Annotated in this window: 27 protein-coding genes and 3 pseudogenes; 18 read left to right on the top strand and 12 right to left on the bottom strand. The window is 71.3% G+C overall.

Features of this window, described 5'->3' with window-relative positions; genetic code table 11:
* Nucleotides 1-687 precede the first annotated feature (687 nt).
* From ACX6XY_RS25165 to ACX6XY_RS25145, 5 genes and pseudogenes are all read left to right on the top strand, one after another.
* Nucleotides 688-1320, top strand: a complete 633-nt coding sequence (locus tag ACX6XY_RS25165) for a TnsA-like heteromeric transposase endonuclease subunit (protein WP_460335107.1) — start codon at nucleotides 688-690, stop codon at nucleotides 1318-1320.
* Between the two features lie 51 nt (nucleotides 1321-1371).
* A complete protein-coding gene (locus ACX6XY_RS25160; protein WP_460335105.1) occupies nucleotides 1372-3387 on the top strand; it encodes a transposase in 2016 nt (671 codons plus the stop codon).
* A gap of 174 nt (nucleotides 3388-3561) precedes the next feature.
* Nucleotides 3562-3822 (top strand): annotated as a pseudogene (locus ACX6XY_RS25155) (ATP/GTP-binding protein); the annotation flags it as partial.
* 76 nt (nucleotides 3823-3898) lie between these two features.
* Nucleotides 3899-4087, top strand: a pseudogene (locus ACX6XY_RS25150) (transposase); the annotation flags it as partial.
* 121 nt (nucleotides 4088-4208) lie between these two features.
* Nucleotides 4209-4808, top strand: a complete 600-nt coding sequence (locus ACX6XY_RS25145; protein ID WP_460335102.1) for a hypothetical protein — start codon at nucleotides 4209-4211, stop codon at nucleotides 4806-4808.
* A 708-nt stretch (nucleotides 4809-5516) separates the two neighbouring features.
* On the opposite strand, the gene ACX6XY_RS25140 is transcribed toward ACX6XY_RS25145, so the two are convergent.
* Entirely contained in the window at nucleotides 5517-6176 is a 660-nt protein-coding gene (locus ACX6XY_RS25140; protein ID WP_460335099.1) for a restriction endonuclease, read from the bottom strand.
* A 374-nt stretch (nucleotides 6177-6550) separates the two neighbouring features.
* On the bottom strand, nucleotides 6551-6745 hold the full coding sequence (locus ACX6XY_RS25135; RefSeq protein ID WP_460335096.1) for a hypothetical protein: 195 nt from the start codon (nucleotides 6743-6745) through the stop codon (nucleotides 6551-6553).
* Nucleotides 6746-7081: 336 nt separating this feature from the next.
* Here ACX6XY_RS25135 and ACX6XY_RS25130 point away from each other — a divergent pair, with 336 nt between their 5' ends.
* The 8 genes and pseudogenes from ACX6XY_RS25130 to ACX6XY_RS25095 all read left to right on the top strand — a co-directional run.
* The gene (locus ACX6XY_RS25130; protein ID WP_460335093.1) at nucleotides 7082-9409 is read left to right on the top strand and encodes an NPCBM/NEW2 domain-containing protein; all 2328 of its coding nucleotides are present in this window, start codon (nucleotides 7082-7084) and stop codon (nucleotides 9407-9409) included.
* 120 nt (nucleotides 9410-9529) lie between these two features.
* A complete protein-coding gene (locus ACX6XY_RS25125; RefSeq protein WP_460335090.1) occupies nucleotides 9530-10771 on the top strand; it encodes an aminotransferase class V-fold PLP-dependent enzyme in 1242 nt (413 codons plus the stop codon).
* A gap of 176 nt (nucleotides 10772-10947) precedes the next feature.
* Nucleotides 10948-12294, top strand: a complete 1347-nt coding sequence (locus ACX6XY_RS25120; RefSeq protein WP_460335087.1) for an ABC transporter substrate-binding protein — start codon at nucleotides 10948-10950, stop codon at nucleotides 12292-12294.
* Nucleotides 12294-13223 (top strand): carbohydrate ABC transporter permease, encoded by a 930-nt coding sequence (locus tag ACX6XY_RS25115; RefSeq protein WP_460335084.1) that lies wholly within the window; start codon nucleotides 12294-12296, stop codon nucleotides 13221-13223. The genes ACX6XY_RS25120 and ACX6XY_RS25115 overlap by 1 nt, the downstream gene beginning before the upstream one ends.
* Complete coding sequence (locus ACX6XY_RS25110) at nucleotides 13220-14107, top strand: carbohydrate ABC transporter permease (RefSeq protein WP_460335081.1); 888 nt, start codon at nucleotides 13220-13222, stop codon at nucleotides 14105-14107. The genes ACX6XY_RS25115 and ACX6XY_RS25110 overlap by 4 nt, the downstream gene beginning before the upstream one ends.
* A 9-nt stretch (nucleotides 14108-14116) precedes the next feature.
* Nucleotides 14117-15871 (top strand): glycoside hydrolase family 36 protein, encoded by a 1755-nt coding sequence (locus ACX6XY_RS25105; protein WP_460335078.1) that lies wholly within the window; start codon nucleotides 14117-14119, stop codon nucleotides 15869-15871.
* Between the two features lie 22 nt (nucleotides 15872-15893).
* Entirely contained in the window at nucleotides 15894-16895 is a 1002-nt protein-coding gene (locus ACX6XY_RS25100; RefSeq protein WP_460335075.1) for a LacI family DNA-binding transcriptional regulator, read from the top strand.
* Between the two features lie 578 nt (nucleotides 16896-17473).
* A pseudogene (locus tag ACX6XY_RS25095) lies at nucleotides 17474-18008 on the top strand (PP2C family protein-serine/threonine phosphatase); the annotation flags it as partial.
* Between the two features lie 50 nt (nucleotides 18009-18058).
* On the opposite strand, the gene ACX6XY_RS25090 reads toward ACX6XY_RS25095, so the two are convergent.
* The gene (locus tag ACX6XY_RS25090; protein WP_460335072.1) at nucleotides 18059-19339 is read right to left on the bottom strand and encodes an acetyl-CoA C-acetyltransferase; all 1281 of its coding nucleotides are present in this window, start codon (nucleotides 19337-19339) and stop codon (nucleotides 18059-18061) included.
* A gap of 70 nt (nucleotides 19340-19409) precedes the next feature.
* On the opposite strand from ACX6XY_RS25090, the gene ACX6XY_RS25085 reads away from it, so the two are divergent.
* Both ACX6XY_RS25085 and ACX6XY_RS25080 read left to right on the top strand, forming a co-directional pair.
* Complete coding sequence (locus ACX6XY_RS25085; RefSeq protein WP_460335069.1) at nucleotides 19410-20711, top strand: 3-oxoacyl-ACP reductase; 1302 nt, start codon at nucleotides 19410-19412, stop codon at nucleotides 20709-20711.
* 54 nt (nucleotides 20712-20765) lie between these two features.
* Entirely contained in the window at nucleotides 20766-21617 is an 852-nt protein-coding gene (locus ACX6XY_RS25080; RefSeq protein WP_460335066.1) for a MaoC family dehydratase, read from the top strand.
* A gap of 71 nt (nucleotides 21618-21688) precedes the next feature.
* Here ACX6XY_RS25080 and ACX6XY_RS25075 read toward each other — a convergent pair whose 3' ends face one another.
* Genes ACX6XY_RS25075 through ACX6XY_RS25040 form a run of 8 tightly spaced genes read right to left on the bottom strand, consistent with a single transcriptional unit; the run spans nucleotide 21689 to nucleotide 39752 of the window.
* Nucleotides 21689-23164, bottom strand: a complete 1476-nt coding sequence (locus ACX6XY_RS25075) for a lytic transglycosylase domain-containing protein (RefSeq protein ID WP_460335063.1) — start codon at nucleotides 23162-23164, stop codon at nucleotides 21689-21691.
* 56 nt (nucleotides 23165-23220) lie between these two features.
* A complete protein-coding gene (locus ACX6XY_RS25070; RefSeq protein ID WP_460335060.1) occupies nucleotides 23221-24510 on the bottom strand; it encodes a lipase family protein in 1290 nt (429 codons plus the stop codon).
* A 2-nt stretch (nucleotides 24511-24512) separates the two neighbouring features.
* Entirely contained in the window at nucleotides 24513-25613 is a 1101-nt protein-coding gene (locus ACX6XY_RS25065) for a class I SAM-dependent methyltransferase (protein ID WP_460335057.1), read from the bottom strand.
* On the bottom strand, nucleotides 25592-26803 hold the full coding sequence (locus ACX6XY_RS25060; RefSeq protein ID WP_460335054.1) for a glycosyltransferase: 1212 nt from the start codon (nucleotides 26801-26803) through the stop codon (nucleotides 25592-25594). The genes ACX6XY_RS25065 and ACX6XY_RS25060 overlap by 22 nt, the downstream gene beginning before the upstream one ends.
* Nucleotides 26800-27663, bottom strand: coding sequence for an alpha/beta fold hydrolase (locus ACX6XY_RS25055; protein WP_460335051.1), 864 nt, complete (start codon nucleotides 27661-27663; stop codon nucleotides 26800-26802). Before ACX6XY_RS25055 ends, ACX6XY_RS25060 begins: the two co-directional genes overlap by 4 nt.
* 2 nt (nucleotides 27664-27665) lie before the next feature.
* Nucleotides 27666-27977, bottom strand: coding sequence for an acyl carrier protein (locus ACX6XY_RS25050; RefSeq protein ID WP_460335048.1), 312 nt, complete (start codon nucleotides 27975-27977; stop codon nucleotides 27666-27668).
* The gene (locus tag ACX6XY_RS25045) at nucleotides 27974-32713 is read right to left on the bottom strand and encodes a type I polyketide synthase (protein ID WP_460335045.1); all 4740 of its coding nucleotides are present in this window, start codon (nucleotides 32711-32713) and stop codon (nucleotides 27974-27976) included. The genes ACX6XY_RS25050 and ACX6XY_RS25045 overlap by 4 nt, the downstream gene beginning before the upstream one ends.
* Nucleotides 32714-32720: 7 nt before the next feature.
* A complete protein-coding gene (locus ACX6XY_RS25040) occupies nucleotides 32721-39752 on the bottom strand; it encodes an SDR family NAD(P)-dependent oxidoreductase (protein WP_460335043.1) in 7032 nt (2343 codons plus the stop codon).
* Between the two features lie 446 nt (nucleotides 39753-40198).
* On the opposite strand from ACX6XY_RS25040, the gene ACX6XY_RS25035 reads away from it, so the two are divergent.
* Together ACX6XY_RS25035 and ACX6XY_RS25030 are read left to right on the top strand one after the other, a co-directional pair.
* Nucleotides 40199-41365 (top strand): DUF6801 domain-containing protein, encoded by a 1167-nt coding sequence (locus tag ACX6XY_RS25035; protein WP_460335041.1) that lies wholly within the window; start codon nucleotides 40199-40201, stop codon nucleotides 41363-41365.
* A 105-nt stretch (nucleotides 41366-41470) separates the two neighbouring features.
* On the top strand, nucleotides 41471-42514 hold the full coding sequence (locus ACX6XY_RS25030; protein WP_460335039.1) for a WxL protein peptidoglycan domain-containing protein: 1044 nt from the start codon (nucleotides 41471-41473) through the stop codon (nucleotides 42512-42514).
* 150 nt (nucleotides 42515-42664) lie between these two features.
* Here the strand turns inward: ACX6XY_RS25030 and ACX6XY_RS25025 are convergent, their stop codons facing one another.
* Entirely contained in the window at nucleotides 42665-43747 is a 1083-nt protein-coding gene (locus ACX6XY_RS25025) for a DUF6801 domain-containing protein (protein ID WP_460335036.1), read from the bottom strand.
* Between the two features lie 438 nt (nucleotides 43748-44185).
* Between ACX6XY_RS25025 and ACX6XY_RS25020 the strand changes: the two genes are divergently transcribed.
* Nucleotides 44186-45102 (top strand): DUF6801 domain-containing protein (locus tag ACX6XY_RS25020; protein ID WP_460335033.1); only part of this gene is annotated, 917 nt, incomplete at its 3' end.

The raw sequence follows: 45102 nt of genomic DNA, 5'->3' as shown, positions 1-45102 counted from the left end.
GAGCGGGACCTTCGGCGCTGACGCGCCGAAGAATGACGCCCTCCGCTGACGCTCCGGGCAGGCTCCGCTGACGCTCCGCCGGGTGACGGAGTGTCACTGCCCGCCGCTGCGGGCGCGGTTGCCGGCCGCGGGCGGCCGGCAGTCCCTCCGCTGCGCTGCGGGCCTGGAACGGGTCCGCAGCGCTCCCCCGTTCTTGGGTGATCTGTGTAATTCGTGTGCTGCTTGTGAGGTGTGAGGGTCCGTCTGCTGACGCTTCCGAACCAAGCCCGCTACGCGGGCGGCTGGCTACGAGAGGTGTGCCGGGGGGGTGCGTCAAGTCGCCCTGGGGCATGGGTGTCGGCTGCCTCGGGGCGGGGTGTCCGGGTGGCATTGTGTCGGATCTGAAGGGGGTGAGGCAGGCCCTGCATCAGATAATGCATTGCGTAGTGTCTGGGTCCAGTCCGCCCCCACCCGACAGCCGGGCCCTTCGGGCGGTGTCGCGAACCAATGGATCTGCGCAGCGTCCAACGAATCTGCGCAGCACTGCGTGTTCAGGCAACGCCTGGTCTGCGATGCCTGATTGCGGATCAGTAGTCCTACCAGAGCGGGGGCTTGTCGTTGACGTGTCCCGGAAGGTTTTCACCTGCTGAGGGGGTCTTCCGATCTGCACATTGTGCAGATAGACCGGATCGCTCTTGACTGGCTGCCGTGAGCGGTACGAGCGGTACGGAGTCTTCCGGGTGCCTTCAGGTTCGTGTGGAGGATGTCGATGTGCGGTTCACCGGCTCGGATGGCCGACTGGTGCGCTATGGGAGCGCGGCGATGCGGGACCAGCTGATGCTGCTCGATCGGGATCCTCAGGTGGTGGGGCTGGCGTGCTGTCCGCTGGAGTTCGTGTGGCGGGAGAGCGAGCGGACTGTGGCGCATGCTCCCCAGCTGGCTGCACGCGGCGCTGGTGGGCACGTGCTCGTTGATTGTCCGGGTCCGGGTGGACTGTCACGCCGGCTGGCCTGCAAGGCGGATGTGTTGCGGCGGTGCGCGGAGGAGGTGGGATGGCAGTACCGGGTGGCGCCTTCGGCGGATCCGGTGGTGGTGGGCAACGTACGGTGGTTGTCGGGTTACCGTCACCCCCGCTGCGCGGGCGGGGTCCGTCCCGGCGCCCTGGTTGAGGCCTTCGCGTACCCGCGCCCTTTGGCCGAGGGGGCCGCGGTGCTGGGGGATGTGATCCAGACCCTGCCTGCCGTCTATCACGACCTGTGGAGCGGAGGGCTGACTGCTTCGCTGGACCGGCCGCTCACCGCCGGAACGCTGGTCGCCGCGGCCTGCCAGAGAGTGCGGTGAACAGTGCGCCATGTAGTGGAGGTGGGTGACCAAGTCCGTGTCGCTGGAGGTGTGTTCACCCTGGCGGGGCTGGACGGGCCCCGGTGCCGGATCGTGGGTGAGGACGGGGCTGTCCAGGTCCTGCTGCTTACCCAGTTGTACGCCGACAAGTACTTCGAGGTAGTCGACGGCTGCGCTGAACATCGGGCACCTGCATGGGGTTTGCTGGACGGCCTGGATGCGGACGTGCGTGAAAGGGCACTCGCCTGGCAGCGGCACGTCCGTGAGGTCGAGAGCGGTCATCCTGAGCCGGGTAGGGCTGGAGCGCCGCGCAAAGAGTTCGACCCGGCAGCGCGCAGCCTCGCCAAGCGGGAAGCGGCCAAGGCTGCGGAACTCACCGCGCAGGGGCTACCGGTCAGTGTGGCCACCGTCCGGCGGATGCGTGCCCGCTACCACAGGCAGGGCGTGTGGGGTTTGGTCGACGGACGGGCCATCCGGGCGCGGTCGCCGTGGGGGCGTGCCGATGAACGGGTGGTCGCCGCGATCAGGACGGTCCTTGAGGCGCAGCGGGAGCGGTCTACCGGCACGCTGGGCCGGCTGCGTCGGCAGGTGGGCTGGCTGCTGGAGGACACCTACGGACCCGGCGTGGTGGTGGTGCCGCCGGTGACAACGTTCAACCGGCTGGTACGGGCAGTCGCTGACGGCCAGGGGCTGCTGGGCACTGCGGTGCAGCAGCGCTGGCGGGTCTCCCGGCCCGAGCCGCCGTTCACGCCGACCGTTGTGGCGCGGCCCGGTGAGCTGGTCATGATGGACAGCACCCCGCTGGATGTGCTGGCCGTGCTGGAGGACGGGCGCACCGGGCGGCTGGAGCTGACCATGGCCATGGATGTGGCCACCCGCAGCATTACCGCCGCTGTGCTGCGCCCGCGGGGAACGAAGGCGGTGGACGCGGCCATCCTCCTCGCGCATACCGTCGTGCCGGAGCCCCTGCGGCCCGGCTGGCCCGATGTGCTGGCCATGGCCTCCTCCGTGATCCCCTACGAGCGGCTCACCGGCATCGACGCCCGCATGCGGGGTGCCGCGGCCCGGCCGGTGGTCTTTCCGTCTACCGTCGTCGTCGATCAGGGCAAGGTGTTCGTCTCGCAGTGCTTCCTCGCGGCCGCCGAACACCTCGGGATCTCGGTCCAGCCGTGTCCACCCGCCTCCGGCCATGCGAAGGGCCACGTGGAGCGCGGCTTTGAATCCGTCGGGACACTGTTCGCACAGTACGTTGCGGGCTATACCGGCTCCCACGTCGGCGCGCGTGGCCGACGGACCGAGGACGAGGCATGCTGGACGTTGCCCCAACTGCAGGAGTTTCTGGACGAGTGGGTGGTCAGCGGGTGGCAGGAGCGCTGTCATCGGGAGCTGCGCCATCCTCTGATGCCGAGGCTGGCGCTGTCGCCCAACGAGATGTGGGCGGCCCTGATTGGAATCAGCGGGCATGTCCCTGTCCCGTTGAGAGCAGCGGACTACATCGAGCTGCTCCCTTCCCGGCGGTGCGCGATCGGCGCCGAGGGGATCCGGTTCGACTACCGCACGTACGACAGCAAGGTCCTCAACGGCCACCGGCACCGCTCCACCGCGCCAGACGGCAAGTGGGAGGTCCACTACAACCCCTACGAGCCGTACCGCTGCTGGGTGCGCCTGCCTGACGGCTGGGCCGAGGCCGGTTGGATCCACCGCACCCTGGTCAGCCAGCCCTTCACCGACACCGCCTGGCGGCACATCCGCACAGTCGTCGAGCAACGCGCAGGACGGGCCGAGCACGAAGAACACCTCGCCCGCGCACTCGACGCGCTGCTGCGGCGCGCCGCCGGGGCCACGGCATCGGTCGGTGGAGATCCGCAGGTCCCCCAAACGGACGGCGGTCCGGCCGATGCCGGCACCACCCGTCTGCCGGCGGCCGGGCGCAGCGGGCGCGTGCCATATCCGGGGCCGGACAGCGACAGCACAGAGGACGACGACGAGGCGTACGGGCCGGACGACGACAAAGCCGTCAGCCCGTGGCAGGTCTTCAACGCCCAACAGGAGGCGCAGCGGTGGTGACTTTGAGTACTTCCTCAGACCAGCAGGCCGATCCGTTCGCTTCGCCGACCACCTGGCAGGAATGGATGCAGTTCATTGACACCGGACCGGCACGGCTGCCCGGGCCCAGGACCATGGACACTCGACGAACGCCTCGACTACCACTCGCGGTTCGTGATCCTGTCCACCCCTGCCATGGACAAGATCTCCCTCACGTTGCGACGCCTGATGATCCTCAACCGGCGTCACAACGGCACCGCCCGCCGTGGACTGATCGTCTCCGGGCCACCCACCACCGGCAAGACCACCACCCTCCAGCAACTCGGCCGTTCCTTCCACCTCGCCGACCACGCCCACCACCCAGGCCCCGGCCGACGGCTCCCCGTGGTGTTCCTGTCCGTACCGCCCGCCGCCACGCCCAAGATCCTGGTCAGCGAACTGGCCCGGTTCCTCGATCTGCCCATCGCCCCGCGGATGAACCAGGCCCAGATCACCGATGCCGTCTGCGGCGTACTCTTCCTGGGCGGTATGAGTGGATCGCCTCCGGTATCCGAGCGACCTGTCCGACGCCCGATGGGCCCTGGTCGAACCGCTGTTGACGAGCTGGCGGTACGACAAAGCCCGCCGTGGACTGAACATCGGCACGCCGACGCAGCACGGCCTGCGGGACCTGCTCAACGCCGTCCTCTACGTCGCCCGCACAGGCATCCCCTGGCGCTATGAGATGCAGCCTCGCACGCCAGCCTCCGCCAGAAACCAACCCCATCGGCTGCACTCATCTGGCCGACCGAGCCAATCGGCGAGATGGTGTGCCGAGGGACACGACGTGAGGAGGCACGAGCATGCCCCAGCAGCTCCCTGTGGATGCGATCGCCCGGCTGATCACCTACCCGTTCCCCGCGGCGGGCGGAGACGGGACAGGGGCCGGAACCCCGCCCAACGACTTCGGGGCCGGCACCACCTCTGCTCGTACGGCCCGCATCATGCACGCCGCCGCACGCCGGACGCTGGAGATCGTGGCATCCCGCCAGGCGGCCGCGGACGAAACGGGCGACCCCGAGGTCTCCGCCAAGATCCTCACCGTCAATCGAGGCACGCTCCACCGCTTCCGCGACGGCTTCCTCGCGGCCGAGTCCCCGAAGGAGTTCATGCCCGTCTGCGTCTTCCCGTTCGAGGAACCGATGATGATCGGGCCGGACCAGTGGGTGTGCTGGCCGACGGGTGTCACCCCGGAGGGGCTGTGGGGCCCTGGAGAACCCGGCGGCCCCGGCGAGCCGCGCCCGATCACCCCCGAACTCAAGATCGCCATCGGCACCCAGTGCGTGCTGTTGGGCCGGAACATGCCGAACCCGGACCTTGGCGAGAGAGTCATCAAAGACCTCGGCCTTCCCTTGGCCAATGCAGGACTCGACCAACTTGGCCTGACACAGCTTGAGTTCTGAGCAGCACCCACCCACCAGGAGGCCGTAGCGGAGCGCCGCCAAGTCGTCAGCCGCGAACGCCAACCAGGCCAACCCGTCCCCCGAAACGAGCCCCACCCAACCAGATTATGTGCGAAAGGGCACCGTCAGGTGACGGTGCGCAATCGGTGGCTCTTGCATCTCCTTTCATGTCACGCTCCGCACTGGGCGGACAGAGCTGATCGCGGCCGCGGTCCGGGAGGCCTTCGCCCAAGCCAACCCCGAAGCCCCCGACACCGCCGATCCGCTGGCGGACCTCGTCACCGTGCTGTCCAACACGATCCGGCTCCTCACCGGCACCGACCTGGGGCGTGTCATCGCCAGACTGGTCAGCGAACTGCCCCACTCGCCGCGCTGGTGGTCGCTCCCGCCGGTTCCGGTCCGATGCCCAGGCGACCGCGGCCGGGCCGACCCTGAACACAGCGCCGCACGGGCCTGTATCCGCATCCTTGTCCTACCGGTGACCGAGGAGACGGCCACGATCAGCTGGCAGGCAGCGAGCCAGAGCATCGCTGGGCGCAGCGGGCCATCAGTGACGTGGCGGGGATGCTTCTGGGCGGCGGGCGTCTCGATGGGTTCGTCGGGCAGCGGGCGTCCCTGGCCTTTCGGCATGGGGGGACGGGCGGGCGTGTCCTTGCTCGTGATGCGGGCCCAGGTGCCGCACGCACTTCGCGCTGCGGAGGCGTTCGGTCAGGCTGGCGGGCGCCGGGTGCCGCCGCCGCTTCCGTTGAGCGGGATCAGCGTCTCCAGGTGGGCGCCCTTGACCCAGGAGCCGAGCAGGTCGCGGTGCAGGGCCACGATGCCCTGCCGCACTGCCAACCCTAGGGTGGCCTTGGTGAACGCGCGGCAGGTGGTGACGAAGAGGGCGATGTCCGCGCCGTGCTCGAGACGCGCGGTGCCGACGAACTTCTGCATGTCCTGCGAGGACACGCTGCGCTCGGGCGCGTACTTCTTGACCTGGACGACCAGTTTGCGGCCGTCGGCGAGGTAGCCGGTAACGTCGGCTCCCAGGTCGCCGCTCCTGCCGCTGACGACGACGTCTCGGCAGCCGTCGCGGCGGCACAGGTCGGCGACGTACTTCTCGAAGTCCTGCCAGGAGAGCGCGTCGACCTCGGCCATCGACAGTTCCCGCGCCTTCGCCTCCTCCTGCGCCCGCCATCTCCGGTCCCGGTCGGCCGCGATCCGGTGCGCACGCCACAGCCTCCACCCGGCCCCGCCCACCACAGCAATGGCGACCGCTGTCGCCAGGACGGGCCACACCATCGCCCAGTTGCCCGCCACCCATATCGCAGCGGCCAGGGCGGCCGCCGCGCCCCAGCCCGGTAACTGCCTGCGCGTTCGCTTCCTCATGCGTCGTCGTCGCTGTGCTGCCATCGCTCCCCTGCTCCCCACGCTCGTGATCTGCAGTGTGAAAGCCCTGATCGGCCCCGGCAAGGGGGCCTGTCCCGTGCCGGACGCTGGCGTACTCATCCGCGGTCGGTCGGCCGTGGTGCGGGCTTCGGGCGGTTCCGGCCGATTGCCGCAGGTGCGAACCCTGGGACGCCACAGCGGTGGCTGAGTGACTACTTAGGGTCCCGTTGGCTTCGGTCAGGAGGGGCGGTGGCGGAGGAGTTGGACGAGTCCGGCCGGGAGGAACGTGGGCCGGTGGGGTTGTCCGACCTGGTAGGGCACATAGCCCGGTGAGGCGGCGACCTTGACCTCTTCGGCCGCCTCTCTGTTGGTGATCAGGCCGATTCTGGTAAGTGCACGACGGGACAGGCGCGTTCGCTGCCCGTACGCGTGGCGGAGTCGATGCCCGCGCTCCCGCTCGCGCCTCCGGGCGCCGCCGTACTCACGGTGGTGCAGAGCGGGGTCGACGCCAGGGCCGCACCGAGCGCGAGGACCACCCGGCCCAGAGCCTTGGAGGCGGGTCTGTTCATGGTGTCGTCGCCCTTCTCCTTGTGCACCGCGAGGCGGCTGACGAAAGGGTGTGGGGATGAGCCTTGCGCGTCGGCACGCTACTCACGTTCACCGTGACATGCAATATGTGAGTGAAATATTTCATGGTTAGCATCATGAGATCGTTGCAAGCTATTGACAGTACTCCCGGTGAAGTACTCAATAGGCAACACAGTTCAACTTCTTCCAACGTGCGTGGGCCCGTTTTCGCGCCTTACGTGAGGAGCGGTCGAGCTCGGCCGTGGTCGAAACGTGCACCACCCCACCCCGAAAGGAGTCAGTCGCACATGCGTCGATTTGCTTGTGCACTATCCGCCGTGCTGGCGTCAGTCGCCACAGCGGTCGCCCTTCCCCCTACGCCCGCGGCGGCGGAGACGGAGAAGACGGCCGGGCCGTACGTGATCGAAGTCGAGAAGATGGCGCTCACCAACTTCACGACGTCTACCGTCAACCACACCTGGAACGGTAAGCCGGTCGACGACGTCACCTACGCCCAGGGCGTGTCGGGTCAGACCAGCACCGCCAGCACCACCTTCACCGGGGCCGCCGGAACCTACGACCTCATCACGCGCTACAACGGCAAGACCGCGAACGGAGTGACATACGAGCTCTCCGTGAACTCCGCCTCCGTGGACTCGTGGGCCACGTCCCGCCGGTGGGGCAGCGACTACACCGATCCGAAGAACATCGACACCCGTACGTCGAGCAAGGTCACGCTCAAGTCCGGTGACACCGTCACGCTGACGGCTACGTCCGCCGGGGAGGTTCCGCGCGTCGACAGCATCACGGTGCAGGAACACGTGGGGCCGCCGACCAGCACGCTGACCATCAACTCACCGAACGCGACACTGAACGACGGCTTCAACTGGGGCAAGAAGCGGGCCCTGGGGATGACCTTCTACCCAGGGAACCCGATGATGGGACACGAACCCGAGTGGTGGCGTCTCAAGGACTCCGCGCACCCCGCCGTGGAGCCTGGCTACTGGGGTGCCTACACCCACCGGGAGTCCTACTACAACCGGGACATCTCTCACCAGTCGGACGGCGCGCACGTGCTCGGTCTCGACGCCGAGACGTACCACATGATGAAGACGTTCGCCGGGGACGCCGACGATCCGGGGCAGAAGGGCTGGCCGCTGTGGGCGCACAGCTCCCACGGCGCCATGTACTACATCGACGGCACCGGCTTCCGGGAACTGCCGTCGCCGTTCAACCTGATGGCCAAGGCGTACAAGCAGTACCAGTGGACGGGCGACACGGACTGGATCAACGATCCGACCCTGTCCGCGTTCTACGACTCGACCATGGGCGCGTTCCTGGCCGACCACGAGGTGACGTGGAACGACGCGAACCCCTCCAGCGAGCAGCCGGTGGTGAGGAAGCAGCCTGGGGAGTACTCGGCGACGTACTTCGAGTTCGCGAATGAGAACCTTGTCTCCGCGGCTGATTCGCTCGGGTACCAGTACCAGTCGATGCTGGCGTACGCGGAGATCCTGAAGGCGAAGGGCGACAGCGCGGGCAGCGCGAAGTGGGCCAAGCGCGCTCAGCGGGTGCGTGACCACTTCGAGGAGAAGTGGTGGGACGCCGCGAACGGCCGGTACATCCGCGGCAAGGACGCGGGCGGCAAGAACTACAGCAACTGGGGCCACGAGGCCAGCTTCCTGATGATGCTGACAGGCCTGGGCGATCACGGCCCCAGGACCAGCGGCTACCTGGACTTCATCGCCGCCAACGATGACGACCTGAACGTCGAGGCCACCTCCTACCTGCCGGAGATGTACTACCAGTACAACCGGTCCGGGGAGGGCTGGTCGTGGCTCAAGAAGCTCATGACCGACAAGAACGCCTACCCGGAGATCTCGTTCCTGGCGGTCAGCAGCACCGTCGACGGCATGATGGGCGTGCAGCCGGACGCCCCGCACGACAAGGTGGCCACCGTCTCGCGGCTGACGTCCGAGACGCCGTGGGTGGAGATCGACCACCTCAAGGTCGGGGACAACGACCTGAAGCTCAGGCACACCGGAACGACGAAGTCCACGCTGACCAATCACTCCGGCTCCGCCGTCGACTGGGAAGCGCAGTTCTACGGAACTCACGCCACGGTCAACGTGAACGGCACCGAGTACCCGGCGAAGACCAAGGAGCTGTACGGCCAGACGGTGTCCTACGTGACCGTACCGCTGGCCGGCGGCGCGTCCGCGACGGCGACCGTGGAAGGCGGCATCCAGACGGTCGATCTGAGCGATCTCCACTGGGTCAGCGCCAGCAGCGACTTCGGCACCGTCCGAAAGAACAAGAGCGTCGACGGGAACCCCATCAAGCTGAACGGCACCACCTACCCCAAGGGCATCGGTACGCACGCCAACGGCTCCATCACCTACGCCCTGGACGGTGACTACGCGCGGTTCCAGTCGGATGTCGGTGTCGATGACGAGGTCAGCCTGAACTCGACGGTCAGGTTCGAGGTCTGGGGTGACGGCGTCAAGCTGTACGAGAGCCCGGCGACGATGACACCGTCGAGCGCGACTCGGTCCGTCGACGTCAGTGTCGCCGGTGTGAAGTCGTTGGTGCTGAAGGTGACGGACGCGGGTGACGGCATCAACAGCGACCACGCTGACTGGGCCGGCGCCAGACTGGTGCGCTGACAACGGCACCCGAGCCGGTGGGGAGGTCCACGGGGCGGCCTCGCCGGCTTGGGCGTCCGGTCCTCGCGTACGGCCGTCCGGTCTCGCGTACGGCCCCGAGTCCGGCCTTTGGGGAGTCTCGTGAATACGGCAGACCAGGTACCCGCACCGCCTCCGCTGGAACTGCCCGACGGCCGTCCCGCCGCCGCTGCCTGGTCGCTGGATCCGTCGGTCAAGCACCTGAACCACGGGTCGTTCGGGGCGGTTCCGCTCCTGGCCCAGGACGAGCAGAACCGGCTTAGGCGGCGCATGGACGCCTCACCTGTGGAGTGGTTTCCCGCGTTGCCCCGGAGGGTGGCGGCGGCACGAAGCGCCGTTGCCGCCTTCCTGCGGGTGGCGGCGGACGATCTCGTGCTCGTACCCAATGCCAGCGCAGGCGCGAGCGTCGTCTACGCCGGTGTCCCGGAACGGCCCGGTGGTGAAATCGTGGTCACCGATCACGGGTACGGCGCCGTGACCATGGGAGCCGAGCGCCTGGCCCGGCGCTGGGGCGGCCTGGTCCGCACGGCGCATGTGCCGCTCGACGCCGACGCCGACACAGCTGGTGAGCGCGTCATCGGGGCACTGAGCGAGCGGACCGGCCTCATCGTCCTCGATCACATCACCTCGGCGACGGCGCGCTGGATGCCGGTGGCGCGGATCGCCGCCGAGGCCAAGAGGCGCGGGATTCCGGTCCTCGTGGACGGGGCGCATGTGCCCGGACTGGCCGACGATCCCCTCGCCGGGCTGCCGTGCGACTTCTGGGTCGGCAACCTCCACAAGTTCGGCTGCGCCCCACGGGGTGCCGCGGCGCTGGTGGCGCGCACCGGACTGCGCGACCGTCTGTACCCGCTGATCGACTCGTGGGGCGCTTCCGAGCCCTTTCCCGATCGGTTCGACACCCAGGGGACCGTCGACGCGACGAGCTATCTCGCCGCGCCCGCCGCCCTCGGCTTCATCGAGGACACCTGGGGGTGGGAGACGGCCCGCGCCTACCTGCGCGAGCTGGCTGACCACGCGGAGTGGATGATCGCCGCCGCGTTCTCGGACCTGACCGGGCAGGACTGCCGTGTGCACGTGGGCATGCCGGTCAGTGCCATGCGGCTGGTGCGGCTGCCCGCGCCGCTGGCCGCCACCCGCGCTGAGGCCGACGCCCTGCGTGACCGGGTGGTGCGGGAGTTGGGTGTCGCCGCGGCCTTCACCAGTTTCGGCGGCGTCGGCTATCTGCGTCTTTCGACGCATGTGTACAACACGGCCGCTGATTTCGCGTACTTCGCCGAGCGCTGCGTTCCCGTGCTCGGGGCCTGGGCCCGACAGCGTCAAGCCCAGGTGAGTCTCAGCTGAGTGCCACCGTGCGTCTGCCCTGCCCTGCCCTGCCCCTGCAATAACTTCCTGACGGATCAGGCAGTAAATTTTCATTGATGTATTGCAAGTTGGATTGGCTGGTTGTTAGCGTCGCCACTCGTCAGCCGGGCGCTCACCGGCTTGGCCCTTCGATCTGCGAGGCAAGGGGTTGTGTCATGGTCATGAACCGTCGCAATGTTCTGCGGGCCGGGGGCGTACTCGTCGCCGGCGTCGGCCTGGGGGGTGTCACCGCCTGCTCCGGCACGGGCGGCGGGGGCAACGGGGGCGGCTCGGCCGGCGACGGCGAGAAGGGCGACATCACGGTCTGGAGCTGGGCGGGCCCGGCCGCCGAGATGAAGGCGCTCGTACCGGCGTTCAACAAGCGGTATCCGGATATCAAGGTCACCGTCGAGGACATCGGCAACCCGGCCATCTGGGACAAGATCACCACCGGCCTCGCGGCCGGTGGCGCCGGGCTCGCCGACGTACTCCACATCGGCGTCGACTACCTGCCGGGCTACGTGGAGAAGTTCCCCGGCGGCCTCGCCGACCTGAGCGAGCTCGGCGCGGACAAGTACCGGGACGCCTTCGCCAAGGGTCTGTGGCAGACCGTCTCATCCAAGGGCGGCCGGGTGAACGCGCTGCCCTGGGAGGCCAACTCCGCCGGTTTCTACTACCGCAGCGATGTCTTCGAGGACGCGGACGTCGACGTCCACGCGATCGACACCTGGGATGACGCCATCGAGGCCGGTAAGAAGGTCAAGGCCAAGACCGGGAAGTATCTGCTCGGTATCGACAAGCCCGCCTCCCAGGCTGACTCCGCGAACTTCTTCCAGATGCTGCTGCAGCTGCAGGGCGCTTTCTACTTCAATCTGGATGGCGCGATCATGCTCGACTCGCCCGAGGCCGTCACGGCGATGACGCTCATCAAGCGGATGAACGACGCCGGGCTGGTGAGCGACATATCCGGCGGCTGGAACGCGCTGATCAGCTCCATCAAGAAGGGCACCGCGGCGGTGCTGCCCTGGCCCACCTGGTTCGGCGGCATCATCGAGGAAACCGTCCCCGACGAGGCCGGGAAGTGGGGGGTGCGGCTGCCTCCGGCCGTCCGCCGCGGCGGCATGACCAGCGCCACCGTCAACTCGACCCACCTGGCCGTCTCGGGCGCCAGCAAGCAGCAGGCCGCCGCCTGGAACTTCGCCGAGTTCATCCTCACCCGCCCGGAAAACCAGGTGAAGATCTACCAGGAGAAGGGCATCGCCCCCGCCCTGATGAAGGCCTACGACGACCCCGTCTTCCACACCGAGTCAACGTTCTTCAGCGGCCAGAAGAAGGGCGAGATCTTCCTCGACGCGCTGAAGGCGGACTCACCGGCGTTCAACTACACCGCCGACTACGCCCGCGCGCTCAAGGCCACCACCGACGCCCAGACCAAGGTGCTCCTGGGCGGCGCCGACCCGGCCAAGGCACTGCGCGAGGCCGCCGACCAGCTCGCCCGGCAGACCGGCCGCGAGAAGGCCTGATGACCGCCCTTCTCTCACCGGCCCGCACGACATCGCACAGGAGTGCGCCGAAGGCGACCCGCCCGCCGCGGTTCACCGCCCGGCGCCTGGCCCCGTACGTGTTCGTCCTGCCGGCGTTGCTGCTCTTCGCCGCGTTCAAGGTCTACCCGATCGGCTGGTCCTTCGTCCTCAGCCTTCACCAGACGGTCGAGGGCGTCGACACGTTCGTCGGCGCCGACAACTACACCCGGCTGCTCGACGACCCGTTGTTCTGGACCGCCCTTAAGAACACCGCGGTGATCCTGGCCGTCCAGGTGCCGGTGATGCTGGCTCTGGCCACCGGTCTGGCCGTCGCCTTCAACTCAGCGCTGCTGCGCGGCCGCTCGGTGTTCCGCCTCGGGTTCTTCCTGCCGATGAGCACCGGCCTGGTGGCGTACGGACTCGTCTTCTCGGTCCTGCTCAACGAGAAGTACGGACTGGTGAACTGGCTGCTGTCACTGGTGGGGATCGGCGAAGTGCCCTGGCTCGTCGACCCGCTGTGGGCGAAGATCTCCCTGGGCCTGGCCCTCACCTGGCACTACACCGGCTACAACGCGGTGATCCTGCTCGCACGCCTGCAGTCGATCCCCACGGAGCTGTACGACGCGGCCTCGGTCGACGGCGCCGGCCCGTGGAAGTCCTTCCTGCATGTGACGCTTCCGGGACTGCGGCCGGCGCTCCTGCTCACCACGGTGCTGTCCACCATCGGCACCCTGCAGATCTTCGACGAGCCCTACATTCTCACCCGCGGCGGCCCGGACAACGCCACCCTCACCATCGGCGTGTACCTGTACCAGAACGCCTTCGTGTACTTCGACTTCGGCTACGCCTCGGCCATCGCCTACGCCCTCGCCGTACTGATCGGAATCCTCGGGCTGATCCAGTTCCGCGTCCTGGGAGAGCGGACATGACCACTGACACGACCGGAACCGGCCACGCCACCGGCCCCGCCACGGGCCGCGGCACGCGCCTCTCGCGCAGCCGTGGCAGCGGCATCCTGCTGACCTCAGGGCTGGGCATCGCACTCGCCGCCGTCCTCCTCCCCCTGTACTGGCTGGTCATCGCCAGCACCCACAGCTCCCTGGAGATCTTCGGCTCCCCGCCCCCGCTGCTCCCCGGCGGGCACCTCGCGCAGAATCTCTCCAGCCTGCAAGAGACCGCGTCCTTCGGCCGTGTCGTGCTGAACTCGCTGGGCATCGCGGTCATTTACACGCTGTGCGCGGGAGCGGTGTGCACGCTGGCCGGTTACGCCTTCGCCAAGTACCGCTTCACGGGCCGCGATCCGCTGTTCGGTCTGCTGATGCTGGGTCTGGTCATTCCGGCCCAGGTCACCCTGGTGCCGCTGTTCAAGCTGATGGCCGAGCTGGAGTGGCTCAACACCTACCAGGCCGTGATCATGCCCAACCTCGCCCTGCCCTTCGGGATCTTCCTGATGCGGCAGTCCATGGCGGCGCTCCCCGACGAACTGCTCGACTCGGGCCGCATGGACGGCTGCGGAGAGCTCCGGCTCTTCGTCAAGGTCGTGCTGCCCCCCATGAAACCGGCGCTGGCCGCCCTGGGCATCTTCCTCTTCCTCTACCAGTGGAACGACTTCATCTGGCCCCTGATCGTGCTGCGTGACTCAGCGTCGTACACCATCCCGGTGGCACTCGCCTCCCTGCAGGGAGTCGACGACACCGACTACGGAGCCCTCCTCACCGGAACGACCGTCGCCGCGATCCCCATGGCCGTCGTCTTCCTCGCCCTGCAACGCCATTTCGTCTCCGGCCTGCTCGCCGGAGCCGTCAAGGAGTAACGGAGTAACGTGAGCACCCCGACCCACGAGGCCGTCACCACCGCCGAGCTCGCCCCGGCGGCCTACGAACCCCTGCTCGACACCGTCGAGATCGCCGTCCTCGCCCCGGGAACCGAACCGGCCTGGACGCTGTCCGAACTCACCGGCGGCCTGCGGATGCTGCACATCGACGCCGGCGGCGCGGCCGTCAGCGTCCGGCTGTCGCTCCCGCTGGGCGACGCCACCGGCTACTGGCACCCCCAGGCCGGATGGTCGCGCACCCTGGTCGCCGACTGGGCGGGGAGATCCACGGTCAGCCTCGTCGACGGATTCGCCACGGGATGCCTGTACGACCACTCCGGCGCGACCCTGCTCACCTTCGCGGCCACCGACCCGGCGCCGGAGGTCCGGCTTCGCTTCGGGGTGTCCGAGGAGAACGACACCTTCGTCGTCCACATCGAACTGCCCGCCGCCACAGACTCGCACCGCGTGCTGTTCGTGCCGCGCAGCCCGTCGGTCGCCTCGGCGCTGGGCGCCCTGCGCGACTGGTTCGCGGCCCAGACTCAGGCCATGCCCGTTCCGGAATCAGCCCGGCTGCCCGTCTACTCCACCTGGTACGCCTTCAACCAGCAGGTGGACGCCGCCGCCGTCGAGCAGCAGGCCGGCCTCGCCGCCGAGGCGGGCTGCGGAGTGCTCATCCTCGACGACGGCTGGCAGCACCTGGGCAGCGGCCGCGGCTACGGCGGCTGCGGTGACTGGCGGCCCGACCCCGCGAAATTCCCCGACTTCACCGGGCACGTCGACCGCGTGCGCCGCACCGGCCTGCGCTACACAGCCTGGATCGCCCCCCTGCTGCTCGGCCCCAGGGCGGACTGCTACGACCGATGGGCGCCCCGCGCGCCGACCCCGGCGACCGTACCGGGAGCGTACGTCCTCGACCCTCGGTGGCCCGAAGTGCGGGCCCATGTGGTCGACATGTGCGTGTCCCTCGTCCGCGATCACGGGCTGGACGGCCTCAAGGTCGATTTCCTGGACCAGGCCATGGTGTACGCGGGCGACGGCGGCGGCGACGTAGGGCAGGCCCTGACCCTGCTGCTCACCGAGCTGCGGTCCGCGCTGGAAGCGGTGCGCAGCGAACCGCTGCTGGAACTCAGGCAGCCCTATGTCGGCCCCGGCATGGTGGCCTTCGGCAATATGCTGCGGTCCTTCGACTGTCCGGGCGACGCCGCCGCCAACCGGGTGCGCACGATTGACACCGCGCTGCTCGCCGTGGGCGGAGCCGTACACTCCGACCCGTTGCTGTGGAGCGCTCAGGCACCCGTGGAAACCGCGGCCCGGCAGCTCATCGGGGCGCTGCACTCGGTACCGCAGATCTCCGTCCGGCTTGACCGGCTGCCGCCGGACCACCTCGCGGCGTTGCGCTTCTGGCTGGCGCAGTGGCGGCGGATGCGTCCGCAGCTGCTCGACGGAACCGTCCAGCCCGGTCGCCCCGACGACCTGTACACCCTGGTGCGCGCCGAGGCGGACGGGGTGAGTGTGCTGGCCGTGCACAGTGAGCGCGCGGCGCCGGTCCGGCCCGCGGAGTTCAGGGAAACCGTCCTGGTCAACGCCTCGGACGCGGAGCGCCTCGTACTGGACATCGCGGACACCGCGGTACGTGCGGAAATCGTGGTCCACGCATGTGACGGCCGTATGATCGAGCGGAGCCAGATCACCCTCAAGGCCGGCCTGCAGAGCCTTTCCGTTCCGCGGATGGGGCTGGCGCTGGTCAGGAACATCGGATGAACCTCATGTCGGAAGGGGACCAGTGAAGGTCGGCATCGTCGAGATCGCGGCTCACGCGGGAGTGAGTGAGGCGACCGTCAGCCGGGTGATCAACCGGCGGCAGGGGGTGGCGAAGAAGACGCGGGACGCGGTCGAGAGCGCCATGGCCGAGCTCGGGTACGAACGGCCGGTGCAGGGTCAGCTGGTCGCCGTGGTCACCGAACGCGTCTCGAACCCGTTCTTCGCCGACGTCGCCGAACGCATCGAGGCCTCGCTCGCCCCGCACGGGCTGAAGACCGTGCTCTGCCCGGCGTTCCCCGGCGGTGTGCAGGAGCGTGAGTTCATCACGTCCATCGTCGACAAGGGCATCGCGGCCGTGGTCTTCCTCTCCGCGTCCAACACGCTGGAGGGCGCCGACACCGACACCTATGAACTGCTCCGCGCCCGCCGTATTCCGTATATCGGTGTCAACGGCGAGTTCGCCGACGGGGTGCCCGCCCCTGTCTTCACCACGGACGACATGCTCGCGGCGGAGCTGGCCGTCGACCATCTGCACCGGCTCGGCCATCGCCGGATCGGCATGGCATCGGGGCCGACGGGCAACCACCCCGCCGAACGGCGGGTACGCGGCTTCGTGGAGGCGATGGGCAGACGCGGGGTCGACGACGCCCGACAGTGGGTGATCCATCAGTCGTACACCGTGGAAGGCGGTCAGGCGGCCGCCGCGTCCCTGCTGGGCCTCGGCGCCACCGCCGTCGTGGCGGCGAGCGACTACATGGCCCTCGGTGCGATCCGTGGCATCCGCCGCCAGGGGTATTCCGTGCCCGGTGATGTCTCGGTCGTCGGCTATGACGGGACGATGATCACCGAATTCCTCGACCCGCCGCTGACGACGGTCCGCCAGCCCACGGACCGCCTGGCGCTGGAGGTCGGGCGCGGCATCCTGGAGCTCGTCAGCAATCGGGACGTACCGACCGGAGAGCTCCTCTTCGACCCGGAACTGGTGATCCGGGCCTCGACCGCTCCGCCCCCAGGGGCGGCGTAAGCGGGCAGTCCCGCCAGTACCGCCGTGCCCGTCCACAGTGTCGTCACTCCAAGGCCTGCCCAGGGCGCCAGGTCGCTGGGCGGGTTCGCGTAGAGGACTTGCTGTCCGGCGCGGTCGGGGAGGTAGTCGGCGAGGGAACCTGACGTTTCGCCCAAGACCATGGAGGCGATGAGGATGAACGGGATCAGGGTGCTGAGTACGGCGAGTCCGCTGCGCAGCACCGTGGTCAGGCCGGCCGCGAAGAGCGCCATCAGTGCGAGGTAGACGAGTCCGCCCAGGCAGGGGCGCAGTGCGGCCGCGTCGCTCAGGTTCAGTGCAGGCCCCGGTCGGCATCGCGCTGTTGGACACCGATCTGTGCTATCGCCTGGTCAATCCCGCTCTGGAACGGATCAACGGTGTTGCGGCCGCTGGTCGGCCAGTACGTCGTCGGCCGCACCCGCGCCAACCCGGACCACGATCGTGCCTGGTCGGTGTCGTACTACCGGCTCCACGGGCCTGGTGGGCGGGTGATCGGTGTGGCGAACTCGGTGGTGGACGTCAGTGAGCGTCACGAGGCCCGATGGCATCAGAGCGTGCGCGACGTCATCCCGCTGAGCGGGGGCAAGACGGCCCTGGTGGTCGGCGATGTCATGGGCAACGGCGGCGACGCCGCGGCGGTCATGGGGCGGCTTGTCCACCGCGACGCGTGCCTACGCCGATCTCGATCTGCCTCCTCACAAAGTCCTCCAGCACCTCGACCGGCTCACGTGCGGGCTGCAGCACTACATCGCCACCTGCCTGTACGCCGTCTATGACCCGCACCGTCGCCAGTGTCAGATCGCCAACGCCGGGCGCCTGCCGCCTGTCCTCATCCGCAAGGGTCGGCACCCTGAACTCCTCAGCCTGCCTACGGGTGCCCCGCTCGGCGTGGGCGGGGTCCGCTTCCGTACCACTTTCTTCGGCCTGAGCCCACAGGACCAGCTCGTCCTGTACGCCGACGGTCTGGTCGAGACGCGCGGCGATCCCATCGACGAACGCCTGCATGCCCTGCTCCAGGCTCTGGACGGTCGCAGCCGCCCGCTGGGCTCGGCCTGCCAGAGGCTCTTGCGGGCGATTCGTGCGTGGTCCGTGTGAGTTGTGGTGGGGCGGGGCGGCGGGTGTCCGCGTCTTCGTCGGCCACGCGGTCAGGCGCGTTCCAGGATCGCCGTCACTCCCTGTCCTCCTGCGGCGCAGATCGAGATCAGGCCGCGGGAGGGGCTCTCGCGCTCGGACAGGAGCTCGGCCAGCGTCGCGACGATCCGGGCGCCGGTCGCCGCGAAGGGGTGGCCGACGGCGAGCGACGAGCCCGCGACGTTGAGCCGGGCCCGGTCCACCGGGGCCAGGCCACGCTTCTCCCAGGCCGACAGCGTCGCCAGGACCTGGGACGCGAACGCCTCGTGCACCTCGATGAGATCGAAGTCCTCGATGCCGAGCCCGGCGCGTTCCAGCATCCGGGGCACGGCGTAGGCGGGAGCCATGAGCAGCCCGTCCTCACCTCCCCGGATGTCTCCGTCCGCGAAGTCGACCGCCGCCGTCTCGTACGCGGTCAGATAGGCCAGCGGCTTCAGTCCCCGCTCCCGTGCCCACTCCTCGCTCGCGAGGAGCACGGTCGCCGCGCCGTCGGTCAGCGGTGTCGAATTGCCCGCGGTCATGGTGGGGTTGGGGCCGTCGGCGCCGAACACCGGCTTCAGGGTGGCGAGTTTGCCGACCGTGGAGCCGGGGCGGAGGTTCTGGTCTCGGGTGACCCCGCGGAACGGCGTCACGAGGTCTCGCAGCAGTCCTCTGTCGTACGCCGCCGCCAGCCTCTGGTGGCTCGCGGCGGCCAGTTCGTCCTGGGCTTCGCGGGTGATGCCCCACGCGCGTGCCGTCACGGCCGCGTGCTCGCCCATCGAGAGTCCCGTACGCGGCTCGGCGTTACGCGGAATGTCGGGGACCAGCTGGCCGGGTCTGATCCGGGACAGCGCCTTGAGCCTGGCTCCGGCGGACTTCGCCCGGCGTGCCTCGAGGAGAATCTTCCGAAGCCGGTCGTTGACGCCCAGCGGTGCGTCGCTCGCGGTGTCGGCGCCGCCCGCTACGGCGCTGCGGATCTGCCCGAGCGCGATTTTGTTGGACGCCGCGATCACGGCTTGCAGGCCCGTGCCGCAGGCCTGCTGGATGTCGTAGGCGGGTGTGCGCGGGTCGAGTCCCGAGCCGAGGAGCGTCTCGCGGGCGAGGTTGAAGTCCCGGCTGTGCTTGAGTACGGCGCCGGCGACGAACTCGCCGACCAGTTCGCCTCGCAGCCCGAAGCGCTCGACCAGGCCGTCCAGCGCGGCGGTGAGCATCTCCTGGTTGGAGGCGGTCGCGTACGGGCCGTCGGAGCGTGCGAACGGTATGCGGCAGCCGCCGATGATCGCGACCCGCTCCGCCGTGCGGCCTTCGGTGCTCATCTCGACCAACTCCTGACTCTGAAGTAAGATTACTGCTAAGTAAGTTACGGCGACCTGGGGAGCTTTGACAATGACCGACCGCTACCTGCGCTTCACCGGCACGGCCGCTGGCCGGTTCCTCACCCGCAGGCTCGGCCTCCCCCGCCCGGCCGCTCTCCACCGCTGGTCCAGCGAGAGTCCCGTCCTGGAGGGTTCGCTGGTACGCCTCACCGCAGGCAGCCCGGCCCCAGGAGTGGACGAGGCGCTGGCCCGTACCGGCCTCAAGGCAGGCGGCGGACGCCCCGCGGCGGCGGTCGTCGACGCCACCGGGCTGCGGGACGTCGCCTCGCTCCACGCGGTGTACGAGAAGCTGCGTCCCGTGGTCCGCTCGATCGCGCCGAGCGGACGGGTGGTACTGCTCGGGTCCCCGCCCGCCGCGGACGATCACCACCAGGCCGCCGCGCAACAGGCGCTGGAGGGCTTCGTCCGCGCCCTGGGCAAGGAAATCGGCGAGGGCCGTACGGCGAACCTGGTCCGGCTGCCCCAGGCGGGCGCGGAGGCCGCGGAGTCGACCTTGCGCTTCCTGCTCTCCCCCAGGTCGGCCTACGTCAGCGGGCAGGTGATCGAGATCGCCTCCGCGGCCGAGCCCTTCGACCTGGAACTGCCGCTGGCTGGCCGAACCGCCCTGGTCACCGGTGGCGCGCGCGGAATCGGCGAGGCGGTCGCGGCCACCCTCGCGCGTGAGGGCGCGCACGTCGTCGTGCTCGACGTCCCGTCCGCGCGGCACGATCTCACCCGCGTCGCCGAACGGATCGGCGGCGGCGCGCTGCCGCTGGACATCACCAAGGACGACGCGGGTGAGCGCATCGCCGCGGCACTGCCCGACGGGCTCGACATCCTGGTGCACAACGCGGGTATCACCCGTGACCGGAAGCTCGCCAACATGCCCGCCGACCGCTGGGATTCGGTGCTTGAGGTCAACCTGGCGAGTGTGCTGCGCACGACGGACTCGCTGCTCGGCTCCGGGGCCCTGAAGTCGCGCGGGCGGATCGTCGCCACCGCCTCCATCTCGGGCATCGCGGGGAACGCCGGGCAGACCAACTACGCGGCCAGCAAGGCGGGAATCATCGGCCTGGTGCGCTCGCTGGCGCCTCGGGCGCTCGCGGAGTACGGCTGCACGGTCAACGCCGTCGCGCCCGGCTTCATCGAGACGAAGATGACGTCCGCGGTGCCTCTGCTCATCCGTGAGGCGGGGCGCCGCATGAACTCCCTCGCCCAGGGCGGGCTTCCGGCCGACGTCGCCGAAACGGTGAGCTGGCTCGCGAGTCCCGGCTCCCAGGGGGTGAACGGGCAGGTGGTCAGGGTGTGCGGGCAGAGCCTGCTCGGGGCCTGAGCCGCCTGCCCGTCCCGGACACCTGACCGCGCACCGGACTCTGGAGACCTCGTCGTGACCACTCGATTCCTTCCGGCCGCGCCTCGGCTCGGCCCCCTGCTGGCCCGTGGCGCCCTGCTGTCTCCGCTCAAGCGGGTACGGCCGGACGCCGCCGCCCCGGCGACCCGGCTCGTGCTCGACGCCGCCGCGAGCGATGCCGGGAAGCTGGCCGCGTACCGCCGCATCTGCCGCTTCCCGCGCACCGGGCCGCTCCCGGTGACCTATCCCCATCTGCTGGGCTTCCCGCTCGCCATGCGGCTGATGGCCGACCGCGCCTTCCCGCTGCCGCTGCTCGGTCTGGTCCATACGTCGGTCGAGATCACCCAGCACCGTCCGCTGAACGCCGACGGCTCCCCGGAACTCACGGTGTTCACCGAGCGGTTGAGTCCGCACCGGCGCGGCACCGAGGCGAGTGTGGTGACACAGGCGCGGCTCGTGGGCGAGCTGGTGTGGGAGTCCCGGAGCACCTACCTGGCCAGGCATCCGGGCTCCGGCCGGGACCGCGCCGAGCCGGAGCCCGTGCTGTCCGCGGTTCCCGGCGGCCTGCCCGCTGTGGATCAGTGGGCGCTCCCCGCCGGGCTGGGCCGTCGCTACGGGGCCGTCTCGGGTGACCGGAACCCGATCCATCTGCACCCGCTGGCGGCGAAGGCCTTCGGCTTCCCCCGCACCATCGCGCACGGCATGTGGACCGTCGGCCGCTGCCTCGCGGAGCACGGCGCCGAAGGGCGGGTCCACGTCAGCGCGCGGTTCAGGGCCCCGGTGCTGCTCCCCGCCACGGTGACGTACGCCGCGGACGGCACGCGTTTCCAACTCCGCGGCCGGGACGACCGGCTGCACCTCACCGGCGAAGTGACGCGGGCAGTGTGACGCGGGCGGTATGACACGGGCCGAGCGGGCCTGGGGGTCACCCCCAGGCCCGCTCAGGTGAAGAGTCGGGGTCAGTCCGCCGCTGGGGCGCACGGCTCCGGAGAGGCACTGACGACGTCAGCCATCGGGGACGGGCCGGTGTTCTCCGGATCCGATGGTGAGGCTGAAGGAGTGGGCACGGGATCGGGTGAACCGGAGGGCGGGGCCGAGTCCGTGGGTGACGGGGAGGCCGACGGCGAGGGCGTGGCCGACGGCGAGGGCGAGGGCGAGTCCGAAGGTGCGGGAGGCTCGGGGACGCAGTCGGTGGGGCTCGGAGCAGGTTCCGTCGGGCTCGGGCCGGAGGGGCTCGGGGTGGGGCCGGAAGGGCTTGGGGCAGGGCTGGACGGGCCGGGACTCGGGCTGGGGCTGGGGCTCGTCGTGGGGCTGGTCGGAGCGGGGCCAGGGCCGCCTGGTCCTGGCCGAACAGGGGCGGGCGAGGGTGAACGAGAAGCGGAGGGAGAGGGAAGGGGCGTGGGGGTGGCGGCCTCTCCCGGAGCCGACGGCGTGGACGGGGCGGGCCCGATCACGATGCCGCCCCCGCCGACCGGACGGCGCGCCGGTGTCTTGCCGCCCGGCCCTGGGCTGACGGGCAACACGCCCTTGCCGTCGGGTACTTCGGAGACTCCACGCCGGTAGAACTCCAGCCAGGACAGCACGGTGCGCAGATACGCGGACGAGTGGTTGTAGCTGAGGACCGCCCGGTCCAGGTCCGCCTTGACGGACAGGTTCCGGTCCCCGGCGCACAGGTAGCGTCCGGCGGCGAGTGCGGCGTCGTGGATGTTGTTCGGGTTGGCGCGGCCGTCGTCGTCGCCGTCGGCGCCCCAGCGTGCCCAGGTGGACGGGATGAACTGCATCGGGCCCACGGCCCGGTCGAAGCGCGCGTCACCGTCGTACGCGCCGCCGTCGGTGTCGGTGATCCGGGCGAAGCCGTTGCCGTTCAGCACCGGACCGAGGATCGGCGTGTGCGTGGTGCCGCGCCGGTCGACGCGGCCGCCCCGCGCGTGGCCCGACTCCACCTTGCCGATGGCGGCGAGGAGTTCCCAGGACAGCCGACAGCCGGGGTCGGCGGCCCTCAGGGCGCGCTCGGCGTTCCGGTACGCCGCCAGGACGGACGCCGGAATCCCGGCCTGGGAGGCGACCGCGCCGGTCCCGCTGCCCCCGGCGCGCCCAGCGGCGCCCCCGGCGGCGCCTTCGGTGCCGCGCGCGTCCCCCGTGTCCCCGGCGCTCCCGACGTCCGCGGCGGTCGGGCTGGTGCCCGCCCCCCACCGGGCGCGGAGCGGCGGGAGTTCGGTGTGGTAGACGTCGGAGGACGGACCGCCGGGCGGGATCCACTCGCCGCCCACCGGCTCCGCACCCCGCTCACCGGGCGGGGGCGGCGCGGCGAGCGGGCTGCCGGGCGCCTGGGACGCGGTGAGCCCGGCGAGCGTCACCGCCACCACGGCGGTGCCCGCCACACCCCGGCGGACACGGCAAGGGGGCGGCTTGCGGTGCCTGTTGTGATTCCCCATGGGTCACCTCTCACTGGGTTGAGGCCGCCGGGGCGGCGCGGGCCGGGCGGTCCGGCTCAGCAGGTGGACGTCGCCGGGCGGTCCGCGAAGCGGTCGGCGAGATACGTCATCGCCTCGGCGTTCGCCGCCTGGATCGGCCAGAGGTGGTCGGCCACCGGGGCACGGCCGTCCGTGTCGTAGGCCTTCCAGGTCAGGGGCACGCCCTGCGCGCAGTACTCCTGGTGGAGCGCGTCGGCCTGGCGCGGTTCGACCAAGGCGTCCTGCGTCGCGTGGTACTGGAAGACCGGCACCTGGATGTTCGATCCGTCGCCGAGGGTGTTCTCGGTGTAGCGGGCGACCCAGGGCGGGTCGACCAGCGGGATGCGCACGGTGTACTCGGAGAGCGACTTGTCGCCGTACTTCTCGATCATCTCCAAGGCGCAGCCGCCCGCTTCGAGGTCGGCGACCATGGCGCGGCCCGCGTCGTTCAGCGAATCGTCGAGCTTCAGCTCCGGGTAGGCGTTGTCGAGGCCGATCAGCGCGTAGAAGAGGAAGCCGGAGCCGGGGCGGCCGTTGAGCGGCAGGGCGACCTCCATCAGGTTGCCCGGTACGCCGCCGGCGACGATGCCCTTGAGGTTCAGTTCGGACGCGTAGTCGGGCTGGAACTCACCGGCCCACAGGGCCGCCCCGCCGCCCTGTGAGTAGCCGCGGAAGACGACGGGGGCGTCGGCGGACAGTCCGGCGTCGGTCAGCCGCTGGGCGGCCCGGACGGAGTCGATGAGGGCGGGGCCGAGTGACTTGCCGACCATGTAGGTCGTCTTCGGTTCCGGGTGGTAGCCCTCGTAGTCGGGGACGGCGACCGCGTAGCCCTGGTCGAGCATCGCGTTGATCACCCACTGCTCGTAGAGCGCGCCCTTGGCGATCATGCGTGAGGGGGTGCAGCGGAACGCCGGGCCCTGGGTGCCGGGGCCCCAGCCGACGATGGGGCGCTCGGCAGGTGAGCCGCCCTTGGGGACCAGGACCGTGGCGGTGAGGGCGTTGGGCTCGCCATGTGCGTCCGTGGACAGGTACATGACCTGCCAGGTGTCGGCGAGCGCGCGGGGCGTCGGGGTGCCGGGGTCGACACGGCGGGAGCGGATGACGTCGCCCGGTGCGCCGCTGGGGAGGGGCTGGGGCGGCTGGTAGAAGTCGTCGGGCGGGAGCTGGGCCCCGGCCTGTCGTGTGGCCTGTCGCGTCGCTGTCTCGTTCGCCGCGGTCTGCTGGGGTGCGCTGTTCGACGGGGCGGCGGTCAGGGTGCAGGCCGCGAGGAGCAGCGCGAGGACGGTGGCCAGGCGTCTGGCGGTGTGCGGTGCTGCCGGTGTCGGCATGTCTAGGTCTCCGGGGTGGGTTTCGGGTGTGGTGCGGGTCGGTCGGGGTCGCGTCGGGCGATCACCCGGTAGGCGTTGCTGAGCGGGGTGCGGCGTATCAGGGGCGCGAGCAGGAGGTCGAGCGCGTACGCGAGGAGCACGAGCGGCAGGGAGGTGAGCGCCACGGCCCAGCGGACCGCGACCGCCGCCTTGCCCGGTCGACGCCCGAGCCACGGGGCGTCCTCCTTGGGCATCGCGCGGCTGACCCAGAACCAGGCGGCGCAGGCCAGGTCGACCGGGATGTGCTGGTCGCCGCGACGCTGGGCCGTGACGACGGTGAAGCCGATGCGTTCCAGCTCGCGGCACAGGTTGCCGATCGGCATGAAGTGCAGGTGCTGCGGCTGGAACCAGGGCATCCACCGCCCGCCGAGCAGCCGTCCGAGGGGTGACTCGGGGTTGGGCACCTCGATCAGAAGATGGCCGCCGGGGCGCAGCGCGGTGTGCGCGGCGGCGAGTTCGGCGCGCTGTTCGAGGGTGTGCTCCAGGTAGTGGAACATGCTCACCACGTCGTACGCGCCCGCGAGTTCGGTGGCGAGTTCGGTGAACTGGCCGCGGTAGGCGGTGCTGACGCGGCCTTCTTTGGCGGCCCGTTCGATGCTCTCTCCCATGTCGAGCCCGTCGAACTCGGTGTCCGGCAGTTCGCTCGCCACCGTGGCGCAGAAGTGGCCGTGCGAGGTGCCCACGTCCAGCCAGCGGGCCGGGTTGGCGTGGCGGAGCAGGGCTCGCGCGCTGGCCCGGAAGCGCTTGATACTGCCCCGGCCCTCGAACATGCGGGCCGTGGACTCCTCGCCCAGGCCGTCGTAGAAGTCCCGGTAGTAGAAGTCGAGGCCTTCGGTGGTGAGACGGGGGTTCTGGAAGATGTGGCGGCAGTCGCGGCACTCGTCGAGGACGAAGGCGCCTGGCTTGTTCTGTACGTGGTCGCGGGTGCGCAGGCGGCGTTTGAGGCGCGGGGAGGCGCACCAGGGGCAGGTGGTGCGCCGGGGCAGGAAGAAGCGCCGGGTTCCGTCTGCCAGGTCGGCCTGGTATCGCGGTCTGCGCCGGGCTATCTCAGCAGTCCGTGCCATGAGTTCTCCTGTTCCTCGGTGGCGAGTCGCTCCAGGCAGGTGGCCGCGGCGGGGGCGCCGCCGGCGGCCTGGAAGGAGGCGCTGATGCGGCGGGCGGCGGCGGTGAAGTGGGGGTCGCCGAGTACCGCGTCGAGTGCGGAGCCGACTCGGTCGGCGTCGGCGCGTCCGAAGCGCAGCCGGACGCCCGCGCCGACGGCGGTGACCTGCGCGGCGACGACGGGCTGGTCGTCCCGGATCGGAGCGACGACCAGGGGGACGCCGTGCCAGAGGGCCTCGGTGACGGTGTTGTGTCCAGCGTGGCAGACGGCGACGTCCGCCCGTGCCAGGAGGGCGAGTTGCGGTACGGCGGGCTGGATGAGCACGTCGTCGTCGAAGGGGTCTGACGGCTGCGGCCCCAGTACCCGGCCCGGATCGACGACGATGGCGCGGAGCCGGTCGGAGCGGGCGCGTACGGCCTGCACGCACGCGGTGAGGAAGCGCGCGCCGACCTCGGTGTTGGCGGTGCCGAGCGAGATCAGGGCGAGGGCGCGGCCGTCGTCGCGGTCCGCCCATTCCCAGGAGAATCCGGGGATGTCGTCGCGGGCGCCGAGCGCGGGTCCGACGAACCGCACCGGGCCCGGCGTCCGTTCCGGCCGCCCGGCGAGTTCGCCGGTGGAGAAGACCAGCGTGAGCCGGGGGGAGAAGCGCAGGTCGTGGCGGGCCGAGGGGTCGCCGAGGCTGAGCCGCAGTCCGTCGAGCAGGTCGGTGATCCACTGGTCGACCTTCGGCAGGCCGATGAGGCTGCCGGTGAGCTCGGCCGATGTGGTCGACGAGGTGGTGTAGGGGACGCCGAGGCGTTCGGCGACCAGGGCGCCGGCTACGGTCTGCTGGTCGACCACCAGCAGGTCGGGGCTGAACTCCATGACGGCCGTGGTCACTCCGGGCGCCATGGCGTGAGCCAGCGGCGCGAAGAAGTCGCTCCACAGGTATTTGAGCGCCGCGACGCCGCGCAGTTCGCGCGGCCGGTCGTCGATGCGTACGGGGCCCGCGCAGGGGAAGACCCGTGCGCCGGTGCCGGTGAGGCGTTCGGCGGCTCCGGGCGGCGCGGCCCAGGCGACGGTGTGCCCGCGTTCGGTGAGTTCGGCGGCGACGGCGGCGGCCGGGTTGACGTGTCCGGCGAGCGGCGGCACGACGAAGAGGAATCTGCTCATCGGTCACCGACCTCCGCCGCGGCCAGGCTGAGCGCCCACTCCAGGGCGAGCGCGCCCACGTCGTCGGCGGCTTCGACGAGTACGGAGTGTTTCTGCCCTGGCACCACGGCGACTTCGCAGTCCGGCAGGAGCTCGGCCAGCTGGGCGGTCTGCTCGCCGACCAGGCCGTCCTGGGCGTTGACCAGGAGTACGGGGCGGTCCAGGCCCTTGAGTTGAATATCCGTCAGGAGGCGTCCCCCAGGGATGTCCGTGGCGATGGAGGTGGTGGCGATCAGCCGGGCCGCGGCGCGGCCGAGGCGCGCGATGTGGGCGTCGTGCCGGGCGTCGCCCTGGCGGGTCGAGGCGAGGGCCCCGTATTCGGCCACGAACCAGTCGAGTGCCTCCTGTTCGGGCAGGGTCTCGGTGGCCTGGTGCAGCGCGCCGCTCATGGCCGCCGCCCAGTCCTGGGTGGCGGGGCCCGACTCCACGACGGTGACGGCGGCCACCCGGTCCGGGTGGTGGACGGCGAAGTCCAGTGCGAGGGTGCCGCCGAAGGAGTTGCCGAGCAGGTGGACGCGGCCGGTGACGCCGAGTGCGTCGAGCAGTGCGGCGAGGTCGGCGGTGAAGTCCTCCAGGGTGTAGCCGGTGGCGGGGCGTTCGCTGCGCCCGTGGCCGCGCAGGTCGTACATGACCACGTCGAACCCGGCGTCCGCGAACTGCGGGCCGAGTGTGAAGTAGTAGCTGGCCAGGCTGTCGATGAAGGCGCCGTGCAGGAACACGACGGTGGGCGCGTGGCCGCACGCCGTCCGGGCGCCCGGCTCGTCGCGGTGGGGCAGTCGCTGTACGTGGTGGTCGATTCCGTTCGCCCGCACTCTGGCCATGGTCAGCACCCCGTCCCGGCGGCGCGCAGCGCGTCGGCGACATAGGTCACCAGGTCTCCGACCGTCAGCGCGATGATCTCGTCCAGTTCCAGACCGGCGAGGTAGTCCGCGAGGTTGACGCCGGGCCCGTACCACTCGGCGAGGAGTCCGGCGAGGGTGACCAGGTCGATGCTCTCCAGCTCCAGGTCGTCGCCGAGCCGGGTGTCCATGCCGATGTCGGCCGTGTCCAGTACGGAGTCACCGAGCACCGTGCTGATCATCTCGGCTATCTCGGTGCGGATTCGGGGTACTTCGGGTAGCGCGGTCGCTTTCACAGGCCGTACTCCTTTGTCGTCCAGGCCACGACGTAGTGGTGGTGCGGTGATCCGGGTACGGAGGCCGAGATGTGGTCGCAGCGCACGTGGTGGCGCTGCCGCTCGGTCTCCACGAGCAGTCCGTACGGGCTCGCCGAGAGCACGGTGAACTCCCGTGGCCGGCCGCGCAGTCCGTGGCCCTCGGCCTTGGCCGCGGCCTCCTTGGCCGCCCAGAAGCGGGTGAACCACACCGCCTCGCCCGCCCCGGTGGCGCCGCTGAGCTCGGCGAGCAGTTCGCGTTCGCGGGCGCCGAGTGCGATGCGGTGGGTGGTCTCGGTGCGCTCGGTGACCAGTTCGATGTCGATGCCCACGCCGGTGTCCGGGTGGTCGCGCTCGGCGCGCGGGCGTACCAGGGCGACGGCGGTGTCGCCTCGGTGGGCCAGGGACAGGTCGAGGGGCGGCAGGTCGCGGCCGTGCGTGCCGACGGCGTACGGCCGCCCTTCGGCGTCGCTGCGGATGCCGATCTCGGCCGGGAACACCGGGCCCTCGCCCTGTTCCCACAGCCAGTGCCGCACCGCGTCCTTGGCGGCGATACGGCCGAGCAGCCACTGGCGGCGGCCGCGCGGCGGGTGGCTGGCGTACGCGGCGCGTTCGGGGGCGCCGAGGTGGGTGCGTACGGCGAGATCGCGGGAGGCCAGGTCGGGCCAGCGGTCCATGAGCAGGGTCCAGCCGCCGAGCCGGGCCTCGGACAGGGCGAGGCGTTCGGGGTAGCCGCCGGGCAGGTCGGCGCTCATCACGGTGAATCTGCGGTCCTGCCAGCCGGTGATCTCCGCCCAGACTCTGCCGTCCCTGACGAGCTGGACGTCCGCGGTGAGCAGTGACCGGGTGACGGACGTGATCTTGATGTGGCAGTCAGCCTTGGTGCCGGGCGGGGGTTCGGGTCCGAAGAACCGGAAGGCTCGCATCCTGACCGGGAAGACGACTCTGCGTTCGGTGTGCTCGGCCAGGATCCAGTAGCCGAGCAGCTGGCCGACGTTGTCGAGCAGCGCTCCGGGCGCCGTGGGTACGGTGAGGGTGCCGCGGATGTGCGCGTCGCCGATCCCGGTCAGCTCGGTGACGCCCTGGAAAGCGGGGCCGTGGAACATCCACCGGTCGCGGTACAGCTCGGCGGCGTCGATCTCGCAGGGCCGCTCGGCCTGCTGGCCGGGCCACCGGGCGGGCGGGCGCGCCGGGTAGTGCTCGGCGAGTTCGAGGACAGCGCGCGCGTACGGTCCGAAGTTCACGCGCACGCGTCGGCCGTCCGGCTCGGGGGTCACCACGGCCTCGACGAGGGTGGCGGGTTCGGCGGTCAGCCACTTTTCGAGGCGTACGTCGTGCGCGGCTACGGTATGGCGGCCGGGGAAGGCCCGCTCGGCGGCGTCCATCATGTGGCGGAGGACGGTGGTGGCGGGCACCACCGGGTGCCGGTCGGACAGTTCGGGCCAGCCGGGTCGCTGGGGTATGAAGCAGTGGTCGGTGAGATAGGGCATCTCGGCTACGGAGACGTGGAGTCGGCTGCGGTGTACGGGCGCGCGGACGGCGCCGCTGGCAGGGGTGCCGCTGCCGGTAGGGGTGTCGACGGTGGGGATGCCGTCCCAGAGGGGTATGACGCGCGCCTCGGCGGGGCGCTGGCCGGTCTGCCTGGGCGTCCCGGCCGCTGGCGTGCCCCGGCGCGCGGCCCCGCGACGCCGCGCGGGCTCCGTCGTCCGCGCACCGGTGAGCGTGGCGTCGTGGGGCCGCGCGCCTGCGATCAGGGTGGCCGCGGTGTCCGCCGTCTCGGCGAGGGCGGCGCGGAGTTCGGCCACCGCGGGGAACCGCTCGGCGAACCCAGCGAGGCGGTCTGACGCCTCGGGGCCCGCGCCGGAGCGGCGCAGTGCGGTGAGCAGCTCCGCGCGCAGGTCGGCCCGTACGGGGTGCGGCAGGGACACCGAGGCCGCGCCGAGGTCGAGCCGCACCGGCGGCCCGGACGGTCCCGAGGGCGCGCGCGGCGGGGACGCGGCAGGTGCGCGGGACGCGGCGGGCGCGCGGGACGCGGCGGGCGCGCGGGAGTCGTTCGGCGGCAGGCCTCGTGGCAGCGCGGCCTCGGCCCCCGGCCTGCCTTCGGCCCACAGGGCGCTCACGACACGCCGCAGCTGGGCCAGTCCGCCGCGCCGCGCCGCGCCCGCCGCGACGGTCAGCACGTCCCGCCCTTGCAGCGTGTCGGCGATCAGCGAGCCCAGCTGCCCACCGCCGACCTGCACGAAGGCCCGGCATCCCGCCGCGTACATCGCCTCGGTCAGCTGCCGGAACCTGACCGGCTCGACGAGGTGGCGTACGAACAGCTCGCGTACGGCGTCGGGCGCCGCCGGGAACGGCGCGGCCGTGGTGCCCGACCACACCGGTACGCGGGCCTCGCGCACCGGGGCGCGCCGCACGCCCTCGGTGAGCGGGCCGAGGTACGGGGTCAGCATCGGCGTGTGGAAGCCGGAGCGGAACGGCAGGATCTGGGCGACGATCCGCTGCTCGCGGGCCTCTTGGACCAGTTCTTCGACGGCTGGCCGCGGGCCGCAGATCATGGCCTGGCCGGGTGCGTTGTCGTGCGAGAGCACGACGTCGGTACGGCCGCCGAGCCACTCTTCGACCTGGTGCGCGGGGGCGCCCAGCGCGGCGAAGACGACACCGGGCACCCGCAGCGTGTCGGGGTCGAAGTCGGCGAGCAGCTCGTCCGCGGTGGCACGGTCGTAGAGGCCGCCCGCGAGCATCGCCGACCATTCGCCGATGCTGTGCCCGGCCACCGCGTCGGGTTCGACGCCCAGGGCTCGCAGCGCTGCGTCCAGGACGCGGCCGACGGCGAGCACGCCGATGCCATGGCGGCCGACATCGCCGACGACGGCGTCCTCGGTCTCGGTGAACGGCAGCCGGAAGTGCTGGGCCACCTCGGCCAGGCGGGGGGTGAACTCGGCTTCGAGGCCTGGGAAGACGAAGGCGAGCTTCCCGCCCGCGGACGGTGTCAGCAGCGGGTCGGGGGTGAACCACACATCGCCCCGGCCGCGCCAGGCGCGTCCCTTGGCGACCGCCCGCCGGGCCAGTGCCAGGCGTCTGGCGTCGGGGGCCACCACGGCGAGCCTGGCCCGGCCTTCGGGCGGGTCGGTGTCGGCCCGTGCCAGGAGCGCGGCGTCATCGCGGTCGAGGGCCCGCGCCAGCAGGTCCGGGGTGTCGGCGGTGAGCCGCAGGACGCGCTCCGGCTCCCGTACGTCAGCGAGGGCGGGGGGCGCGGCGGGGGCCTGGGCGGGTACGGGACCGCCGCCGGGGTCGAGGGCATGGGTGGCGAGCGCGGGGACGGGGGCTGCGGCGGGGGCGCCGCTGGGTTGAGGTGCCTGTTCCAGGACGACATGGGCGTTGATGCCGCCGAAGCCGAAGGCGTTGACCGCCGCCCTGCGCGTCGCGCCCGGCCAGGGCCGCGCGGCGGCGATCGGGCTGAACCGGGTCCGGGCGAGGTGCGGGTGCGGGTCCTCGCAGTGCAGGGTCGGCAGCAGTGTGCCGTGGTGGACGGCGAGTGCGGCCTTGACCAGGCTCGCCGCCCCGGCCGCTGGCATGGTGTGGCCGATCATCGACTTCACCGATCCGATGACCGCTGACGGTTCGCCTCGGCGGGGCCCGAACACCTCGCTGAGTGTGGCCAGTTCGGCGGCGTCCCCGGCCGGGGTGCCGGTGCCGTGCGCCTCCAGCAGCCCGAGGGCCTCCGGTGCCCGGGGGTCGAGGCCCGCCGCCCGCCAGGCCTGCCGTACCGCCCTGGTCTGGCCGCCGGGGTCGGGGCTCGCGAGGGCCGCGGCGCGCCCGTCGGCGGCTACCCCGGTGCCACGGATCACCGCGTAGATCCGGTCACCGTCGCGCTCCGCGTCGGCGAGGCGTTTGAGGACGACGATCGCGGTGCCCTCGCCGATGAGGATGCCGTCGGCCGCCGCGTGGAAGGGCCTGCTGCGCTCGCTGCGGGAGAGCGCGCCGAGCCGGGCGAAGACGCTCCACAGGGTGATGTCGTGGCAGTGGTGGACGCCGCCGGCGAGCATCAGGTCGCAGCGCCCGGTGGTGAGTTCGGCGACGGCCTGGTCGACGGCGATGAGCGAGGAGGCGCAGGCCGCGTCGGTGGTGTAGGCCGGGCCGCGCAGGTCGAGCCGGTTGGCGATGCGCGCGGCGGCCAGGTTGGGGACCAGTCCGATGGCCGCTTCCGGGCGGTCGGGGCCGAGCTGTCTGTCGAAGGCCGCCTCGACGCGGGCGAGTTGGCCGACGCTCAGTTCCGGCAGCAGCTCTCCCAGGGTTCGGGTGAGTTGGCGGCTGGTGCGTACCCGCTGGTCGTGGCGGGCCTGACCGGGGGTGAGATACCCGCCGCGGCCGAGGATCACGCCGATCCGCTCACGGTCCGGCAGACCTTGCCCGCCGCCCGCGTCGGCCAGGGCGCGGGCGGCGACCTGGAGGGCGATGAGCTGGTCGGGCTCCGTGCCGGGCACGGAGTCGGGCATCACCCCGAACCGGGCGGCGTCCACGGTGGCGTACGCGTCGACGAATCCGCCGCGTCGGCAGTAGATCCGCTCCGGATAGTGGGCGGCGTCCCAGCGGTGACCGGGGGCCTCGGTGATGGAGTCGGCGCCATGGGTCAGGTTGTGCCAGTACGCGTCGAGGTCGGGGGCGCCGGGGAGCAGTACGGCCATTCCGACGATCGCGACGGGCGCGGCTGCCGCCATGCCGCCCTCACCAGCCCGACGCGGTGAGGACGACGGAGGTGAGCGCCGGATCGCCCCAGGCCAGCTCCCGCAACAGGGCGAGGACGCCCTCGTCCGGGTCGATCAGGCGGATGCCTCTGCGGGCGTAGTCGCGGCCGAGTTCCGGGGTCACCATGCCGGTGTGCGCGCCGGTGGGCGCCCAGGGGCCCCAGTGCACGGTGAGCGCGCGGTGGCCGGTGCGGGCGGCCCAGTCGGCGCCGAGGCTCTCCAGTGCGGAGTTCGCCGCGGCGTAGTCGCTCTGGCCGCGGTTGCCGTGCACGGCGGCGATGCTGCCGAACAGCACGGCGAGCAGGGGGCGTTCGGTGAGGGCGGCCGCCGCGTCGAGGAGGTGGCGGGCGCCGTCCACCTTGGTGCCGTACACCCGCCGGAAGGACTCGACGTCCTTGTCCGCGAGCAGCCGGTCCTCGATGACGCCCGCGCCGGCCACGACGGCGTCGATCCGGCCGTGCTCGGCGAGCACTTCCTTGAGGGCGCGGTCGACCGCGTCCGCGTCCCGCAGATCGGTGGTGTGGTAGCGGGCGGGGCTGCCCAGCTCGGCCAACTCGGTGAGGGTGGACCGGACTTCGCGTTGGGCGAGGATCAGCCCCGCGGTGCGGTCCACCTCGGCCGGGGTCCGCCCGCCCACGGCGGCGAGGGCCGTCCGCAGCGCGGCACGGTCCGGCGCGGACGCCGTCGCCGGGTCCTCGGGGGCCTGGGGCGGCGGGGTGCGGCCGAGCAGCTCCACCTTGCAGCGGGCTGCGGCGGCCAGGGCGAGGGCGAACCTGGCGGTGATGCCACGGGCCCCGCCGGCGAACACGACGACCGACTCGGCGTCCAGGCCGCAGGCCGCGGCCTCGGCGGCTCCGTCACCCGCCGGGCCCGCGCCGCTGTGCGCCAGGGAACCGAGGGGAGTCGGCTCGGGGCGCGGGGCGGTGCGGCCCTCGGGGGTGTGGTCGACGACGGGTTCGCCGTCGGTGGCCGCCAGTTCGTCCAGCAGGGCCCGTGCGAACCGCTCGGGCGGTGTCGTGTCGCCGCCCACACGCACCAGTCGAGCGGTCGTCTCGGGATGTTCGCGCGCGATGGCGCGCAGCAGTCCGGGCAGCCCGGCGCCCGCGTCGCCGGTGCGGCGGCTGGCGCAGATGAGCCAGGACGGCTGCCGGTCGAGTGCGGACTTGAGTACCGCTATGTCGTCGGGGAGCACCGGTCCCGCGTCCTCGTCGAGCGCGGGCAGGTAGAAGACGCCGTCCAGGGGCTGGGGGGCCTGGGTGAGGCGGTGTCTCCGGTCGAGAACGGCTGCCGTGGCGCCGCGCCGGGCCAGTTCGTCGGCCAGGGCCAGGGCGACCTCGCCGCCGCCGTTGCGGGCTTCGGGGCTCCGCTGGCCTTCGCTCGCTTCGGTGGCTTCGCTGAGTACGGCGAAGTGTCGGCCGGTCAGGTCCACGGTGGCTGGCGGTGGGTCAAGGGGCGCCGGTCTGACGACGTACCGCTGGGGAGCCGCGCTCACCGGGGCTGACGCATCGCCCTGGGTGTCGGCCGGTTGCGCCCCTTCCGGGGCCGGGATGTGGTCACCCGGTGCCGGAAGGGTGTCCGTGGGGGCGTCGGGGGCATGGCGTGCGGTCAGCCACGAGGCGATCGCCGCCGCCGTGCGGGCCTGGGCCAGCTCCTCCAGCGCCCGGTCGTCGAGGTGCGTCCCGGTCGCGCCGCCGCCGAGCCGGGCGCCGAGTTCCCCGGCGATCTCAGTGCGCTTGATGGAGTCGATGCTCAGATCGGCCTCCAGGTCGAGATCGGGTTCGATCATGTCGGCCGGGTAGCCCGTGCGTTCGCTGATGATCTCCAGTACGGAGCGCAGCAGGTCCGCGCCGGTGGGCGGGGCGGCCTCGTCGGGTGCCGGTGCGGGCGGCGCGGAGATCGGTGCGGGCGGCGCGGGGACCGGCGTCGGGGTCGGGGCGGGGAGTTCCGCAGGTGACGGCAGGGTGCCGGGCTGGCCGACGCCGGAGACGGGTGCGCTGGCCACGGGCGTGGGCGCGGTGCCGAAGTAGGACAGCAGGACGTCCCGTTGGGCCGCGACCAGTTCCCGGCTGCTCCGCAGGAACTCCGAGACCAGGGCGTCCTGGTCGGGCCGGTCGGCGCGGTGTGGTCCGTTGCCGGTCACGTTTTCCTCCAAGGAGATACGTCGGGCCGGTCGCAGTGCGCCGGGCAGGGGTTCGCCCGCGGCGTCCCTGACGAGGTGGCCGTCCACGGTCCAGCCGGGATTCCGGGGGTGCGTCGTCCCCTTTGGGGTGTGCCGTCCGTGGAAGAGGGCGTCGGTGCGTACCGGCACGCCCGCCACCGCCAGCCGGGCCAGGCATTCCAGGAAGCCGCGCAGCCCGGCGTCGGGCCAGGGCTCGAGGGGAACCGCGACATGCGGGCGGCCCGCGAGGATCTTGCCGACCAGGCCGGTGAGCACGGTGCCGGGGCCCGCCTCGACGAAGATCCGGGCCCCGGCCGCGTACATCGCCTCGATCTGGTCGATGAACCGGACCGGCGCGCCGATCTGGGCGGCGAGGGTGTCCCGGACCTCGTCGGGCGACTGGGGGTAGGGCGCGGCTGTGGCGTTGGACCAGACCGTGAACTCCTGGTTCCGTACCGCTACTTCGTCCAGGTCCTCGCGGAACAGGGCGCTGGCGCCGGACACCTGGGGGCTGTGGAAGGCGCAGGCGACCGGCAGCTCCCTGGCTCCGTGTCCGGCCTCGCGCAGCGCCCGCGTCGCGTCCCGTACCGCCGGGGTGGGTCCGGAGATCACGGTCTGCTTCGGTGCGTTGAGGTTGGCGAGTACGACGCGGTCGGCGAGGCCCGCCGCTTCCAGGGCGGCGCGGGTGTGCCGCTCGTCGGCCGAGACCGCCGCCATGGTGCCCGGATCGTCACCGGCCGCGTCCAGGATGGCCTGGGCGCGGCGGCCGCTCAGGTCGAGCAGCGTCTGAGAGCCGAGGGTGCCCGCCGCGCTGAGGGCCACGAGTTCGCCGTAGGAGTGGCCCGCGGCCATGTCGGGGCGGACTCCGGCGCGGGTGAGCAGGTCGTGGCCTACTAGCCCCGCAATGCCCAGGGCCGGTTGGGCATTGCGGGTGTCGGTGAGTGCGGCGCGTTGCCGCTCTGCCGCTTCCGGCGCGAAGCCGTCCGCGGGGTAGAGCACGTCCGCGTAGGACGCCCCGAGCTCAAGGTGCCGCTGGAGTTCGGGGAAGGTGATCAGCAGGTCGGCCACCATGCCGGGGCGCTGGCTGCCCTGTCCGGGGAAGAGGAAGGCGACCTGGCCGTGTTCCGCGTCTTCCGTGGTCTCCGTGCCTTCCGCGGTCTCCGTGCCTTCCGCGGTCTCCGTGCCTTCTGTGGTCTCCGTGCCTTCCGCGGCTTGGGTCAGGAACACGCCGACGGCTGGGTCGTGCTCCCCGGCCAGCGCTTTGCGCAGCAGCACCGGCAGGCTCGCCAGGTCGGGGGCGACCAGCGCGATCCGCGCCGGTGCCGACCGTTCGGCGGCGCGGCGGGCGGTGCGGGCGGCCAGGTCCCGCAGCCGCCGGGGGCCGTCGGCCGCCGGATCGTCGAGTGTGTCGAGCAGGCGCTGGACCTCCCGCGCGGCCGTCTCCTGGTCCCGGCCGTGGAAGGTGAACAGTTCGGCGGGCCAGCCCAGATGGCCGTGCGCGGGCGGCGCGCCGTTCTCGTACGCGCCGAGCACGATGTGGAAGTTGGTTCCGCCGAACCCGAACGCGCTGACTGAGGCGTAGCGTTCGGTGGGCTGTCGCGCCCAGGGGCGGGCGCGGGTGTGGAAGACGAAGGGGCTCTGGTCCGGCTGCCAGGCGGGGTTGGGGCGGGTGAGTTGCCGGGTGGGCGGCAGTACCCCGGTGTGCAGGGCCATGGCCGTCTTGATCAGTCCGGCCAGTCCGGCGGCGCACTTGGTGTGCCCGATCTGGGACTTGACGGAGCCCAGGGCGCAGCTCGCCGGGGCGGCCCCGGCTTCCGTGAACACCTCGCTGAGTACGGTCAGTTCGGTGCGGTCGCCCACTACGGTTCCGGTGCCGTGCGCCTCTACCAGGCCGACGTCGGCGGGTGAGACTCCGGCGCGCCGGTAGGCGCGGTCGAGCGCCGCCTTCTGGCCTTCGGGGCGGGGCGCGGTCAGTCCTCTGCCCCGGCCGTCGCTGGCGCTGCCGATGCCCTTGATCACCGCGTAGATCTGGTCTCCGTCGCGTTCGGCGTCCGCGAGGCGCTTGAGGACGACGCAGGCGACGCCCTCGCCGAGCGCGATGCCGTCGGCGTCCGCGTCGAAGGTCCGGCAGCGTCCGGTGGGCGACAGGGCGCCGACGGAGGAGAACAGCAGGTAGTCGTTGATGCCGTTGTGCAGGTCGGCTCCGCCGCACAGCACCAGGTCGCTGGTGCCGAGTGCGAGTTCCTTGCAGGCGACGTCGACGGCCGCGAGGGAGGAGGCGCAGGCCGCGTCGACCGTGTAGTTGGCGCCGCCCAGGTCGAGGCGGTTGGCGATCCGTCCGGAGATGACGTTGGCGAGCATGCCGGGGAAGGAGTCCTCGGTCAGGCGCGGCAGCTGTCCGGCGAGCGCGGGCGGGATGTCGTCGACGTATGAGGGGAGTACGGTGCGCAGGGTGGTGGCGTTGGCGAGGTCGCTGCCCGCTTCCGCGCCGAACACCACGCAGGCGCGGGAGCGGTCGAAGTCCCGGTCCGCGTATCCGGCGTGGTCGAGTGCGCGGCGTGCCGCCTCCAGGGCGAGCAGCTGGACCGGTTCGATGGCGCCGAGCGAGGCGGGCGGGATGCCGTAGGCCAGGGGGTCGAAGGGGATGCGGGGCAGGAAGCCGCCCCAGGTGGAGGGGGTGGTGTCGGGGCCGGTGCCGTGGTAGACGGTCGGGTCCCAGCGGTCGGCGGGCACCTCGGTCACCGCGTCGGTTCCGGCGAGTATCTGCGCCCAGTACGCGTCCAGGCCGTCGGCTCCGGGGAACATGCAGGCCAGCCCGACCACGGCGACGTCGAGCGGGGCGGGTGTCTCATCGGCCGACGGGGCGTCGGGGGCGAACCGGGGCCGCAGCTGCCGCGCGCGTGCGCGCAGGAACCGCGCGGCCGCCTCGCCGACCGCGTGGTGCAGGGCGGCGATCGTGGTCCGGCTGGACCGCAGGACGGAGACCTGGCCCGCCATGAACATTCCGGCGGCCAGCTGTCGGGCGTCGTCGACCGCGTGCAGAGCTCCTGGGGCGGTGTCGGTTCCCTCGCCGTGCTCCGCCTGTTCGCCGCGCGTCGCCTGTTCGCCGCGCTCCAGGCCCTTGCTGGCGATGCGCAGCCGTCCGAGGTTCAGGCGCTCCAGCTCGGCCCAGACCTGCTGGTGCGGCAGGCCGCTCGCCCTCAGCTTCCGTTCCTCCACGGCGAATTCGGCCGTGTACGGGCTGGGTACGCAGCGGGTGGCGTGCCCCGGCGCGGTGCGCAGCAGTTCCGTCGTCCGCGCCTGGGCCACTTGTTCCTGGAAGCGTGGTTGTACGGCGCCGAGCGCGACGGCCTCCTCGGTGAACAGGTAGGCGGTCCCCATCAGGAGCCCCGCGGCCGCTCCGCGGGCGACGAGCGGTCCGGCCAGGGCCGCGGCCATCGCCGCGGACCGCTCGTCGTGGACGCCTCCGGCGAAGAACACCTCCAGGCGCTCTGCCGTGTCGGGGTGGTGCTCCGCGTACTCCTCCAGGACCTCCAGCTGGGCCTCCCACAGGGGGAAGGAGGCGAGCGGACCGATGTGGCCGCCGCACTCGGAGCCCTCGAAGACGAAGCGCCGCGCGCCCGCCTCCAGGTACTGGCGCAGCAGCCCCGGCGTGGGCACATGCAGGAAGGTGCGGATCCCGGCGTCCTCCAGCTCGGCCGCCTGTGCCGGGCGGCCTCCGGCGATCACCGCGTGGCTCGGCCGGAACTCCCGTACGGCGGCGAGCTGGGCCGCTCGGGTGTCCTCGTCGGCGAAGCCGAGGATGCCGACGCCCCAGGGGCGGCCCGCGAGTGCGTCGCGGGTGCGGGCGAGCAGGTCGCGGGTCTGCGCGCCGTCCGCGAGTGCCAGTGCCAGGAACGGCAGTCCGCCTTCGGATGCCACCGCCGCGGCGAATCCCGGCTGGTCGCTGACCCTGGTCATCGGCCCCTGGGCGAGGGGCAGTCCGGTACCCAGGGCGCTGGCCATGGCTGATCCCGTGCCCAGGACGGGGAGTCGCTCGCCCGTCGTGCTCTCGCGGATGACCGCGTCCTCGATGGCGGTGCGCACTGAGTGCACCGCTCGCGCGGTGGTGGCCCAGTGTGCGGCGAAGCGCGCGGCGAGATAGCCGTCCTCGCCGACCGGGAAGGTCTCGGCGTCCGGGCCGCGTGGGCGCAGCAGCCGGGTGCCGTCGGTGACGGTCGTCTCCGTCCCGTCCATGGCCGCCAGCGCCGACCGGTGTCGCTGCGGCAGTGTGGACTCGGCGAGCAGCGCCAGCTGTGTGTCGAGGACGACGCCGGTGGCTCCGCCGAGCACGGCGGCCGCGGCGGTGTGCGGTCCGATGCCTCCGCAGGCCCAGACCGGCAGCGCGACCGCCGGGTCGGCGAGGAGTTGTTGCAGCAGGACGAAGGTGCTGAGGTCCCCGATCCGTCCGCCGCTCTCGCTGCCGCGTGCGACCAGGCCGTCCGCTCCCGCGGCGACCGCCCGCAGGGCCTGCTCGCGATCGGTCACCTCGGCGAGCACCCAGTAGTAGTCGCTGAGTTCCGTGGCGTCCCACGCGGAGTCCACGCCGAGCAGCACGGTGTGCGGCCGACCCGTCGTGAGCGTGTCCAGGTCGGCCGGGTGCAGCGTGCAGCGCTCTCCCGCCCGGACTCCGAAGCCCTGGGGTTCGCTGTGGGAGAGCCGCGCCAGTTCCTCCCGTGCGGCGCGGTCGCCGGTGCCGAGGTCGAGTACCCCCAGGCCACCGGCCCGGCAGACCGCGCTCACGAGACGCGCGTCGGGCCGGCCGAAGGGGCTCACCCCTATGACGGTGTCCGGTATTTCCTCAGAAGGCGTCATCGGCGCTCCGCATCGTCGATCGCTACGGCTCGGCACGGCTCGGACGTTGAATTCACAATCGAGCCGAGAGCGGAACTTAGACGCGGGTCTCCGTACAGGTCAATGCTTGTTTCACCGCACCGGGAATTCCTGTGATCCGGTGAGCAACGATCTGGGTGTCGTTGTCATCCGGACTCGCATCGAGCATTCGGCGCCGCTCGAAGTGACCATGAGGCGGGGCGGCGGGAGTCTTTGGCAGCGGCGTATGAATCCCGCTGGCGGCGTACTCACTCGGACACGAAAAATTCCGCGCGTACACGCCGTCGAAATGTACCTGGAATGATTCCCTTGACCGTCAAACTACCTGCCAGTAGTTTTCCGGTCTGAAAACTGGTGCCGTATTTGTGAAAGGTAACGACGTATACGGCCATGCCCCATGCACCTTCATCCAGCACGAGAGGCAGCTCATGGGAGCCCAACACAAGAGATCCAGGACGCGCCGCGTCCTGAGCACGGTCGCCGCCACCGGACTCGTCACGGGTCTGGTCGCGCTCAGCGGTGGCACCGCCACCGCCGACCCGGTTCAGCTGAACCAGACGTACACCTGCACGTTCCCCATCATCAGCACCGATCCGATCAAGGTCGAGATCACCACCGACATGCCCGCCGCCATGGAGGTCGGCGAGACGGTACCCGAGTACGACATCACGGCCGTCACCGAGGTCAGCGAACGCGCGGCCCAGGGCCTCGGCGTCATGGGCGCCGTGACCCTGGAGGGCAAGGCCACCGCCGACGTCAACGTCACGCTGCCCGGCGGCGGGAATCTTCCCATCAAGGTGGTGAACACCGTCGCCCAGGCCGACATCCCGAACCCGGCGGCCGCGTTCGAGGTCACCGCCACCGGCAAGTCGCCCGGCGACTTGCTGACCTGGGCCGACGCAGGCACCGCCGCGTTCGACGTCACGGGGCTCAACCTGCACAACATGATCGCCCGCGACGCCTCCGGCACGCCGGTGCACCTCCCGCCGTTCGAGGACGAGTTCAGCGCGGACTGCACACTCGACGCCGGGCAGCCCACCACCCTGCACACCATGACCATCGGTGGCGGTGAAGTGGACCCGGATCCGAACCCGGACCCGAACCCGGACCCCGGACCGGACCCCGGCTCGCAGACCGGCGAGCAGGACCTGAACGCCACGGTCACGCCCAAGCAGGGTGGCGGCACCCTCTCCATGATCCAGGCGGGCGACTCGGTCGCCCTGTCCCCGGTCGAGGAGGGCACGGGCGGCAGCTCCACCGGTGACCTGCACACGGTCACCGTCTCCGACGACCGGAACGGCGCCACGGGCTGGTCGCTGACCGGCAAGGTCACCGACTTCACCGGCGACGCCGGTGCCATCGGCGCGGACCAGCTGGGCTGGACGCCGTCCTGCGAGACCGCGCCCGGCTCCGCCAGCACCTGCGTCCCCGGCACGGAAGGCACGGTGGGCACCGAGGGCGCCACTCTGGCGAGCGCCCCCGACGCCGCTCAGACCGGAGGCGAGTTCGCGGTCGGCGCGGGGCTCTCGCTCGACGTTCCGGCGAGCGCGGCCCCTGGTGACTACTCGGCGGTTCTCACGCTGACGCTCACCTGATCCCGCTCCCCCTCGGTGGGTCGGCCGTCCCCACGGCCGGCCCACCTCTTCGGCGTTCCCAACGTCGGCCGCTCACGTTCATCCGCCTCGCTCTGGGGGTCGCACATGCCCGACACGCACACCAGGAAAACCCCGCACAGGTCCCGCTCACCCCGCCCGTCGCGCCGCTTCGGACCGGCGCTCCTGGCCGTGCTGGCCCTGGCGCTCGGCCTGCTGCTGGCGGGCCAGCCGCCGCGTGCGCACGCGGCGGACAACGGCCGCTGGTCGGTCTTCCCGGCGGGCTCCGACCGCACGGCCGGGGGTGCGGCGCAGAAGCCGTACTTCCGTATGAAGGCCGACCCCGGTACCACCATCAAGGACAAGGTCACCGTCTCCAACCTGGCGAAGGAGCCCGTGACCTTCCTGGTCTACGGGACCGACGCCTACAACACCCCGCGCGACGGCGGCTTCGCGGTGCGCGAGAAGACCGAGCGGCAGCGGTCCGTCGGGCTGTGGACGCGCCTGGAGCGTACGGAGGTCACGATCCCCGGAGGCGGAAAGGCGACCATCCCGTTCACGGTGACCATCCCGCGCAAGGCGACGCCCGGCGACCATCCGGGGGCGATCGTCGCGCTGGACAAGCGCGTCGCGCAAGCGGAGGGCACGGGGGTCGGCATCCGGCAGGCCGTGGGCGCGCGGGTCTACCTCCGGGTCAACGGCGAGCGGTCGCCCGGCCTCGACGTCAAGGACGTCCGATTCGACTACGCGGTGCCCCTGGTCCCCGGTCTCGGCAAGTCCGCCACGGTCTCCTACACGCTGGTCAACAGCGGAAACACGCTGCTGAAGCCGCACGTCGACCTCAAAGCGAAGGGCCTGTTCGGCCGTACGTCCTTCCAGAGCGCAGCCGACCGGCTTCCGGCCGAGCTGATGCCCGGCCAGCGGGTGCGGGTCACCGAGAAGTGGGGTGCGCCGCCGCCGGTCGACTGGGGGCGGCTCGAAGTCACCGCGTCCGACGGTGACGGCGAGCTGGTGGCGAGTACCGGCACCGCCTACCGCACGGTGAACCGGCTGGCGCTCACGCTGGGCCTGGTCCTGCTGCTCGGTGGGCTGGTGGCCTGGTACGTGGTACGGCGGCGGCGCCGCGGGGCGCGTGCCGTCGCCGGGGCTTGACTCCAACGGGGGTCAGCGCTGACGGGGGCTCAGCGCCGGCAGGAGTCAACTCCGACGCCACGCGCCCGCGGTTCCGGGGTGGTCTCGCTCCGGAGCCGCGGGCGCGGTGGGGTCGGGGTCGTTATGGTTTCGCTGCCCATGTCGCCCGTGTCAGGCGCTCTGGCTCTGCTCACCGCCCCTGATCCGGCGTGCGGCGTAGGACACGGTCCCGATCCCAGCCGCGCAGAGTCCCCCGGCCGCGGCGAGCGCCAGGCCGACCCCGGACGTCCCCGTGTCGGCGAGCGAACCGCTCGAACCGGTCACCGAGGTGCCGAGCAGAGTCCCGGAGGCCCCGGAAGTTCCGGAGGCTCCGAAAGTTCCGCCGCTGATCCCTGAGCCGCCGGTGCCGCCTGAGCCGCCTGAGCCGCCACCCGTCGTGCCTCCGGTGGTGGTTCCGGTGGTGGTTCCGCCGCCCGTCGCGGGGTCGGCGGGGCTGGCCGGGTCTGACGGGTCCGTGGGCGGATCGGCTGGGTCCGAGGACGGATCCGTCGGATTCGCCGGGGGGTCGGCCGGGTCCGTGGGCGGATCCGTCGGGTCTGTGGGGTCGGTCGGGTCGGTCGGGTCGGTTCCGCCGTCGCCCTCGATGGTCATAGTGTGCAGCGTGGTCGGCTGACCGGCCTCAAGTGTGCAGTCCGCGTCGAACTCGCCCTTGAACGGCGGCAGATCCACCGGGTCGCCCGCGTCGTCTCGGGCGATCATGTCGTGCAGCTTGAGGCCCGCGATGTCGAACTTCGCGGTGCCCGCGCTAGCCCAGGTAAGCAGCCCACCAGGGGACTGGCCCGTCGCCGTGACCTCGAACGCGGCGGCCGGGTCGGGGATCTCGGCCTGGGCGACCGTGTTCACCACCTTGATCGGCAGCTCACCGCTGTCGCCAGGCAGGGTGACGTCGACGTCGGCGGTGGCCTTGCCCTCCAGGGTCACGGCGCCCATGACGCCGAGGCCCTGGGCCGCGCGTTCGCTGACCTTGGTCACCGCCGTGATGTCGTACGCGGGCACCGACTCGCCGACCCTCATGGTCGTCGGCATGTCCGTGCTGATCGCGACTTCGATGGCGTCGTCGTTGATGATCGGGAACTTGCAGGTGTACCTCTGTGTGAACGACACCGGGTCCGCCGACGCCCCGCCCGAACCGGCCAGGGCGAGCACCACCCCGGCGACTCCGGTCAGCGCCGAGCTCCATACCAGGCGTGGCACCGCCCTTCCCTTGTGCGTTCTCTCGCGTGCTCGCGTGTACCGCTCCCTGTCGTGCTGCTCGTCCATGCACTTCCCTACTTTCAAAAGACACAGTCGAGCAATTAGTACTGGCGGGTAGGGGGCCGGTCAATCAGATAACCTCAGATGGGATTTCCGAAATCCAGCAGTTGTCATCCAGATACATATGCCTACTCACCCAGGTCACAAAAGGTGAGGGAAGCGGCTGCCGTTCGCATCGGTCGGCGCAGCAGACCTTGACCCGGACCATACTGCTCAGTAGTTTACCGGTCTGAAACGTTGCCGTATCGATGACAGAATTCCGCTATGGCGACTTCCGCGTCTCCGGATATTCCCTGGACGACAGGGCCGGTGATTCCCAGGGAATCCCGGAGGCGCCGTCAGAGTTCGTGCCCACTCACACAGCACGAGAGGTAGCTCATGAGAGCTCAGCGAATGTCGGTCCGGGGCCGTGGTGGCCTGAGCGCGGTCGCGGCCGCGGGACTCGTAGCCGGCCTGGTCACCCTCAGCGGGGGACCCGCATCGGCCGACCCGGTACAGCTGAATCAGACGTACATCTGTACGTTCCCGATCATCAAGGATGATCCGATCAAGGTCGAGATCACCGCCGACATGCCTGCCAGCATGAAGGTCGGTGACGAGGTGCCCGCGTACGACATCACGGCCGTCACCGAGGTCAGCGCACGCGCGGCCCAGGGCCTCGGCGTCATGGGCGCCGTGACCCTGGAGGGCAAGGCCACCGCCGACGTCAACGTCACGCTGCCCGGCGGCGGCGGGAACCTGCCCATCAAGGTGAAGAACACCGTCGCCCAGGCCGACATCCCCGACCCGGCGGCCGCGTTCAACGTCATCGCCACCGGCCAGTCCCCCGGCGGGCTCCTGACATGGGATAAGGAGGGCACCGCCGCGTTCGACGTCACGGGACTCAACCTGCACAACATGATCGCCCGCGACGCCTCCGGCACGCCGGTGCACCTCCCGCCGTTCGAGGACGAGTTCAAAGCGGACTGCAGGTTCGACGGCGACCAGCCCACCACGCTGCACACCATGACCATCGAGGGTGACGGCAGCACCGATCCGACGAACCCCACAGACCCGACGGACCCGACCGACCCCACAGACCCGACGGACCCGACCGACCCGACGGACCCGACCGACCCGACGGACCCCACGGACCCGACGGACCCCACGGACCCGGCCGACCCGACCGACCCCACGGACCCGACCGACCCCACAGACCCCACGGACCCGACCGACCCGCCTGAGCCGGTGAAGCTCGACTTCGACATCAAGGGCCGCTCCGACATCAAGGCCGCCAACGGCAGCACCCCCCTCAG

This window comes from Streptomyces sp. O3 (assembly GCF_054788135.1).
The sequence above is the reverse complement of the archived record's forward strand: the minus strand, read 5'-3'. Positions and strand labels throughout refer to the sequence as shown.

What these genes read in the sequence shown, in the direction of transcription:
- ACX6XY_RS25145 (WP_460335102.1), top strand. Translation starts at nt 4,209, where the DNA reads ATGCCCCAGCAGCTCCCTGTGGATGCGATCGCCCGGCTGATCACCTAC.
- ACX6XY_RS25140 (WP_460335099.1), bottom strand. Translation starts at nt 6,176, where the DNA reads ATGAGGAAGCGAACGCGCAGGCAGTTACCGGGCTGGGGCGCGGCGGCC.
- ACX6XY_RS25135 (WP_460335096.1), bottom strand. Translation starts at nt 6,745, where the DNA reads ATGAACAGACCCGCCTCCAAGGCTCTGGGCCGGGTGGTCCTCGCGCTC.
- ACX6XY_RS25120 (WP_460335087.1), top strand. Translation starts at nt 10,948, where the DNA reads ATGGTCATGAACCGTCGCAATGTTCTGCGGGCCGGGGGCGTACTCGTC.
- ACX6XY_RS25115 (WP_460335084.1), top strand. Translation starts at nt 12,294, where the DNA reads ATGACCGCCCTTCTCTCACCGGCCCGCACGACATCGCACAGGAGTGCG.
- ACX6XY_RS25110 (WP_460335081.1), top strand. Translation starts at nt 13,220, where the DNA reads ATGACCACTGACACGACCGGAACCGGCCACGCCACCGGCCCCGCCACG.
- ACX6XY_RS25090 (WP_460335072.1), bottom strand. Translation starts at nt 19,339, where the DNA reads ATGAGCACCGAAGGCCGCACGGCGGAGCGGGTCGCGATCATCGGCGGC.
- ACX6XY_RS25085 (WP_460335069.1), top strand. Translation starts at nt 19,410, where the DNA reads ATGACCGACCGCTACCTGCGCTTCACCGGCACGGCCGCTGGCCGGTTC.
- ACX6XY_RS25075 (WP_460335063.1), bottom strand. Translation starts at nt 23,164, where the DNA reads ATGGGGAATCACAACAGGCACCGCAAGCCGCCCCCTTGCCGTGTCCGC.
- ACX6XY_RS25070 (WP_460335060.1), bottom strand. Translation starts at nt 24,510, where the DNA reads ATGCCGACACCGGCAGCACCGCACACCGCCAGACGCCTGGCCACCGTC.
- ACX6XY_RS25065 (WP_460335057.1), bottom strand. Translation starts at nt 25,613, where the DNA reads ATGGCACGGACTGCTGAGATAGCCCGGCGCAGACCGCGATACCAGGCC.
- ACX6XY_RS25060 (WP_460335054.1), bottom strand. Translation starts at nt 26,803, where the DNA reads ATGAGCAGATTCCTCTTCGTCGTGCCGCCGCTCGCCGGACACGTCAAC.
- ACX6XY_RS25055 (WP_460335051.1), bottom strand. Translation starts at nt 27,663, where the DNA reads ATGGCCAGAGTGCGGGCGAACGGAATCGACCACCACGTACAGCGACTG.
- ACX6XY_RS25045 (WP_460335045.1), bottom strand. Translation starts at nt 32,713, where the DNA reads ATGGCGGCAGCCGCGCCCGTCGCGATCGTCGGAATGGCCGTACTGCTC.
- ACX6XY_RS25040 (WP_460335043.1), bottom strand. Translation starts at nt 39,752, where the DNA reads ATGACGCCTTCTGAGGAAATACCGGACACCGTCATAGGGGTGAGCCCC.
- ACX6XY_RS25035 (WP_460335041.1), top strand. Translation starts at nt 40,199, where the DNA reads ATGGGAGCCCAACACAAGAGATCCAGGACGCGCCGCGTCCTGAGCACG.
- ACX6XY_RS25030 (WP_460335039.1), top strand. Translation starts at nt 41,471, where the DNA reads ATGCCCGACACGCACACCAGGAAAACCCCGCACAGGTCCCGCTCACCC.